The organism is Kitasatospora sp. NPDC127111, from assembly GCF_042677465.1.
Taxonomy (GTDB): Bacteria; Actinomycetota; Actinomycetes; order Streptomycetales; family Streptomycetaceae; genus Kitasatospora.
Genome location: NZ_JBHXTG010000075.1, coordinates 1 through 46,507, shown reverse-complemented (window position 1 = coordinate 46,507; position 46,507 = coordinate 1). Strand labels below are relative to the sequence as shown.

Here is a 46,507-nt window from a genome sequence, read left to right as displayed (position 1 = left end):
CACCGTGTCGCTGGCGCTGATGACGGTGGGCGGGCTGGGGGTGGCGATCTGGCTGCTGGCCCGGCCGCCGGTCTCCGCGATCGCCGCCGCCGACCTGCTCGCGGCCGGGCTGGCGATCGCGTTCATGCTGGCGCCGGCCGGGCGGTTCGGGTACCTGGCGCTGCCGGTGGTGCTGGTGATATGGCCCCGGCTGGCGGCCCGGCGGTGGAGCGCCAAGCCGCCCGTCCCGGCGAACTGCCTGCTGGTCCGGCCGGAGCCGGTCCTGCCCCGGGGCTGACGGGGCGGGACCGGGGGGCGCGGGTCAGCGGTTGCCGGCCGCCCTGATCAGGGCGGCGACGGCCGGGCCGGCCGCGTCGGCACCGTGACCGCCGCCCTGGACCTCGGCGGCGATGGCGAGGTTGCCCCGGTAGGCGGTGAACCAGCTGTTGGTGGTGTCGATGCCGGTGGCCTCGGCCGAGCCGGTCTTGGCGCCCGCGTTGTCCGAGATGCCGTTCATGACGGCCTTGGCGGTGCCGTCCTTGGCGGTGGCCGCCATCATCGCCTTCAGCTTGCCGACGACGTCGGGGGAGAGGTTGCGGGCGGCCTTCTGCTGCGGCAGGTCGGCGACCAGGATCGGCTGCTTGAACTCGCCGCTCTGCACGGTGGCGGTGATCGAGGCGATGGCCAGCGGGTTCATCTGGATCTTGCCCTGGCCGATGGACTGCATGGCCTGCTCGTCCTTGTTGCTGCCCGGGTCCGGCACCCGGCCGTCGGTGTTCGGCAGGCCGGTCTTCCACTCCAGGCCGATGCCGAAGACGTCCTTGGCGGTGGAGGTCAGCGTGCCCGGCTTGAGGCTGGCCAGGCCCTGGTCGATGAAGGCCGTGTTGCAGGAGATCATGAAGTCCTGCTGGAGCGTGTTGTTCGGGTAGGCGTCCGGGAACGAGTTCGGGATCGCCTTCGGGTTGCTGCTCTTCACCGGGCAGGGGACCACGGTGTCCGGGTTGACGCCGGCCTCCAGCAGGGCCGCCGAGGTGACGATCTTCATCGTGGAGCCGGGGGCCAGCAGGCCGAGGAAGGCCCGGTTCTGGCCGTTGGCCGGCGCGTTGGCGAAGGCCAGCACCTGGCCGGTGCTCGGCTCGATGGCGACGATCGAGCCGGACTTCCCGCCGAGGTCGGTCATCGCCTTCTCGGCGGCGGCCTGCAGCGTGTTGTCGATGGTCACCTTGAACGGCTTGGCGGGCTTCGGCTCGACGATCGTGAACAGCTTGTCGGTCGCGCCCTTGCCGTCCGCGGAACTGATCACGACGCCGCTGCCGGCGTCGCTCTGGTCCTGGGCCGGCTGGAGCTTGCGGGCGTTGTCCTGCAGCGTGGCGAGCAGCGTCGGGGTGAGCGAGGCGCCCTGCAGCGCCTTGCCGTTGCGGTCGACCACGTTGCCCGGCGGGGCGAAGACCGGCTGGGTGGCGATCACCTCGCCCGGGCCCAGGTGCGGGTGGATCACCGTCGGCGCCCAGTGCACGGCCGGCGTGTTGTCGCTCATCTTCACGACGCTGAGGAAGCCGTTGTAGTCCCAGACCCGGTTGGTGCCCTCGAACTCGGCCCGGGCCTTGAAGCCCATCAGCACGCCGGCCGGGGCCGCCGGGGCGGTGGCCGAGGGGGAGTCGCCGGCCGGCGCGGACGGGGTCGCCGAAGCCGCGGCCGAGCCGGTGGGCTTGGCGCTCGGCGAGGGGGTGCCGGTCGCCGAGGCGAAGGCCGCGGGGGTGGCCGGGCCGGCCGGCGTCAGCGTCAGGCCGCTCGGCTTCACCTGGTCCTTGAAGGCGTTCAGCGCGGTGGTGGCGGCCGCCGGGTCGTCGGTCAGCCCGGCCGCCTTGGCGACGTCGCCGGCCGCCCAGGCCGCCAGGAAGTCCTTGGCACCGGCCGCCGCCTGCTCGGCGCTCGGAGGCTCGGCGACCACCGTCCGGGCCTTCTTGGCCTCGGGAGCGTCCGAGTCCGAGCCGCCGACGAGGCTGTACGCGCCGTAGCCGCCGCCCGCGAGCACGGCCAGGGACACGCCGGTGATGATGCCGATCTTCGCGCCTTTGCGCATGGTGCTGCTCCCCCAAGGGTCTGGCGGCCGGCCGCAGCCGGAGGTGGCCGGATGCGCGTTAGGTGCTCAGCCTAGGCAGGCGAGCGCCGCGCGCCGACGAAACGCCCGGGTCTTGTGACGGATCTGGTACGTGTCGCGCACCACGTCCGCACGGGTCCCGCGCTCACGTTCAGCAGCTCCGGTCCGTCAGATCCAGCTGTTGAACCACATCCGCCTGCGCCAGTCGTCCATCGGAATCGTCTCGCCCGTATACAGGGGGTGGAAGAAGAGGAAGTTCCACACGATCAGCAGGACGAGCAGGCCGGCCGCCGTCGAGCCGATGATCCGGCGGTCCCGGGACGCCCCGGCCGGGCCGATCAGGGCGCCGACCAGCATGGTGACCGCGAGCACGATGAACGGCACGAACGCCACCGCGTAGAACAGGAAGATGGTCCGCTCCTGGTAGGCGAACCAGGGCAGGTAGCCGGCGGCCAGGCCGCAGAGCACCGCGCCGGCCCGCCAGTCGCGCCGGGCGGCCCAGCGCCAGAGGCAGTACGCCAGCGCCACCACGCCGGCCCACCAGAGCAGCGGAGTGCCGATGCCCAGCACCTCGCGGGCGCACTCGCTCGCCGTGCAGCCGGCCTGGCCCTGCTTGGGGGACTCGTAGAAGAAGGAGACCGGGCGGCCCAGCACCAGCCAGCTCCACGGGTTGGACTGGTAGGTGTGCGGGTCGTGCAGGTGGGTGTGGAAGTCGTAGACCGTCGAGTGGTAGTGCCACAGGGCCCGCAGGCCCTCGGGTATCCACGGGTAGTCGGTGGAGCGGCCGACCGCCCAGTCGCGGCCGTAGCCGCCCCGGCCGGGCACGGTGCTGCTGGCGAACCAGCCCCACCAGGAGGTCACGTAGACCACCACGGAGACCACGACGACCGAGACGAAGGCCGGGACGACGTCGCGCACCAGCGTCCACAGGTACGGGCGGCCGGCGCCGGCCAGGCGGCGCGAGCCGGCGTCCCAGAGCACCGTCAGCACGCCGAAGGCGGCCGCCACGTAGAGGCCGCTCCACTTGGTCGCGCAGGTCAGGCCGACGCAGACGCCGGCCGCGATCCGGTACGGGCGCCAGCCCAGGTTCAGCCGCCGGGCCGCCGCCGCGTCCGCGACGCCGCCGAGCCGCGCCGCGATCCGGGCCCGGGTGCGGTCGCGGTCCAGCAGCAGGAAGCCGAACGCCGCGAGGATCCAGAACATCACCACCAGGTCCAGCAGCGCCGACCGGCTGAGCACGAAGTGCAGGCCGTCCACGGCGAGCAGCAGGCCCGCCACGCAGCCCAGCAGGGTCGAGCGGAACAGCCGGCGGGCGATCCGGGCCACCATCAGGACGGAGAGCGTGCCGAGCAGCGCCACCGCGAACCGCCAGCCGAACGGGTTCATCCCGAACAGGACCTCGCCCGCGCCGATGATCCACTTGCCGACCGGCGGATGGACCACGTAGCTCGGATCCGGCCGGTAGGGCACCGGGTCGCCCGCGATGATCTTCTCGTTGGCGCCGTCCGGCCAGTTGATCTCGTAGCCACCGTGCCAGAGCGCGTAGGCGTCCTTGGCGTAGTAGGTCTCGTCGAAGATGATCGCGTGCGGCTCGCCCAGGTTGCCGAACCGGAGCACCCCGGCGAACAGCGCCACCGCGAGCGGGCCCAGCCAGCCCGCCCAGCGGCAGAGCCAGGACCAGAGCGGCGCCGGCAGCGCGATGCCGAGCCGCAGCAGCAGCGGCGAGGGCGCGACCCGGTGCGGCGTCACCCCGGGGCCGTCCGGCATCGGCGGCACCAGCCGCTCGGCGAGCGGGGGCTGCGGCGGCGGGGTGTAGCCGAACCGGGCCAGCGAGCGCAGCCAGTCCGGCCGGGGCCGCGGCTCCCCGGGCCCGGGCGCGCGGGGGCCCGGGACGGCGGGGGACGGCTGGTCCGTCAGGACCGGCACGCCGACGCCACCCTGCGCGGTGTGGTCTGTACCAGTTGGCGTCTGTGCCGCCGTGTCGCCGTTCATCCGCCACATCGTAGGGGCGCGTTCCACCGCGGGAACGGCTCCCTCCGAAGCTGCCCGAATCGTCACCAAAAGCACCGGCGGCGCCGTTGCTGGAAGGATGGGGCCCGTGACAGGAGTACTCGTTCTCGCAGGCACCCCCATCGGCGACGTCTCGGACGCCCCGCCCCGGCTGCTCACCGAGCTGGCCACCGCGGACGTGATCGCGGCCGAGGACACCCGGCGGCTGCGCCGGCTCACCCAGGCGCTCGGGGTGACCCCGGCCGGGCGGGTCGTCTCCTACTTCGAGGGCAACGAGGTCGGCCGCACTCCCGAACTGGTCGAGGCGCTGCTCGGCGGAGCCCGGGTGCTGCTGGTGACCGACGCCGGGATGCCGTCCGTCTCCGACCCCGGCTACCGGCTGGTGGCCGCCGCCGTCGCCGCCGACGTCAAGGTCACCGCGGTGCCCGGGCCGTCCGCCGTCCTGACCGCGCTCGCGCTGTCCGGCCTGCCGGTGGACCGCTTCACCTTCGAGGGCTTCCTGCCGCGCAAGACCGGGGACCGGGCCCGCCAGCTCGCCTCGATCGCCGCCGAGCCGCGCACCATGGTCTTCTTCGAGGCCCCGCACCGGATCGCCGAGGCGCTGGCCGCGATGGCCGAGGCGTTCGGCGCGGAGCGGCCCGCCGCCGTCTGCCGCGAGCTGACCAAGACCTACGAGGAGGTCAAGCGCGGCCCGATCGGCGAGCTGGCGGAGTGGGCGGCCGGGGGCGTCAAGGGCGAGATCACCGTGGTGGTCGCCGGCGCCCCGCCGGCCGCCCCGCAGGAGCTGACCCCGGCGGAGCTGGCCCGCCTGGTGGCCGTCCGGGAGGAGGCGGGCGAGCGGCGGAAGGAGGCCATCGCGGCCGTCGCGGCGGAGCTCGCGCTGCCCAAGCGGGAGGTGTTCGACGCGGTGGTCGCGGCCAAGAACGCGGCGGCCGGGAAGGGCTGAGCAGGGCGGCCCGGACGGCCGGGCGCGGTGGCCCGGAAGGTCCGGGAGCAGTGGCCGGGAAGGCCGGGGAGCGGTGGCCCGGAAGGCCCGGCGGCCGGGGGTGCCGGGGCCGGTGAGGGCGCGTACCTTGGAGAGAAGGCCCCGGGTAAACACCCGTTGAGCTGAAGCTTTGGACGAGTTTTCCGGACCGGACCCACCCTTGCGTATAGGGATTCCCAACCGGCGTCCAAGACTTCCCAAGACGGGCATCGGCCGGGGCGTTCCGGGCATTTCCTGGGTTGGAAAGACCCAGCCGGGCGAGCGTCCGGCGGGCGCTGGGAGACGGCTATGAGCGAGATGATCGGTAGCTCCCGCGGTGGCAACGCGCTGAGCGATCCCGGCCTGACCGGTCGGTCGCACACTCCGGTGGAGACCGTCCGGGAGGCCTACTCCTTCGCGTGCCTGAGCTGCGGGTACGGCTGGGAGCAGGCGTACGACATCGAGCACCACGTGGCCCGGGACGGGCACGTCGTGATCGAGTACCACGCCAACGGTGTCCGGGTGCCGTCCCCGCTGCTCAAGCCGACCTGCCCGGGGTGCGGCGGCCACACCGTCCGGATCATGCGCGAGGGCCGGGTGAACGTCGCGGACCAGCCCTGGCAGCACGCCCCCGGCTACTCGGCGCACGCCGAGCCGGCCGACGCCCAGGCGGCGGCCGAGCCGGTCCGGCCGCGCGGGCGGCTGGCCCGCTTCTGGGCGCGGCTCACGGGCTGACCGCCCCGGCGGCCCCGACGGCCGCCGACGCCCGGGCCGCCCGCCGGGAAAACCCGGTCGAGGGCGGCCCGCGCACGCGATTAAGCTTTCCGACCATGGCGGCCACTGCAGAACACAGCACCACCGGGAGCACCACCCCGGCGTACTACGTCTCCACCCCGATCTACTACGTGAACGATCGCCCGCACCTGGGCCACGCCTACACCACCGTGGCGGGCGACGTGCTGACCCGCTGGCACCGCCAGCGCGGCGAGAAGGTCTGGTACCTGACCGGCACCGACGAGCACGGCCAGAAGATCCTGCGGACCGCCGAAGCCAACGGGGTCAGCCCCCAGGAGTGGTGCGACAAGCTGGTCGAGGAGGCGTGGAAGCCGCTCTGGCGGCACCTCGACATCGCCAACGACGACTTCATCCGCACCACCCAGCCGCGGCACACCGCCCGGGTGCAGGAGTTCGTCCAGGACCTGTACGACAAGGGCGAGATCTACAAGGGCGGCTACTCCGGCCCGTACTGCGTCGGCTGCGAGGAGTACAAGCTCCCCGGCGACCTGCTCGACGGCGCCACCGAGAGCGAGAAGCTCTGCGCGGTGCACAAGCGGCCGGTCGAGTGGCTGGAGGAGGAGAACTACTTCTTCCGCCTCTCCGCGTACGGCCCGAAGCTGCTGGAGTTCTACGCCGCCAACCCGGACTTCATCCAGCCCGCCTCCGCCCGCAACGAGGTGCTGCGCTTCGTCGAGCAGGACCTGAAGGACCTCTCGATCTCCCGCTCCACCTTCGACTGGGGCGTGCCGCTGCCCTGGGACGACAAGCACGTCCTGTACGTGTGGGTGGACGCGCTGCAGAACTACATCACCGCGGCCGGCTACGGCAGCGACCCGGAGCGCTTCGCCGAGCTGTGGCCGGCCTCCGTGCACCTGGTGGGCAAGGACATCCTGCGGTTCCACGCGGTGATCTGGCCGGCCATGCTGATGGCCGCGGGCCTGCCGCTGCCCAAGCGGGTCGTCGCCAACGGCTGGCTGATGGTCGGCGGCGAGAAGATGTCCAAGTCCAACCTGACCGGCATCTCCCCGACCGACCTCACCTCGCACTTCGGCGTGGACGCGTACCGCTACTACTTCCTGCGGGCGATCCCGTTCGGCACCGACGGCTCGTTCTCCTGGGAGGACTTCACCGCCCGGTACACCTCCGAGCTGGCCAACGACTTCGGCAACCTGGCCTCCCGGGTGGCGGCCATGGTCGGCAAGTACTTCGACGGGGCGCTGCCGGCCCCGGCCGCGCACGGCGACGCCGAGCAGGCGGTGGCCGACGGGCTGGTGAAGGCCGTCGAGGCGGCCGACCGGAAGATCGGCGAGGAGCTGGACTTCGCCGGCGGCATCGCGGCGGTCTTCGAGTTCGTCAAGCAGGTCAACGGCTACCTCACCGAGCAGGAGCCCTGGAAGGTCGCCAAGGACGACTCGGAGGAGGGCCGCGCCCGCCTCGCGACCATCCTCTACACCGCCGCCGAGGCGCTGCGGGCCACCGCCGTCCTGCTCAACCCGGTGATGCCGGCCACCGCCGAGAAGCTCTGGGCCTCGCTGGGCGCCGCCGCCGGTCTCGGCGAGCTGTCCGCGCAGACCATCGCCACCGCGGCGGACTGGGGCCGGCTGCCCGCCGGTGCCACCGTCACCAAGGGCGAGATCCTGTTCCCGCGCCTCGAAGAGAAGCCCGCCGCCTGATGGCCAAGACGGACGACCGGTCGACGCCGCCGCCGCTGCCCGCCCCGCTGGCGGTGGCGGTGGCCGACTCGCACACCCACCTCGACATGCAGTCCGGCACCCCCGCCGACGGCCTGGCCCGGGCGGCGTCGGTCGGCGTGACCACCGTCGTCCAGGTGGGCTGCGACGTGCCCGGCTCGCGCTGGGCCGCCGAACTGGCGGCCCAGTTCGAGCAGGTGCACGCGGCCGTCGCCCTGCACCCCAACGAGGCGCCGCGGATCTACCTCGGCGACCCGGACGGCTGGTCCGGGCAGCAGCGCGCGGCCGGCGGTCAGGCCGCGCTGGACGCCGCCCTGGCCGAGATCGACGCGCTCGCGGCGCTGCCGCAGGTCGTCGCCGTCGGCGAGACCGGCCTCGACTACTTCCGCACCGGCCCCGAGGGCGTCGAGATCCAGAAGGAGTCGTTCCGCCGGCACATCGAGATGGCCAAGCGGCACGGCAAGGCCCTGGTGATCCACGACCGGGACGCCCACGAGGACGTCATCGCCGTCCTGCTGGCCGAGGGCGCCCCCGAGCGGACCGTCTTCCACTGCTACTCCGGCGACGCCGAGATGGCCAAGGTCTGCGCCGAGCACGGCTGGTACCTCTCCTTCGCCGGTCCGGTCACGTTCAAGGCCAACCAGCCGCTGCGGGACGCGCTCGCCGTCACCCCGCTCGACCGCGTCCTGGTCGAGACCGACGCGCCCTTCCTCACCCCGCACCCCTACCGGGGCCGGCCCAACGCGCCGTACCTGATCCCGGTCACCGTCCGCTCGATGGCGGACACGCTGGGGCTACACGAGGACGAGCTCGCCACCGCGATCGCGGCGAACACGGCCCGGGCGTTCGGGTACTGAGCGACCCGAAGGAACGTCCGAATCGAGGAAACGATTCGGCACTCTCGCCGGACCGCGATGCTGGCTGGCATGAGTGCGGTGAGGGAGGTGGCGATGACCGCCGAGCCGATCGACTGGATGCATCCGCCGTCCCAGGGCTGGACGTACGAGCAGGTCAAGGACCTCGACCTGCCGTTCGAATGGGACCTGGTGGACGGGGTCATCGTGGTCCGGGGGCAGACGAGCTTCTGGCACGACCAGGTGCGCACCGGCCTGGACCGCGCGCTCTTCGCGGCACGGTGGCACCGTACGCCGTCATCACCGAGCGCTGCGTCCTCGTCGACGAGTACAACCCGGTCGAGCCGGACGTCGCGGTCTTCGACAAGACCGGGCTCGACGTCTTCGAGCTGGAGTGTCTGCCGATCGAGTCCGTGGCCCTGGCCGTCGAGGTCGTCTCGCACGGCTCCAGGAGCGATGACCGCTTCCGCAAGCCCGGCCAGTACGCCGAGAAGGGGATCCCGTACCACTGGCGCGTCGAGCGCGGCCTGGACAACCTCCCCGTGGTCCACGAATTCCACCGGGACCAGGAGAAGGGCGTCCACCTGCCCGTCGCCCAGCACGAGGGCGTGTTGCGGACCACTGTGCCGTACCCGGTGGAGATCGACCTCGCGGCGGTCGTCGAACCCTGAGGGCCCGCCGCGCCCGTATCCTTGGCGCGTGAGCACCACCGACCCCACCCCTGACAGCCACCTGCTGGGCGCCGCCGACATCCGTGAGCTGGCGGCCGCGTTCGGTGTGAAGCCGACCAAGCAGCGCGGGCAGAACTTCGTCATCGACGGCAACACCGTGCGGCGGATCGTCCGGGCCGGCGGGGTGACGGCCGAGGACTCCGTGGTGGAGGTCGGACCCGGGCTCGGGTCGCTCACCCTGGCGCTGCTGGAGGTCGCCGAGCACGTCACCGCGGTCGAGATCGACCCGGTGCTGGCGCAGCACCTCCCCGACACCGTCGCCGCGCGGATGCCCGGCAAGGCGGACGCCTTCGACCTGGTGTTCAGCGACGCCATGGAGGTCACCGAGCTGCCCGGGCCGGCGCCGACCGCGCTGGTCGCCAACCTCCCCTACAACGTGGCCGTGCCGGTGCTGCTGCACATGCTGGCCACCTTCCCGAGCATCGAGCGCACCCTGGTGATGGTGCAGAGCGAGGTCGCCGACCGCCTCGCCGCCAAGCCCGGCAACAAGGTGTACGGCGTCCCGTCGGTCAAGGCCAACTGGTACGCGGACGTGAAGCGGGCCGGCGCCATCGGACGCAACGTGTTCTGGCCCGCGCCGAACGTCGACTCCGGACTGGTCTCGCTGATCCGCCGCGAGCCGCCGAAGACCAGCGCCAGCCGCGAGGAGGTGTTCGCGGTGGTCGACGCCGCGTTCGCCCAGCGCCGCAAGACCCTGCGGGCCGCCCTGGCCGGCTGGGCCGGCTCCCCGGCCGGGGCCGAGCAGGCGCTCGCCGCCGCCGGGATCGACCACAAGCTGCGCGGCGAGATGCTGACGGTGGAGCAGTTCGCCGCGATCGCCGAGCACAAGCCCGCGATCGAGCACAAGCCCGCGACCGCCGAGCACGAGCACAAGCACGAGCACGCGACCGCCGAGCACGAGCACAAGCACGAGCACGCGACCGCCGAGCACGAGCCCGCGAAGGACTCCGAGTGAGCGTCACCGTCCGCGTTCCCGCCAAGGTCAACGTCCAGCTGGGGGTCGGCGGCCTGCGCGCCGACGGCTTCCACGACCTGGCCAACGTCTTCTTCGCGGTCGCCCTCGGCGACGAGGTCACCGCGACGGCCGGCACCCCCGGCACGGGCGTCACGCTCGGCTGCTCCGGGCCGGACGCCGCCGCCGTCCCGCTCGACGACACCAACCTGGCCGCCCGCGCCGCCCGGCTGCTCGCCGCCCACCACGGCCTCGCCGCCCCCGACGTCCACCTGCACATCGCCAAGGCCATCCCGGTCGCCGGCGGCATGGCCGGCGGCAGCGCCGACGGCGCGGCGGCACTGGTCGCCTGCGACGCGCTGTGGGGGCTGGACACGCCGCTGCCCGTCCTGCTGGAACTGGCCGCCGAACTCGGGTCCGACGTGCCGTTCGCCCTGGTCGGCGGCGTCGCCCTGGGCCGGGGCCGCGGTGAGCTGCTCGACCCGCTGCCGGTCACCGGCACCTTCCACTGGGTGTTCGCCGTCGCCGACGGCGGGCTCTCCACCCCGGCCGTCTTCCGCGAGTGCGACCGCCTCCGCGAGGCGGCCGGCACCGGCTCCAGCGACACCGACGTGCCCACCCCGGACGCCGACCCGGCGCTGCTCGCCGCCCTCGCCGAAGGCGACGCCGTCGCGCTGGCCGGCGCGCTCGCCAACGACCTCCAGCCGGCCGCCCTCTCGCTGCGGCCGTCGCTCGCCGCCACCCTGCGGGCCGGCACCGAGACCGGCGCGCTCGGCGCCCTGGTCTCCGGCTCCGGGCCGACCTGCGCCTTCCTCGCCAAGGACGCCGACGCGGCGGCCGCGGTCGCCGAGGCGCTGCGGGCGTCCGGCACCTGCCGCACCGCGCACGCGACGCACGGGCCGGTGCCGGGGGCGTCGGTGCTCGGGGGCTGAGGGCGGGGCCGGGCGTCGGTGCTCGGGGGCTCAGGGCGGGGCCGGGCGTCGGGGCGCTGGTGCTCGCGGGGCTGAGCGGGGGACCGGGCTACTAGGCTGGGGAGGATCGGGGCTCCGCCTGAGCCCCGGGACCGTCGAACCCAGGAGCGCAGCACACGTGGCCGTCAACCTCGCCACCATCGAGTCCGTCACGAAGGTCTACGGCACCCGGGCCCTTCTGGACGGGGTCAGCCTCGGCGTCAGTGAGGGGGACCGGATCGGCGTCGTCGGACGCAACGGCGACGGCAAGACCACCCTGATCCGGATGCTCGCCAAGCTGGAAGAGCCGGACGGCGGTCGGATCACCCACTCCGGCGGCCTGCAGCTGGCCGTCCTCACCCAGCACGACTCGCTCGACCCGAAGGCCACCATCCGGCACGAGGTGATCGCCGACCGGGCCGACCACGAGTGGCTCGGCGACGCCCGCATCCGCGACATCATCGAGGGCCTCTTCGGCGGCCTCGACCTGCCCGGCTTCGCCGACGGCCTGGACACCGTGATCGGCCCGCTCTCCGGCGGTGAGCGCCGCCGGATCGCCCTCGCCAAGCTGCTGCTCGGCTCGCCCGACCTGATCGTCCTCGACGAGCCCACCAACCACCTCGACGTCGAGGGCATCAACTGGCTCGCCCAGCACCTGCAGAAGCGCCGCTCCGCCCTCGTCTGCGTCACCCACGACCGCTGGTTCCTCGACCAGGTCTGCACCCGGATGTGGGACGTCCAGCACGGCACCGTCCACGAGTACGAGGGCGGCTACTCCGACTACGTCTTCGCCCGCGCCGAGCGCTCCCGGATCGAGGCCGTCGAGGAGCAGAAGCGCCAGAACCTCGCCCGCAAGGAGCTCGCCTGGCTGCGCCGCGGCGCCCCCGCCCGCACCTCCAAGCCGCGCTACCGGATCGAGGCCGCCAACGCCCTGATCGCCGACGTGCCGGAGCCGCGGGACAAGAGCGAGCTGATGAAGTTCGCCAACGCCCGGCTCGGGAGGACCGTCTTCGACCTGGAGAACGTCACCGTCAAGGCCGGCCCCAAGCTGCTGCTGGAGAACCTCACCTGGCAGCTCGGCCCCGGCGACCGGATCGGCCTGCTCGGCGTCAACGGCGCCGGCAAGACCTCGCTGCTGCGCGCCCTGCGCGACGCGTACGCCTCGGAGGGCGACGTCCAGCCCGCGTCGGGCCTCATCAAGGTCGGCAAGACGGTGCGGCTGGCCTACCTCTCCCAGGAGGTCGCCGAGCTGGACCCGGCCACCCGGGTGCTGCAGGCCGTCGAGCAGGTGCGCTCGCGGGTCGACCTCGGCAAGGGCCGGGAGATGAGCGCCGGTCAGCTCTGCGAGCAGTTCGGCTTCGGCAAGGACAAGCAGTGGACCCCCGTCGGCGACCTGTCGGGTGGTGAGCGGCGCCGGCTGCAGCTGCTCCGGCTGCTGATGGACGAGCCCAACGTGCTCTTCCTCGACGAGCCGACCAACGACCTCGACATCGAGACGCTCAACCAGCTGGAGGACCTGCTCGACGGCTGGCCCGGCTCGATGATCGTGATCAGCCACGACCGCTTCTTCATCGAGCGGACCACGGACGTCGTGCACGCCCTGCTCGGCGACCGGAAGATGCGGATGCTGCCCAACGGCGTGGACGAGTACCTGGAGCGGCGCGCCCGGATGGCCGCGGCTGCCGCCGCCGCCGCTGCCGCGTCCTCCGCCGCCACGTCGGAGACCCCGGCCGCCGATGCGCCGGCCCTGTCCGGCGGCGACCTGCGGGCGGCGAAGAAGGAGATGCAGAAGCTGGAGCGGCAGATCGCCAAGCTGGACGAGAAGGAGTCCAAGCTGCACACCCAACTCGCCGAGCACGCCGCCGACTTCTCCAAGGTCGCGGAGCTGGACGCGCAGCTGCGCGCCGTCCGGGAGGAGAAGGAGGAGCTGGAGATGAGCTGGCTGGAGCTGGCCGAGCAGGTCTGAGGGTCGTTGTCCGTGCGGCCCGGCAGGGGGAGTGCCGGGCCGCACGGGCGGCCGCGCGGGGCCTGCACGTGTCAAGTTCGTACCGATCGCGCTCAGTCGTGCCATGGCCCCTGCCGGTCCGACGGTGGCGGTGGCTACGATGACTGAGGCGACTGCCGTCCCGCAGTGCGGACGGCGGACGCCGGGTACGACTGTACGACTGAGAAGTTGACGGTGTGTTGCGGTGCGGCGGTCCACGGACCGCCCCGCGCACGGGGGAGAGGTGGATTGCGGTGGCAGACGCGCCTGCAGGCGACGGTGCGGGGACGGCCAACGGCACGGCGGGCACGCCCAAGCTCGACGACAAGCCGTTCACACTCGGGACCGACCACAGCAGCGGCTGGTTCGGCTTCGGCGCCGTGTTCGGCGCGGCCGAAACCGTCGTGCGTGCTGTCGAGACGAACTACAGCGCCTCGGCGCTGGTCTCCGCGTTCGGAAGTAAGAACGTCCAGGTCGAGCTGGACACCCTGACGGCGTTCACGAAGAAGATCGAGGCGCTGCTCCAGACCATGGAGGGCTCGGCCGCGGGGCCGGCCAAGCTCCAGGAGCAGCGTCTCCAGGGCGACAACTTCGGCAAGAACTTCTCGCAGTCGACCGACCTGACGACTGCGTACCAGCGGGCGCACAACGAGCTCGTGAACATGCACAAGGTCTTCGTCAAGCAGCTCGAGGAAATGCAGAAGGCGGTCACGAAGGCCGCGGCCAACTACGCGGGCAACGAGGACCACACGGTCGCCGCCCAGCAGGCCGTGGCGAAGGCCGCGGGCATCGCGACGCCGGCGGCCGGGCCGGACGGGCCGGGCCCGAAGGTGAGCTTCTGATGGTGGTCCAGGGTGGGACGTTCGGTATGACGGGGAGCAAGTGATGGCAGGCGGAACGAACTTCGAGGGTGTTGACCACGCGGGGCTCAGGGGCATGGTGGAAAGCAGTGACCCCGGGAAGGTCGTGAGCCGGGGGACCCAGCTGAAGTCTGCCGGCGAAGTCCTGAAGGACCTCAGCGCGGCGCTCAAGTCGCACGTCGACCAGATCAACTGGGAAGGCCCGGCGGCCGAGGGCTTCAAGCAGTGGGCCGGCAACTTCCACCGGACGGCGGCGCTGCTCGGTGACTACTCCAGCAACGTCGGCAAGGCCATCAATGTCGCGGGCGATGCGCTCAGCACCGCCAAGGCCGCCATGCCCAAGCTGCCGCAGGACGAGATCGACAAGGTCAAGCAGCACAAGGACCAGAAGATCCCGTACATCCCCTCCGACTTCGAGACCCGGTACGGCGTCGGCGCCACCGTCGATTCCGTCATGAAGCAGGCCAACCCCAACTGGGTGACCGCGGCCGAGGCGCAGGCGGCGCAGAAGAAGGTCGAGCAGGAGCACCAGGAAGCCGTCAACCAGATGGTGAAGCTGGCGCAGGCCTACGACGCGGTGACCACGACGCTGAACGGGCTGGAGACGCCGCCGGAGCTGAAGCCGCCGGGTGAGGGCGGTCGTGATCGGGGCGATTCCTCGGATTTCGGCGGCGGCGGTAGCGGCACCGGCTCCGGTGGCGGTTACCACCGCCCCAGTGGGGGCGGTGGCGGCGGTGGTGGCAGCTACAGCCCGCCCGGTAGCGGTGGTGGCGGCGGTTCGGTGACTCCCCGTCCGCCCGCCACGATCCCGCACAGCCCGAGCGACCCGGGCGGCGTCGTGCCCCCGTCGCACGGTGGCCAGGTGCCGATTCCGCGCGATCCCGGATCTCCCACGCCGGCCCCGATGCCGACGTTCCCGGGCGACCGTCCGGGCACGGACCTCAACAGCCTGCCGCCGGCCCCGACGCTGCCCAACCAGACCGGTCCGTACACGCCGGGTGGGGGTGGCCAGCTGCCCCCGAACGTGCCCGGTGGCCAGCCCGGCTACCCGAGTGGCCCGAACGCGAACAGCAACTTCCCGGGGACCGGGCCCTTCACGATCGGTGGCGGTGGCTCCGTGCCGCCGAAGTCGACCACGAGCAACACGTTCGGCGGGGGCAAGCTGCCTGCCAAGAACACCACTCAGGGCATCCCCGGTAGCGGCCCGGTCTTCGGTCGCGAGGCTCAGGCAGGCCGGTCCGGTGGGGGCGGCGCCAGCAACGGCATGGGTGGCCCGGGTGGCGGTATGCACCCGGGGATGGGCGGTCACGGCGGTGGCTCGGGCGGCAGCGCCCGCGGCCGCGGGCTGACCTCGACCGGCGGCGGGACGGTGGGCGGTCGCAAGGGCCCGACTGCCGGCGGCGAGTTCACGCCGGGGGGTACGGGCCTGCGCCGGGCCGGCGCCGCCGGTGCCGAAGGCGGGTCGCGTTCGGGTCAGAACGGCATGATGGGCGGCCCCATGACGGGCGGAGGCACGGGCAAGAGCGAGCGCGAGCGCCGCAACCGGGCCGACTACCTCCACGAGGACGAGGAGACCTGGACCAGCGGTACGCCGCAGAGCAACCCGAACGTGATTGAGTAGGACTGGAACGACTGCCCGGCCACTGGGTGCACCCCGGTGGCCGGGCAGACCTGTCCGGGGCGCTGTCCTCGGCAACGGGGAGACTGACGAGGAGCTGTGGTGCAGCGAGCTGACATGTGGACGCGTGGTCGGGGGTTCGCTGCGGCGCTCTTGGCCGCTGGCGTGGTTGTGGGGCCGGCCGTGGTGCCCGCGGCAGCGGAGTCGATCCGCGGTAGCCAGTGGCACCTGGACGCCATGCACGCACCGGAGATGTGGAAGACGACCAAGGGCCAGGGCGTTACGGTCGCGGTCATCGACGGCGGCTTCAAGCTCGATCACCCGGATCTGGTAGGGCAGTTGCTGCCAGGAAAGGATTTCAGCGGCCTCCCAGGCGGGGTGGGATCCTTCCCCAACGGGCACGGCACGGAGATGGCCAGCCTCATCGCAGGGTCCGGTAAGGGCAAGGGGGGTGATGGTGCATATGGTTTGGCTCCTGACGCCAAGATCCTCCCGTTGAAGATCAAGAACGGTGCCAACGGGGATCGGGTCAGTTCGTCCGAGTTCTTGGGCCAGGTCAGCCAGGCCATCACATACGCTGCTGATCAGGGCGCCAAGGTCATCAGTATTTCGCAAGGCACGGATGCGGCCTACGTCTCCTCTGACGATGCCGCCAAGATCAACAGTGCAATTGCGCAGGCGCGAGCCAAGGGCTCGTTGGTGGTCGCCAGTGTCGGGAACTCCGGGCAGGGCGACAACCATGTGGAATACCCAGGGGCGCTTCCCTACGTCGTCGGGGTTGGCGCGGTCGACCAGAACGGCGCGGTCACGGCCGAATCGGAGCGGGGACCGCAGGTCGATCTCGCGGCGCCCGGGGTCGACATTGTTGATGCTTGTACCGGCGAGACGGGCTACTGCAAGGGTCATGGAACGTCGGATGCGACTGCCATCGCCTCGGCGTCGGCTGCCCTGGTGTGGTCCGTGCACCCTGACTGGACCGCGAACCAGGTCCTGCGGGTGCTCATCAACACGGCTGGGAAGCCGAGCGACGGGTCTGTTCGAGCCGACAACGTCGGTTACGGTGCGGTTCGTCCCCGGATCGCACTGACGACGCCGGGAGACCCCGGCCCGGCCGATGCCTACCCGATTCCGGAGAAGCCGACTGAGACCCCGGCCGCTTCGCCGTCTGCGTCCGCGTCCGCCCCGGCGAGCGCCTCGGCGCCCGCCGCTCCGAGCTCGGCTCCGAGCGCGGACAGCACGCCGGTTGGCGCGCCGTCGGCGCAGCCGGCGGCCAAGGGTGAGGATTCCGGCAGCGCGGTGCCGATCGTGGCGGCGGTGGTCGGCGGGTTGGTGCTGGTGGCGGCGATCGTGTTCTTCGTGATGCGGAAGCGTTCCGCGAGGGCGGACGCTGCCGCCCCGCCGATGCCGGTGGGGGCTCCGCCGATGCCGCAGCAGAGTGGGCCGGGGGTGCCGCCTCCGCCGGCGTACGGCCCGCCGGCGCCGCCGAACGACAATCCGTACGCGCGGTAGTCACGACGACTGTCCGGCCCGGCCGCAGGGTGAACCTGCGGCCGGGCCGCGTTTTTGTTGGGAGAGCAAAGGGGGAGGCCCTGATGGGCGCGGCCGGCAGGGGCTGTGGCTGTGACCGGGCTCGTGGCAGCTGGTACGGGCGCCGGGCCGGCGACCGCACCTGACGGAGATGTGGCAGAGCGCCACGGTCGCGGTCATTGACGGCGCAGCGGGGCGCTGGCGCACCGACGGTGCCGCAGCAGGTGGGGCCGGGGGTGCCGCCTTCGCCGGCGTACGGGCCCTGGCGTCGCCGAGCGACAACCCGTACACGAGATGGTCGGCGGTCGGTGTGGCTGACCGGCCGTTGGCGTGAGCCCGCCTGGGGGTCAGGAGCTCTGCGGCGCGGTGGCGGTCGGCGGTAGGCCGTAGGGGTGGCGGGGCGGTGTGGGGCCGGCGTGCGGGTGGGGGGTGTGCGCCGGGGTCACTCGGGTGGGTGCTGTCGGGGGCGGGTGGGGGGTCGTCAGGGTGGCGGTATGGATACGCGGGACGCCCGGCGGGCGGCGCAGGTGCGGAGGGCCGCCGCGGCGGCGCTGATCGGTACGGCGATCGAGTTCTACGACTTCTTTCTGTACGGGACGGCGGCGGCCCTCGTGTTCGGGCCGGTGTTCTTTCCCGGGCTGGGCGTGGTGGGGGCGTTGCTGGCGGCGTTCTCGGTGTACGCGGTGGCGTTCCTGGCGCGGCCGTTGGGGGCGGTGGTGTTCGGGCACTTCGGGGACCGGCTGGGGCGGAGGGCGACGTTGGTGGTGTCGCTGCTGCTGATGGGGTTGTCGACGGCGGCGGTGGGGGTGCTGCCGGGGTACGGGGCGTGGGGGTGGTGGGCACCGGTGGCGCTGGTGGTGCTGCGGGTGTGCCAGGGCGTGGGGCTGGGCGGGGAGTGGGGCGGCGCGGCGCTGTTGATCGCGGAGAACGCGCCGGCCGGGCGGCGCGGGCGGTACGGGGCGTTCCTGCAGCTCGGGCCGACGATCGGGTTCGTGCTGGCGAACGGGGTGTTCCTGGGGCTGCAACTGGTCCTGGACGAGCGGGCGTTCCACGGGTGGGGCTGGCGGGTGCCGTTCCTGGCGTCGCTGGGGATGGTGGCGGTGGGGCTGTTCGTCCGGCTGCGGATCGAGGAGACGCCGCTGTTCGCGGCGGAGGCCGGGCGGGTGCGGGAGCGGCCGCCGCTGGTGGAGGTGGTGCGCGGGCACTGGCGGACGGTGCTGGTCGGCTGCGGGATGATCACCGTGGGGTACGCGATGTTCTACCTGACCACCACCTACGCGCTGGCGTACGCGACGACCGGGCTGGGGGTGCCGAGCACGCTGGTGCTGTCGATGCTGCTGGCGGGCGGGGTGGCGATGGGCGGGACGGTGTGGGTGAGCGCGTGGCGCAGCGACGGGTGGGGGCGGCGGCGGACGCTGCGGGTGGCGACGGGGCTCGCGGTGCTCTGGGCGCCGGTGTTGTTCCCGCTGCTGGAGACGGTGCGGCGGCCGTTGATGTTCCTGGCCCTGGCGGGGTCGATGGTGGTGCTGGGGTGCCTGTTCGGGCCGGTGGCGGCGTACCTGCCGGAGCTGTTCCCGACCCGGGTGCGGTACACGGGGGCGGCGCTGACGTACAACCTGGGCGGGGTGGTGGGTGGGGCGACGACGCCGTTGATCGCGACCCGGCTGACCGCGGCGTACGGCACGGCGGAGCCGGTCGGCTGGTACCTGGTGGCGTTGGGGGCGGTGGCGCTGGTGTGCCTGGGGCTGCTGCCGGAGACCAGCGGCACGGACCTCGCGGTGGCCGGGGCGGACGCCGGACGCCGCCGGGCGCCCGTGCTGGGGGCGGATCCGGCGGCGTGAGGGCGTAGCGGCGCAGGCTGCGGCGCTGGGGCTGGTGCGCTGAGGCGGGGCGTGGAGCCTGGGGGCGTGGGCGCGGGCGCAGGGGCCCGGGAGGGGTCAGGCGGCCTGGGCGGCCCGGCCGGCCAGCAGGGTCGCGGTGTGCTTGGCGACCCGCTCGCCGAGGTGCTCGGCGGTGGCGATGTCGGCCTTGTGCACGGTGTCGGGGCCGCCGTCGGCGGGGGTGGAGGCGGCGGCGCCGGCGAAGAAGCCGAGGCGGTTGAGGTCGTCCTCGGTGCCGGCGGAGGAGTTCCAGCCGGGCTTGAGGCCCAGGTTGACCCAGTTCATGCCGTGCTGGGCGGCGAGGGTCTGGAAGAAGCCGAGGGTGCCGGCCTTGTCCCCGCTCTTGGAGGCGGAGTTGGTGAAGCCGGCGGCGACCTTGTCCAGCCAGGCGTCGCCGAACCAGCGCTTGCTGCTGGCCTCGGCGAAGGTGTGGAAGGCGCCGGAGGCGGTGCCCATGTAGGTGGGTGAGCCGAAGATGATCGCGTCCGCGGCGTCCAGCCGGTCCCACTGCTCGTCGGTGATGGTGTCGACGGCGATGGAGACGACCTCGGCTCCGGTGGCGGCGGCGCCGCGGGCGACGGCCTCGGCGATGACGGCGGTGTGGCCGTAGCCGGAGTGGTAGGCGATGGCGACGGTCGGGCGGATCGCGGTCATGGCGGGGTGCTCCTCGGTGAAGGCGCCGGTGAAGGCAGGGGGCGGGCCGTGGGACGGCCCGGTGCAGGGGAAACCGGAGGCGGCAGCCCCGGTCGGCGGTCTCCAATATAGACCAGGTCTCCATTCGTTACCAAGGGTGGATTGGAGACCTCCGGTTACCCTGGAGGAATGACGACGCAGGAGCAGGACCACGCCGGGGCCGGGGCCGCGCAGGCCCAGGAGCTTGATGTCTTCGCCCAGCTCTGTCCGAGCCGGGCCGTGTTCGCCGAGCTGGCGGACAAGTGGTCGATGCTGATCCTGATGGGGCTCGACGAGTTCGGGCCGCAGCGGTTCTCCGAGCTGCAGCGCGGGGTGGACGGGGTCAGCCGGAAGATGCTCACCCAGTCGCTGCGCTCCCTGGAGCGGAACGGGCTGGTGCGGCGGACCGTGTACCCGGAGACGCCGCCGCGGGTGGTCTACGACCTGCTGCCGCTCGGCCGGGAGCTGGCCGCGCTGGTCTCGCCGGTCGGGCGCTGGACGGAGGAGCGCACCGGGCAGATGCTGGCGGCGCGCGAGGAGTTCGACCGGGCGCACGCCGACGGCTGACCGGCGCGGGTCGCTCGCGGGGAGGGGTGGGGGCCGATTTCACTTTCCGGTCCCCGGCCGTGTAATGTCTTCCTTGTTCGAGCGAGCGAGTGAAGCAGGAAAGCGAGCGAGCGAAGCGAGAACAGCAGGGAACAGGCCCCTATAGCTCAGTCGGTAGAGCGTCTCCATGGTAAGGAGAAGGTCTGCGGTTCGATTCCGCATGGGGGCTCAGCTGAAGGACTCCCGCCCAGTGGGCGGGAGTCCTTTTTCGTGTGCCCGGGCCCGGGCCGGAGGAGGCGGCCTAGCGGGTCGGGTACGGAATGCGCTGTGATGGTGCGTCATCGGCCGTCCGCCCCACCGGGTGCGGGCGCGGGCCGGACCCCGACCGGGAGGGCGTCATGGGCGTTCGACTCGTGGTCGTCGACGACCACCGGCTGCTGGCCGAGGCGCTGGCCACCGCGCTCCAACTGCGTGGCCACCGGGTGCTCGCGGTCGGCTCGCCGGCGAGTTCCGCCGCCGACCTCGTGGCCGGGCGCCGGCCGGAGGTCTGCCTGCTCGGGGTGGCCGGGCCGGGCGAGGCGGGGGCGTTCGACGGGCTGCGCCGGATCCGCCGGGAGCGGCCCGAGGTGGCCGTCATCGTGCTCGGACCGGTGGGCGAACTGCGGGGCGTGGCGGGCGCGTTCGCGGCCGGGGCGGCGGGGTACGTGCCCAGCGACGAGCGGATAGAGGTGGTCGAACGGGCCATCGCGCGGGCCCGGGCGGGGGAGGCCGCGGTCGCGGTGGACGTCCTGCGCGGCGCCTTCGACCAACTGCTGCGCCCGGCGCCCGAGTCGGACGACGAGGCGGTCCGGCTGCTGCGGCTGCTGACCCGCCGTGAGGTCCAGGTGCTGGCCCGGATCGCGGACGGCGAGGACACGGCGGCGATCGCGGCCGGGATGCGGATCGCGGCCAGTACGGCCCGGACGCACGTCCAGCGGGTGCTGATGAAGCTCGGCGCGCGCACCCGGCTGGAGGCGGCGGCGGTGGCGGCCCGGACCGGGCTGCTCGACCGGGTGGGCCGCGACTGAGGCCCGGGCTGCTCGACCGGGTGGCCCGCGACTGAGGCCCGGGCCGTTGCGCCCGCCCACGCGCCTCCGAGCGCACCCCACGCGCCTCCGAGCGCATCCCCGCGGGCGGCCGGTGCGCGTCGGGTGGGCGACCGGTGGGCGACCGGAGGGCGGCCGGAGGGCGACGGCGGGGAGAACGCGGCGGACCGCCGGGCCCGGCCGGGAGCGACGGTCCGGAGCACCCCCGGCGGCCAGGGAGAATGGGCGCCAGTCCTACGTACATCCGTACAACACCGATGGACCGCCGGCACGGCGGGCCATCGTCCGCTGGAGGTCGCATCATGAGTAAGTACCTGGTCACGGGTGGTGCCGGCTATGTCGGCAGTGTGGTCGCCGCCCACCTGCTGGAGGCGGGACACCAGGTGACCGTCCTGGACGACCTCTCCACCGGCTTCCGCGAGGGCGTGCCGGCGGGCGCCGAGTTCGTGGAGGGACGGATCCAGGAGGCCGGCAAGGTCCTGGACGACTCCTTCGACGGCGTGCTGCACTTCGCCGCCTCCTCGCAGGTCGGCGAGTCGGTCGCGGACCCGGAGAAGTACTGGCGCAACAACGTGGCCGGTTCGCTGGAGCTGATCAGCGCGATGCGCGCCGCGGGCGTGCGCAAGCTGGTCTTCTCCTCCACCGCCGCCACCTACGGCGAGCCGGAGGTCGTGCCGATCGCCGAGACCGCCCGCACCGCGCCGACCAACACCTACGGCGCCACCAAGCTGGCCGTCGACCACCTGATCACCAGCGAGGCCGTCGCCCACGGCCTGGCCGCGGTCTCGCTGCGCTACTTCAACGTGGCCGGTGCCTACGGCGCCTACGGCGAGCGACACGACCCCGAGTCGCACCTGATCCCGCTGGTCTTCCAGGCGGCCCTCGGGCAGCGCCCGCACATCGCGGTGTACGGCGACGACTACCCCACGCCGGACGGCACCTGCATCCGCGACTACATCCACGTGGCGGACCTGGCCGACGCGCACCTGCTGGCCCTGGACGCGGCCAAGCCGGGCGAGCACCTGATCTGCAACCTGGGCAACGGCAGCGGCTTCTCGGTGCGCGAGGTCATCGAGTCGGTGAAGCGCGTCACCGGCCGGGAGATCCCGGTGCGGACCGAGGGCCGCCGTGCGGGCGACCCGGCCGTGCTGGTGGCCTCCGCCGAGCGTGCCCACCAGGCGCTGGGCTGGACGCCGCGCCGTCCGAACCTGGACGACATCGTGGCCGACGCCTGGAAGTTCACCCTGGAGAAGAACGGCCTGTAGGACCGGACGTCCCATGCGGCGCCGCCCCCGCCCGGCAGGGCCGGGGCGGCGCCGCGCGTTCGGCGTCGCGCGCGACAGCGCGACGTCACCGGCCCGGTGCGGCGTAGGCGCGCAGGAAGGCCCGGACGCCGGCGACGACGATCTCCTCGGTCTCGTCCGCGTCGAGCGGGTACGCGCCCCAGTACGAACGCTGGGTGACCTCCGTCGCGGTCAGCAGCACGAAGTGCGCGGCCGCCCGCCCCGGGTCGGGCGTCTCCAGCCACCCCTGCTCGGACAGCTCGCCGAACCGCCGCCCGAGCGCGGCGAGCACCCGGCGGGGCCCGGCCTCCTGCCACGCGTCCAGGGTGGCCTTGGGCAGGTGCCGGGCCTCGGCGTTGATCTGGCGGACCAGCCCGAAGTGGTCCGCGAACTCGGCCAGTGGCGTCACCCAGGCGTGCGCGAACGCCGTGAGGTCCTCCTCCAGGTCGGTGACCTTCCCGAGCCGGCGCTCGATGATGTCCAGCTGGGCGTCGCCGACCTGGGCCGCGCTCTCCTGGAGAACGGTCCGGAAGAGCAGTTCCTTGCCCGCGAAGTGGTTGTAGATGGTGCGGGTGGACACCCCGGCCTCCGCCGCGATGGCGTCGATGCTGGCGCGGGTGTAGCCGTCCCGGCCGAAGACCGTGCGGGCGGCCCGGGTGATGGCCTGGCGCTTCTCGGCCAGACCCCGACGGGGTCGGTCCGGTGTTTCCTGCCGGCTGGTCATCGAGACTCCCTCCAAAAGTTGCAGTGACCGTTGTACTGACTGCCATACACGTTGTACTTTACCTGACGTGCCGTCCGAACGGGCGGTGACCCGCAGCAGCGCATCCCCGGAGACAGCCATGTCCGAGACCCCGTTCCGCCTCGCCGTCATCATCGCCAGCACCCGGCAGGGCCGCTTCGCGCCCACCGTCGCCGACTGGTTCGTCCGCACCGCCGGGCAGCGCGCGGACCTCGACCTCGACGTCATCGACCTCGCCGAGCACCCGCTGGCCCACATCGGCGAGGAGCCCACGGCCGAGCAGGCCGAGCGGCACGCCGCGCTCTCGCCCCGGCTGGCCGCCGCCGACGCCTTCGTGGTGATCACCCCGGAGTACAACCACAGCTTCCCGGCCGCCCTGAAGAACGCCATCGACCTGCACGGCCCCGAGTGGCGGGCCAAGCCGGTCGGCTTCGTCTCGTACGGCGGCCTGGGCGGCGGGCTGCGCGCGGTCGAGCAGCTGCGGCTGGTCTTCGCCGAGCTGCACGCCGTCACCGTCCGGGACTCCGTCAGCTTCCACAGCGCCTGGGCGGCGTTCGACGGCGACGGCGAGCCGCTCGACCCGACCGTCCCGAACGGTGCGGCCAAGGGCATGCTCGACCAGCTCACCTGGTGGGCGCACGCGCTCCGGGACGCCCGCACCGCCCGCCCGTACGGCGTCTGAACCGCGGACGGGGGGAACGACGATGAGCACCACCACCGGGCCGGCCGGGGCCCTGAAGCCGGCCACCGCCCGGGCCACCGACAGCGCCCCGACCGCCCGGGCCGCCGACAGCGCTCCGACCGCCCCGGCCGCTGACAGCACCCCGACCGCCGACAGCGCTCCGACCGCCGCGGCCGGCCCGCGCACCGCCGCGGTGGCCGCCGTCGTGGTCCTCGGCTCGCTGATGACCGTGCTCGACACCACGATCGTCAACGTCGCCCTCAACCGCCTCGCCGGGGACTTCGCCGCCCCGCTGGCCACCATCCAGTGGGTCACCACCGGCTACACCCTCGCGCTCGCCACCGTCACGCCGGTCACCGCGTGGGCGATCGGACGGTTCGGCACCCGCCGGCTCTACCTGACCGCGCTCGCCCTGTTCGTGCTCGGCTCGGCCCTGGCCGGCGTCGCCTGGGACGCCCCGTCGCTGATCGCCTTCCGGGTCCTGCAGGGCCTGGGCGGCGGCATGGTGATGCCGGTCGGGATGACCGTGCTGGTCCGCGCCTCCGACCCGGCCCGCACCGGCCGCACCATGAGCGTGCTCGGCATCCCCGTCCTGATCGGCCCGCTGGCCGGGCCGGTGCTCGGCGGCTGGCTGGTGGACGAGGTCTCCTGGCGCTGGGTCTTCCTGGTCAACCTGCCGATCGGCCTGGTCGCGCTCGCCCTCGCCGCCCGGCTGCTGCCCCGCGACGGCGGTGGCGCCGCCCGGCGCCGGCTGGACCTGCCGGGCCTGCTGATGCTCTCCCCGGGCCTGGCCGCGCTGATCTACGGGCTGGGCGCCGAGCGCGGGGACCCGGGCGCCGCCGGCAGCCTGCTGCCGACCCTGGGCGGCGCGGCCCTGGTCGCCGGGTTCGCCGTCCGGGCGCTGACCGCCGCCGAACCGCTGCTCGACCTGCGACTGCTCGGCCGCCGCGCCTTCGCCGGCCCCGCCGCCACGATCGCCCTGTTCGGCTGCGGCTACTTCGGCTCGATGCTGCTGCTCCCGCTCTACTACCAGCTGGTGCGCGGCCAGAGCGCCACCGACGTCGGCCTGCTCGGCATCCCGCAGGCCCTCGCGACCGGCCTCACCATGCAGTTCGCCGGGCGGCTGGCCGACCGCTTCGCCCCCGGCCGGATCGTGCTGACCGGCGTCGCGGTGGCGACCACCGGCTTCCTGGGCTTCACCGTCCAGGTCGCGGCCGACACCCCGTACTGGCACCTGATCGCCGCCCTGGTGGTGATGGGGACGGGCGTCGGCATGACGCTGATGCCGGCCATGGCGGCCGCCACCCGGAGCGTCGCCCCCGCCGAGGTCCCGGCCGCGACCACCCTGGTCACGATCGTCCAGCAGGTCGCCGGTTCGGTCGGCACCGCCCTGATGTCGGTCCTGCTCGCCGGGGCGATGACCGACCGGCTGCCCGCCGCGGGTGACGGCGCGGCGGCCGGCGGCGGCCTGGCCGCCGTGCACGCCCTGGACGGCGGAGCCCGGACCGCGCTCGCCCCGGCGCTGGCGGAGGCCTTCCGGGACACCTACGGCTGGGCCGTCGCCCTGCTTGCCCTCGCCCTGCTGCCCGCGCTGCTGCTGTCCCGCCGGGCCGCGGGCCGCGGGACCGCCGGGAGCGTGAAGTCGCGCGGAGTTCGCATCCCCTGACGAAACTTCACCAAACCCCCACCGGGCCGCCCCCCACCCCGTACGCTGAATCCGGTACCGGTGGGGGTCGGCGCCTTCGGGTCTCCCGGGAGCCGGGGGGTGGGTGGCGGAGAAGTGCCCGGGTCACGGCGGTGGAACGGGGTCGTCGCCCCGCGCACCGGCCGGTCTGGGCAGGGGGGAGTGACGATGGGGCGGATCCGCGTCCTGGTGGTCGACGACCACCGGATCTTCGCCGAGGCGCTGGCCGCGGCGCTCGCCGCCGAGCCCGACGTGGAGGTCGGTGCGGCCGGCAGTGCCGCCGCCGCCGAGCGGGCGCTGGAGCGCGCCGCCCTGGAGGGACGGGCCTTCGACGTGGTCCTGATCGACGCCGACCTCGGCGCCGATCCCGGCGCCACCGCGACCCGCCAGCCGGGTCCGCCGGGCCAGCCGAGTCCGCCGGGGCATCCGAGTCCGCCGGGGCACCCGGGCCAGCCGAGCCGGCCGGGCGTCGATCCGCCGGACGCCGTCCGGCGCCGCCCGCCGGCCACCGTGCCCGCACCCCGCCGGCCCGCCGTCGCCGCCGGCACCGCACCGCAGCCCGCCGCACCGCAGTCCGCCGGCCGGCCGCACCACCCGGCCGCGCCGCATCCCGGCGCCGCCCCGGTCCCCGACGGCATCACCCTGCTCGCCCGGGCCCGCCGCAACCACCCAGCGCTGCGCGCGATCGTCCTGGCCACCGCCGACGACCCGCACCGCGCCGCCCGCGCCCTGCACGCCGGTGCAACCGGCTGGGTGGCCAAGGAGAGTTCACTGTCCCGCCTGCTGGCGGTGATCCGCGGCGTGCTGCGCGACGAGACGCACCTGCCGCCCGCCCTGCTCACCGGCGTCATCCGGGAGCTCACCACCGCCCGCCGGGACCGCACCGAGAGCGAGCGGCTGGTCGACACGCTCACCCCCCGGGAGAAGCAGATCCTGCGCTGCATGGTCGCCGGTCTCGGCCGGCAGGCGGTCGCCGAGCGGCTCTACCTCTCCCCGCACACCGTGCGCACGCACATGCAGAACGTCCTCGGCAAGCTCGGGGTGCACTCCACCCTGGCCGCCGTCGCGGTCGCGCGCCGGGCCGGGATCAGCCCGTCCGAGCCGCCCGCGCCCGCGATCCCGCCGGCCGCCGCCGCGACCACCGCTCCCGGCGCCGGCTGACCCGCCCGGCTCGCCCGGGTACCGGCTCAGGTCCGTCGGGTCAGGGAACTCCGGAGGACAGCTGTCGCCGCACAGGACGTCCGCACGCCCGCACCCGGCCCGCAACGGCCCGGGACCGGACCGTTGCGCACCGCCGACGGGCCTGCGCACGCTGGTGGTCGGGGCCGGCGCGGCCGGTACCGCGCTGGTCCGGGACTTGGGCCGGGCACCGGAGTTCGGCCTGACCCCGATCGGCCTGCTGGACGACGACCCGGCCGAGGCGGCCGGTCCGTGGACGCCGTCCCCGTCGTCGGCGCCCTCGCCCGGAGGTCCGCTACACCGGCCTGCGGGCGGGCGAGAAGTTGAACGAGGCGCTGTTCTCCGAGGGTTTCTCCGAGGGTGAGGAACGGCTGCCCCCGGCGCACGCGCGGATCCACGCCACGGTGGCCGAGCCCGCCTCCGGCCCGGAGGGCCCGGCGGGCGGGCTGACCAGGCTGACCGGGCTGACCGGGCTGACCGGGCTGACCGGCTGTACGAGGCGGCGGCGGGCCACTGCGACGAGGAGGTGCGCCGCCGGCTGGCGGCGCTGCTGCCCGGCTACCGGACCGCGCTGCCCGAGCCGGCGCCGGTGCCCGCGCTCAGTGCTCCGTACCCGGACGGGTTCTGACGCCTGCTCGCCGCCGCGCCCGGCGAACAGCGGGTTCGGCCCCTGCCCGGGGCGGCGGGCCGGGGTTCGCCCGGAGGGTGGCGGGTGTCAGTCCGGGGTGTTGTCGAAGGGGGCGACCAGCTGCCGCAGCAGCCCGGCGAGCTCGCCCTGCTGGGCGGAGGTGAGCTGGGCGAGCAGTTCGCGCTCGTGCGCGAGCAGTCCGGCGAGCGCCTGGTCGGCGCGGTCGCGGCCGTCGTCGGTGAGCCGGACCAGCACGCCGCGCCGGTCGTCCGGATCGGGCAGGCGCTTGACCAGGCCCTTGCCGGTGAGGCGGTCGATCCGGTTGGTCATGGTGCCGGAGGTGACCAGGGTCTGGGTGAGCAGCTGGCCGGGGGAGAGCTGGTACGGGGAGCCGGCCCGCCGCAGCGCGGTCAGCACGTCGAACTCCCAGGGCTCCAGCCCGTGCTCGGCGAACGCCGTCCGGCGGGCGCGGTCGAGGTGCCGCGCGAGCCGGCTGACCCGGCTGAGCACCTCAAGTGGTTCCACGTCGAGGTCGGGGCGCTCTCGGCGCCATGCTGCGACCAGGCGGTCGACCTCGTCCTCCATGGCGATCAGTGTATCGGGGGATGTGTCGATGTGAAGTCTCTTGACGTCGAGAAATGTAACGTGGAAGCTGCGTATAGATATCTTGATGTCGAGATACTCGCGAGGTTGCCATGACCGCCCCCCACTGGGACCCGGAACAGTACCTGCGCTTCGCCGACGAACGGACCCGCCCGCTGCGCGACCTGCTCGCCCGCGTCCCCGCCATCCCGAACGAACCCGCCGCCACCGTGCTCGACATCGGTTGCGGCCCCGGCAACTCCACCGCCGTCCTGCGGGAACGCTGGCCGGCGGCCCGGATCACCGGCATCGACAACTCCGCCGCGATGCTCGCCACCGCCCGCGGCACCGGCGAGCCCACCGCCGACTACCTGCTCGCCGACGCGCGCGACTACGACCCGGCCCCGGCCCGGCCCGACCTGATCGTCTCGAACGCGGCCCTGCAGTGGATCGGCTCCGGGGCGAGCAGCCGTCCGCGCCGCGGACCCTCCTCGCCGACGGCACGCGCGGAGGGACGGGCCGACGGACATCTCGGGCTGCTCGCGCGATGGGCCGACGCCCTGCCGCCGGGCGGAGTGATCGCCTTCCAGGTCCCGGGGAACTTCGGCTCCCCCAGCCACACCCTGCTCGCCGGGCTCCGCCGCAGCCCCCGCTGGCGCGCGGCCCTCGGCGACGACGCCACCCGGGCCGGAGTCCACGAACCCGGCGAGTACCTCCGGGCCCTCGCCGACGCCGGCTGCGCCCCCGACGTCTGGGAGACCACCTACAGCACCCTGCTCACCGGCCCCGACCCGGTGCTGGAATGGGTCAAGGGCACCGCCCTGCGGCCCGTCCTCACCCGGCTCGCCGACCCCGCCGAGCGGGACGCCTTCCTCGCCGAGTACGGCGCGCTGCTCCGCGAGGCCTACCCGGCCGGACCGCACGGCACCGTCTTCCCGTTCCGGCGGATCTTCGCCGTCGCGGTGAAGAGGTGAGCGGGCGGAGAGCCGAGGAGGCGAAGGCCGAAGAGGGAGGAGACGGAGAGCTGGAGAGGTGAGAGCGCGGCCGGGCCTCCTCCTCGTCCTCGGGTCCTCGTCCTCGGGTCCTCGTCCTCGGGGAGCGAGGAGCTACGCCTTCCGCTCGCCGACCAGCTTCGGGTGCCGCTCCATCCCCTCCAGGCCGTGCCAGGCCAGGTTGACCAGATGGGCGGCCACCTCGGCCTTCTGCGGCTTGCGCACCTCCAGCCACCACTGGCCGGTCAGCGCGACCATCCCCACCAGCATCTGGGAGTACATCGGGGCCAGCCGCGCGTCGAAGCCGCGCGCCTTGAACTCCAGGCCCAGGATGTCCTCCACCTGCGTCGCGATGTCACTGATCAGCGAGGCGAAGGTGCCGGTCGACTGGGCCACCGGCGAATCCCGGACCAGGATCTTGAAACCGTCCGTCGAGGTGTCGATGTAGTCCATCAACGCGAACGCCGCCTGCTCCAGCAGCTCCCGCGAGTGCCCGCCGGTCAGCGCCCCCGTCACCATGTCCAGCAGCAGCTGCATCTCGCGGTCCACCACCACCGCGTACAGCCCCTCCTTGCCGCCGAAGTGCTCGTACACCACCGGCTTGGACACCCCGGCCCGCTCGGCGATCTCCTCCACCGACGTGCCGTCGTAGCCGCGCTCCGCGAACACCGCCCGGCCGATCTCCAGCAACTGCTCGCGCCGCTGCTTCCCGGTCATCCGCACCCGGCCGCCCCGGCGGCGGCCGGCCGGCGCAGCGGCACCCGCCGTCGCGGCGGCACGCGGACCGGCGTGCGCCGCATCGGGCGCGGCGCCCGTCCGCGTGCTCTCGTGGCGGCCTGTGCTGTCTGCGCTGCTCCCGTTCACCCCTACATCATGCTGCAGGCGAGGCCTCATGCGGCGCGGCGGGCGGCGATCCGCTGCGCGTCCGGCCAGCGCACGTCCCGGGCCCAGCCGGCCAGCTCGAACCAGCGGATCAGCCGGGCCGAGGAATCGAGCTGCCCGCGCAGCACGCCGTGCCGCGCCGAGGTCGGGTCGGCGTGGTGCAGGTTGTGCCAGGACTCGCCGCAGGAGAGCACCGCCAGCCACCAGACGTTCCCGGAACGGTCCCGGGAGCGGAACGGACGCGTGCCCACCGCGTGGCAGATCGAGTTGATCGACCAGGTGACGTGGTGCAGCAGCGCCACCCGGACCAGCGAGCCCCAGAAGAAGGCGGAGAGCGCGCCCTGCCAGGAGAGCGTCACCAGCCCGCCGACCAGCGGCGGCAGCAGCATCGAGAGCGCCGTCCAGAGCCAGAACAGCCGGGAGACCGCCCTTATGGCCGGGTCGCGCACGAGGTCCGGCGCGTACTTCAGCTGCGGGGTCTGCTCCTCGTCGAACAGCCAGCCCATGTGCGCCCACCACAGGCCCTTGAGCAGCGCCGGGACGGTCTCGCCGTAGCGCCACGGCGAGTGCGGGTCGCCGTCCTTGTCGCTGAACCGGTGGTGCTTGCGGTGGTCGGCCACCCAGCGCACCAGCGGCCCCTCGATCGCCAGGCTGCCCGCGATCGCCAGCGCCACCCGCAGGGCCCGGTTGGCCTTGAAGGCGCCGTGGGTGAAGTAGCGGTGGTAGCCGATCGTGATGCCGTGGCAGGTGAGGAAGTACATGACGGTGGCGATCGCGAGGTCCGTCCAGCCCAGCCCCCAGCCCCAGGCCACCGGTACGGCGGCCACCAGGGCGGCGAAGGGCACGGCGATGAACAGCGCGAGCGCGATCCGCTCGGCGAGCCCCTGCCGCTCCCCGCCGCGGGTGGCGGAGAGCAGTGTCGGGGCGGGATCGATGGAGTGCGCGGTGTCGGCGCGCGCCTCGCCGGCCTGGATGGTCATGGGCGTCCCTAGAGAGCATGGGGGCGGAGGCTACGTTGGCGTAACCTACGGCATCGTAGGTTCTGCCCGGCAGCGAGGGGAATACGCAGCCGGGAGCGCTTTAGTGAATTCACTCGACTGGATGGATGAACCTCGGAGCCGCCCCGCGATGGGACCTATCGCACAAAGAATCACCGCGTGCGAGCCGAGACCGAGCAGCGCGAAGCCGCCCGCCGCCTCCGGGCCGCCGGGCGGACGTACGACGAGATCCAGGCCGAGCTGGGGGTGTCGAAGCGCTCGATGTCCCTGTGGGTGAGGGACCTCCCGGCGCCGGCGCCGAGCCGGGAGCGGATGAGGAAGGCGGCCGGGACGCGCTGGGCTGCTCGGTCGTGACTGTGCCGGGGAGCGCCGACCTCCACCGCCGCATCGAAGGCTGGTGGATGGGCAGAGCTGATACACAGCGCGGGGCGGACTCGGGTAGGGTCTGACCAACTATCCGCCGTGGGGTAATTGGCAGCCCGCAGGCCTTTGGAGCCTTGCAGTGATGGTTCGAGTCCATCCGGCGGAGCATCGTGCGTGGCCAGGGCCTGCTGATTCGGGCCGAACTGCCCGTTTTCCCGCCCCGGCTATCCTCTAGGCGCCAGGGCGTAGACGTGCGGATCCGCTCTCTGGCCGTACTGCCCTCCCTGTGAACCGACTGAGGAGCCTCCACCCGTGAGCGCCATTTCTCCTGCCGCCGTTGTCGTGCTCGCCGCCGGTGGCGGGACCAGGATGAAGTCGAACAGCCTGCCCAAGGTGCTGCACGAGGTGTGCGGGCGGTCGCTGGTCGGTCACGCGGTGGCGGCGGCGGAGGAGCTGACGCCGCAGCAGCTGGTCGTGGTGATCGGACACCTGCGGGAGAAGGTGCAGGAGCACCTGGCGGCGCACCACCCGGCGGCGCGCGCCGTGGTGCAGGAGGAGCAGAAGGGCACCGGTCACGCGGTGCGGACGGCGCTGGAGGCGCTGGCCGCGGACGGCGTGGAGCTGGACGGCACGGTGATCGTCACCACCGGGGACGCGCCGCTGCTGACCGGCGAGACGCTGGGTTCGCTCGCCGCCGCGCACACCGAGCAGGGCAACGGCGTCACCGTGCTGACCGCCGTGGTGCCGGACCCGTTCGGCTACGGGCGGATCCTGCGGGACGAGGCGGACGGCGCGGTGGCGGCGATCGTCGAGGAGAAGGACGCCTCGGACGCCCAGCGGACGATCGCCGAGATCAACTCCGGCGTCTTCGCCTTCGACGCCAAGCTGCTGGCCGAGGCGCTCTCCCGGGTCACCACCGACAACGTGCAGGGCGAGGAGTACCTCACCGACACCCTGGAGATCCTGCGGACCGCCGGCCACCGGGTCGGCGCCGTGGTGGCCGCGGACTACCGGGACATCCTCGGCATCAACGACCGGGTGCAGCTGGCGCAGGCCCGTCGGCTGCTGAACGACCGCCTGCTGGAGCGGGCGATGCGCGCGGGCGTCACCGTGGTGGACCCGGCGACCACCTGGATCGACGTCCAGGTCACCTTCGAGCCGGACGCGGTGGTGCTGCCGGGCACCCAGCTGCAGGGCCGCACCCACCTGGGCGAGGGCTGCGAGGTGGGCCCGAACTCGACGCTCAAGGACACCCGGATCGGCGCGGGCGCCCGTGTGAGCAACACCACGGCGGACTCCGCCGAGGTGGGCGACTTCGCCAGCGCCGGCCCGTACGCGTACCTGCGGCCGGGGGCCAGGCTGGCCCGCAAGGCGAAGGTCGGCACCTACGTCGAGGTGAAGAACTCGGAGCTGGGCGAGGGCGCCAAGGTGCCGCACCTCTCCTACATCGGGGACGCGACGATCGGTGAGGGCAGCAACATCGGCGCGGCCTCGGTCACGGTGAACTACGACGGCGTGCACAAGCACCGCACGGTGATCGGGGCCCACTGCCGCACCGGATCCGACAACATGTTCATCGCCCCGGTGACCGTCGGCGACGGCGCCTACACCGCGGCCGGCTCGGTGATCGCCGTCGACGTTCCGCCGGGCGCGCTGGGCGTGGCCCGGGCGCAGCAGCGCAACATCCCGGGCTGGGTGGAGCGCAAGCGCCCGGGCACCGCGTCGGCCGCCGCGGCCGCGGCGGCGACGGAGGAGGCCGCGGAGGCCTGAGGGGCGGGCGGGAGTCCGAAGGGCGGTCCCGGGGCGGACGGTTTCTGCGCGGGCGCGTAACCTTGGGGACATACGTGCGCCATGGGGCTCAGGCCCGTGTCCAGGCGTACCGACAATCCCCCGACCCCTATCGCCAGCGGGCTCGCGCCTGTCTGCGGTGCGGCGGGTTCAGCGTCAGCAACGCGAGGAGACGGTGCAGTGAGCGGGATCACGACGTCGGGTGAGAAGAAGCTGAAGCTCTTCTCCGGCCGTGCCCACCCGGAGCTGGCGAAGGAGGTGGCCGCGGCGCTGGAGACGGACCTGGTTCCGACCAAGGCCCTCGACTTCGCCAACGGTGAGATCTACGTCCGCTTCCTGGAGTCGGCGCGCGGGGCGGACTGCTTCGTGATGCAGAGCCACACGGCTCCCATCAACCAGTGGATCATGGAGCAGTTGATCATGATCGATGCTCTGAAGCGGGCCTCCGCCCGGAGCATCACCGCGATCCTGCCGTTCTACGGCTACGCCCGCCAGGACAAGAAGCACCTGGGCCGGGAGCCGATCTCGGCCCGCCTGATCGCGGACCTGCTCCGCCAGGCGGGTGCCGACCGGCTGATGGCGGTGGACCTGCACACCGCGCAGATCCAGGGCTTCTTCGACGGCCCGGTCGACCACCTGTTCGCGCTGCCGCTGCTGGCCGACTACGTCGGCGAGAAGGTGGACCGCTCGAAGCTGACCATCGTCTCGCCGGACGCCGGCCGGGTGAAGGTCGCGGACCAGTGGTGCGACCGCCTGGACGCGCCGCTGGCGATCATCCACAAGCGCCGTGACATGACGCAGGCGAACACGATCCTGTCCGCCGAGGTGGTCGGTGACGTCAAGGGCCGGGTCTGCGTCCTGGTCGACGACATGATCGACACCGCCGGCACGATCTGCGCCGCGGCGGACGCGCTGTTCGAGAACGGCGCCGCGGACGTGCTGGTGGCGGCCACCCACGGGGTGCTCTCCGGCCCGGCGGCCGACCGCCTGAAGAACTCCCGGGTCAGCGAGTTCGTGTTCACCAACACCCTGCCGACCCCGGCGGAGCTGCAGATGGACAAGATCACCACGCTGTCCATCGCCCCGTCGATCGCGGCCGCGATCCGCGAGGTCTTCGAGGAGGGCTCGGTGACGAGCCTGTTCGAGGGCGTGCACTGATCGGGTGCGTGCGCTGATCGCGGGCGTGCACTGACGAAGCCCCGCGCAGGCGGCCCCGGTCCTCCCAGGACCGGGGCCGCCGCCGATTTCGCGAGAGCGCGCCGGTGCGGTTAGACTCGTGAAACTGCTCGGCGAGGGATGCCGTGTGCCTGCACGACGGGTGCCCGCTCCGTGATCGACGCGCTGCCGGTGCCGGACCTCCGACCACCGGCAGAGGTCGTGCCGCCGAGTGACCCCCGAACGTACTGAGGGTGTGGTCCCGGCGGTTTTTCGCGTTGCCTGCACCCCCGCGCCAGTTTCCACGAGGAGTGCAGTCGTGTCCGAGATCCGCCTTGCCGCTGAGACCCGTACCGAGTTCGGCAAGGGTGCCGCCCGTCGCGCCCGTCGCGCCGGCTTCGTCCCCGGTGTCGTCTACGGCCACGGCCACGCCCCGGTTCACCTGAACCTGCCCGGCCACGACCTGATGATGGCCCTGAAGACCCCGAACGCCCTGCTGGTCGTGCCGATCGACGGCAAGGACGAGTACGTGCTGCCGAAGGCCGTCCAGCGCGAGGCCATCAAGCGCAACATCGAGCACGTCGACCTGCTGCTCGTGAAGCGCGGCGAGAAGGTCACCGTCGAGGTTCCGGTCCACACCGAGGGCGAGCTGGCCCCGGGCGGCAACCTGCTGGAGCACGTCCTGCAGGCCCTGCCGATCGAGGCCGAGGCCACCCACCTGCCCGAGGCCGTCACCGTTTCGGTCGAGGGCCTGGAGGCCGGTGCCTCGATCCACGCCAAGGACATCACCCTGCCGGCCGGCGTCACCCTGGCCGTCGAGGCCGACGCCGTCGTGCTGCAGGTCATCGCCGCCCAGGCCGCCCCGGTCGAGGAGGAGGCCGCGGAGGCCGAGGCCGGCGCCGAGGCCTGAGCCCTTCGCACAGCCTGACCGCTGCCCCGGTCGCTCCCGTGCTGGAGCGGCCGGGGCAGCGGCATGTCCGGGAAGATGACGTTGAGCGCGAACACGAGGAGCGAGGGTATGGCCGCAGAGGACGCGTACGAGGGCCCGTGGCTGGTGGTGGGGCTGGGCAACCCGGGCGAGCAGTACGCCCGGAACCGGCACAACATCGGGTTCATGGTGGTGGACCTGCTGGCGCAGCGGATGGGCGCGAAGTTCAAGGCGCACAAGAGCCGGGCCCAGGTCGCCGAGGGGCGGCTGGCGGGCAGGCGGGTGGTGCTGGCCAAGCCGATGTCGTTCATGAACCTCTCCGGCGGTCCGGTGACGGCGCTGCGGGACTTCTACAAGGTGCCGGCCTCGGCGGTGGTCGCGGTCCACGACGAGCTGGACATCGACTACGCGACGCTGCGGCTGAAGCTGGGCGGCGGGGACAACGGCCACAACGGGCTGAAGTCGATCACCAAGTCGCTCGGGCCGGACTACCACCGGGTGCGCTGCGGGATCGGCCGCCCGCCGGGCCGGATGGAGGTCGCGGACTTTGTCCTGAAGGACTTCTCCGGCACCGAGCGCAAGGAGCTGGACTGGTTCGTGGACCGGTCGGCGGACGCGGTGGAGGCGCTGCTGTCGGAGGGCCTGGAGCGGGCGCAGGGGACGTACAACTCCTGAGCCGGTGACCGTGCGTCAGCTCCCCGGCCGGGGTACGCAACAGTCGTACAACGCTTGGCCGTCCAAACCTGATCGGGCGTGAGAATCGTGTGCGGGATCCGATAGCGTCGAGCCCAGTACGCCAACGGGTCCTTGGGGAGTTCTCGATGCGGAGTTTTCGTCCGGTCCGGCGCCTTCGTCGGGTCCGGGTGGTCCGGCTGAGGCAGCTCGGCCGGCGGGTCGGCACGGCCGGTGCGCTGGGGGCGGCCGGGGTGCTGCTCTCCGGCGGCGGGGTGGCGCACGCCGAGTCGGTCGCGGAGCCCGATCCGGGTGTGGTGTCCTCGGATCCCGCCGCGGCGCAGGTGCTCGGCGGCCCGGTCGGCGGTGACGCGGGCCTGCTGGCCGTCGGCGGCGGCCTGGTCGTGGTGGCGGGCGGTGCGGCCCTGTGGCTGAAGCGCCGCCGCGCGGGCGATCTGGGGGAGTGACGAGGTCCGGAGGGGCCGGGTCCGGGGTTCCGGGCACCGGCCCCTCCGGCATTTCCGGCTCCGTGTCATCCGTTTCCGGCGGCCGGTGCGTCCTGGGGGCATGAAGCGCGAATCGATGTGGTCGACGAGCGCCGGGGGTGATCCGTTCGACGAGTTCGTCTCGGCGCGGTACCAGTCCCTGCTGCGCTGGGGCTACCTGATCACGGGGGACGTCCACGACGCCCGGGACCTGCTGCACGACGCCCTGACCCGGGTGTACGGGCGGCGTGCGGCGATCCGGGAGCCGGGGGCGGCCGAGGCCTACGTCCGGAAGGCGATGGTCCGCACCCACGTGTCGCGGTGGCGGCGCACCCGGCGGGAGGTCCTGACCCCGCAGCTGCCGGACACCCCGGCGGCGGCGGTGGACCTGCGGGACGAACGGCTGGAGGCGGCGCTGCGGGGGCTGCCGCCGCGCCAGCGGGCCGCGGTGGTGCTCCGCTACTACGCGGACCTGCCGGTGGCGCAGGTCGCCGAGGAGCTCGGCTGCTCGGTGGCGACGGCGAAGACGCATCTGGCGCGTGCGATGAGGACGCTCCGGCAGGAGCTGGCACCGGTGAGGGAGATGGTGGGTCATGGCGGCTGAGGACCGGTACGCGAACGCGGACGGGGCCGGGGACCGGTTCGAGGAGGACCTGGTCGTCCGGCTCGGGGAGCGGGCCCGGGAGGTGTCCGGCGCCCCGCCGCTGGCCGAGCTGCGGCGGGCCGGAAAGCGCCGGGCGAAGCGGCGGGTGGCGCTCCAGCTGACGGCGGGGGCGGCGGTGCTGGCGCTGGGGCTCGGCGGGCTGACCCAGCTGGGCGCGGGAGGCGACGGGGGTGCCTCCGGCAGGCCGCTCCTGGCGGCCGGCGGGGGTTCGCCGTCACCGGGCGCGGGATCGTCGCTCCCGTTCCCGGCGCAGCAGGACACCGGGCAGCCGATCTCCTGCGCGGGGCCGACCTCGCTGCGGACACCGGGCTGGACGGGGCCGCCGGCCTCGTCCTCGTCGGCGTCGTCGTCGGTGTCGTCGTCGGCGACGTCGTCCGCGTCGTCCTCGGCCTCGTCGTCGGCGGTGTCGTCGGCTTCGGGCGGGCCGTCGGGACCGCCGCAGGGCTCGGCGTCGGGTTCGCCGTCGGGCCCGGCGTCGAGTTCGGCGTCCGGTCCGGCCTCGGGCGGGCCGTCGACGGGCTCCGGCTCGCCCTCGGGGAGGCCGGCCACCGGAGCGCCGTCCCTGCCGTCCGGCACCGGGACCCCGGGGGCCGGCCCGGACGCCTCGCCGGGGTGGACGCCGCCGGTGGCGTTCTCCGAGAGCCCCGCGGGCCGCGCGGCGACCGCGGTGTGGGAGGCCGGCCAGCGTTACCCCGACCACTACTTCGGCGTCTGCGCGAACGCGGCCGAGAACAAGGTCTACGCGATGCGGGTGCCGGGCAGCGACTTCGACCAGGTCGTGCTGGCCGGCATCCACAACGCCCTGGTGAAGGTCGAGTTCGTCGACGCGGTCGGCTCGCGCCGGCAGGTGCGGGAGCTGGCGGACCGGATCGGCCAGGACCAGGCGGACTGGAAGCAGCGCGGCGTGACGATCTCCTTCGTGTCGGTCGCCACGGACGGTGCCGGGGTGATCGTCTGGAGCCCGCAGGCGGACACCGCCCGGGCGGACATCATGGCCCGCTACGGCCGGCAGGTCGCCGAGGTCCGGCAGCGCTGACCGGCGTGGGACACCGTTCGGCGGAGGACACCGTTCGGTGCGTGACGACCGTCCGGCGCAGGACGGGAAGGGCCCCGCGGCACACGGCCGCGGGGCCCTTCCGGTGTCCGTGCGAGCGGCGTCAGCCGGTGTTGCGCAGGCCGGCGGCGATGCCGTTGACGGTCAGCAGCAGCGCCCGGGCGCGCAGCGGGTCCTCGTGCCGGCCGGCCGCGACCTCCTCGCGCTGGCGGCGCAGCAGCGCCACCTGGAGGTAGGAGATCGGGTCGAGGTAGGCGTCGCGGACGGTGAAGGTCTGCTTGAGCACCGGGTTGTGCTCCAGCAGCTCGCTCTCGCCGGTGAGCCGGAGCACCTCGCGCAGGGTGCGGTCGTGCTCGGCGGTGATCTGGTCGAAGATGTGGTGCAGTTCGGCGGGCACCAGCTGCTCGACGTAGTGGCGGGCGATCCGCAGGTCGGTCTTGGCCAGCGTCATGGCGACGTTGGACAGGAAGTTGCGGAAGAAGTGCCACTGCCCGTACATCTCGTCCAGCACGTCGCCGAGGCCGGCCTCGCGGGCGGCGGCGAGGCCGGAGCCGACGCCGTACCAGCCGGGGACGATCTGGCGGGACTGGGTCCAGCCGAACACCCACGGGATGGCCCGCAGGCCGTCCAGGCCGGCGCCGGAGTCGGGGCGGCGGGACGGGCGGGAGCCCAGGTGCAGCGAGGCGAGCTGGTCGACCGGGGTGGCGGCGAAGAAGTACTTCGGCAGGTCCTCCTGCTCGACCAGGGCGCGGTAGGCGGTGTGGGCGGCCTCGGAGACCCGGTCCATCGCCGCGTCCCAGCGGGCCAGCTCCTCGGGGGCCTGGCGCGGCGCGGTGTGCAGTGCGGAGGCCGAGAGGGTGGCCGAGATGGTGAGTTCGAGGTTCTCCCGGGCCAGCGAGGGCAGCAGGTACTTGTCGGAGATGACCTCACCCTGCTCGGTGACCTTGATCTCGCCCTCCAGGGTGCCCCAGGGCTGGGCCAGGATGGCCTCGTGCGAGGGGCCGCCGCCGCGGCCGACGGTGCCGCCGCGGCCGTGGAACAGCCGCAGCCGGATGCCGTAGCGGTGGGCGACGTCGCGCAGCCGGCGCTGGGCGCGGTGGATCTCCCACTGGGAGGTGGTGATGCCGCCGAACTTGGAGGAGTCGGAGTAGCCGAGCATGACCTCCTGGACGTCGCCGCGGAGCGAGACGAGCAGGCGGTAGGACGGGTCCGAGAGCATCTCGTCCAGGATGCGGTCGGCCTCCTGGAGCTCGTCGGTGGTCTCCAGCAGCGGCACGATGCCGATCTTGGCGATGCCGGCGTGCAGGTCGATCAGGCCGGCCTCGCGGGCCAGCACGGTGGCGGCGAAGACGTCGTCGGCGCCCTGGCACATCGAGATGATGTAGCTCTCGATGATCTCGTCGCCGAACCGCTCGAAGCCCTCGCGGATGGTGTTGAAGACGCCGAGGGTCTTGGTGCCGGCGGCGTCCAGCGGGGCCGGGGTCGGGGCGAGCGGGCGGCGCGAGCGGAGCTCCTTGGCGAGCAGCTTCTGGCGGTACTCGCGGGGCATGTCGGCGTAGCGCCAGGCCTCCTCGCCGAGCCGGTCGAAGAGCTGGCCGAGGGCGTGGTGGTGGGCCTCGGCGTGCTCGCGGACGTCCATGGTGGCCAGCTGGAGGCCGAACGCCTCGATGGTGCGGATGGCGCGGGCGAGCCGGCCGTCGGCGATCAGCTCGCCGCGGTGGGCGCGCAGCGAGTCCTGGATCAGGCGGAGGTCGGCGATCAGCTCGCGGGTGCCGAGGTAGTCGCGGCCCTCGACGTGCGGGGTGCCGTGGGCGAGCCGTTCGCGGGTGTTCTCCAGCTTGAGCCGGACGCAGGTGGCCTTGAGGCGGTAGGGCTCCTCGGCGTTCATCCGCTTGTAGCGCGGGCTGAGCTCGGGGAGCAGGTGCAGGTCGTTGTTGAGCGAGGCGAGCAGCTCGACCGAGGCGCCGGCCAGCCGCTCGGAGGTGGAGAGGGAGCCCCGGAGGTCGTCGATGGCGGCGAGGGCGTCCTTGATGCCGTACTCGTGCTGCAGGTTGAGGACGTCCCAGGTGACCTGCGGGGTGACGTTGGGGTTGCCGTCCCGGTCGCCGCCGATCCAGGTGCCGAAGGTGAGCGGGCGGACGCCGTCGGGCAGGGTGAGGCCGACCCGGGCGAGTTCCTCGTGCAGCTCCTCCAGGACCTCGGGGACGGCCTCGCGGTAGAGCTCGTCCAGGTAGTAGACGGCGTTGCGGGCCTCGTCGGTGGGCTCCGGGCGGGCGATCCGCAGCTCGTCGGTCTGCCAGAGCAGGTCGATGACCTCGGCGAGCCGGCGGTCGGCCTGCCGCTGGAGGGAGGTGCGCCGCGCGGCGGCTCGTTCGGGGGTGGCGGCCGGGTTGCGGGTGGGAGTGCGGGACGGGTCCGCCTCGGCGAGGCCCGAGGCGAGCTGCTCGCGGTGGATCCGGTCGAGGAGCTCGCCGATCCGGCGGAGCTTGTTGAGGACGCTGCGGCGGGCGGCCTCGGTGGGGTGCGCGGTGAAGACCGGGCGGACGGCCAGGTGGGCCAGGGTGTCGGCGAGGTGCTTGGGGTCGGCCTCGGCGAGCTGGTCGGCGGTCTGGGCGAGCAGCGAGCCCTCGCGGGCGCGGCGGGTGGCGAACTCGCGGCCGCGGTGCACCTGCTCGGTGACGTTGGCGAGGTGGAAGTAGGTGGAGAAGGCGCGGACCAGCTTGGCGGCGGTTTCCAGGTCGATGTCGGAGAGCAGCTCGGCGGTGGCCTCGCCGTCGGTGCGGCTGAGCAGCCGGACCTGTTCGACCAGGCCCAGCAGCTGGGGGCCCTCCTGACGGACCAGCGTCTCGCCGAGCAGGTCGCCGAGGCGGCGGATGTCCGCGCGCAGGGCTGCGTTGTCGGCGTCGACGGGGTTGTCCGCCGGGGTGGGGACCGGAGCGGTCACGGCTGGCTCCCTGTGGTGGTGGGGTTCGGCAACGGCTCTCGCCACAGTTCCGCGCGCGTGTGGCGCGTGTGACGCGTGCGGACCGCGCTGTCCGACGCGACCAGCATAGGTGTCGGGAGGGTCGGTGTCCGCGAGGTGGCCGGATGGCGGACAAGATCACGTTCGCGACCCCATGGTCTAAACCATTTGAGGGTCCCGGCGGGCTCCGGGGCGGAACCGGGTGGGGCTGGATCGGGGTTCGCAATTAGGCTGTGGGGCTATGAGCAAGTCGCCTGGGGAGCGCGCGCGGGACCGGTCGTTCTGGTGGTGGGAGCGCCGGCGGAGCGCTCTCCTGGACATCGGGCTGGCCGCGCTGGCTGCTCTGGAGTGCGCGGCCAGTGCGGTCGCCTTCCTCGCGCCCCGGGTCCACCTGGGGCCGTTCTCGATCGTGGGGGTCGCGCTGTTCGGCGCCGCGGCGGGCGCGAGCCTGGTGGTGCGGCGGCGCTGGCCCGCGGTGCCGGTGCTGGTGGCCCTGGTGGCGATGCCCGGGATGCTCGGCGTGGTGCTGCTGGTGGTGTCGCTGTACACGCTGGCGGAGACCTGGGAGTGGCCGTCCCGGCGCCGGCGGGTGGTGGCGCTGTCGGCGCTGGCCCTCGCCGAGGCGGTGGGCGTGATGCTGGTCGAGATGCTGACGCCCGCCGACGCGTCGGCCGAGCAGCCGCCGCTCTGGGGCCAGGTGCTGATCGCGGTGCTGGTGGCCGTCGGCCTGACCGTCCCGCCGGTGGTGACCGGCCTCTACGTGGGGGCGCGGCGGCGGCTGATCGAGTCGCTCAAGGACCGCGCGCACGGCCTGGAGACCGAGCTGGACCTGCTGGCCGAGCAGGCCCGCGAGCGCGCCCGCCGGGCCCGGCTGGAGGAACGGACCCGGATCGCCCGGGAGATGCACGACGTGGTGGCGCACCGGGTGTCGCTGATGGTGGTGCACGCCGGGGCGCTGGAGCGGATCGCGGCCAAGGACCCGGTGAAGGCGGCTCAGAGCGCCAAGCTGATGGGCGAGGTCGGCCGGCAGGCGCTGAACGAGCTGCGCGAGATCCTCGGCGTGCTGCGGATGTCGGACGAGGCCGCGCCGGAGCCGGACTCGCTGGCCGGGCTGCCCCGGCTGGTCGACCAGTCCCGGGCGGCCGGGATGGCCGTCACCCTGACCGTCAGCGGCAGCCGGCAGGAGTTCACCGCCGAGGCCGAGCAGACCGCGTACCGGCTGGTGCAGGAGGGGCTGACCAACGCGCACAAGCACGCCGACGGCGCGGAGGTCTCGGTGCTGCTCGCGTACGCGCCCAACGGCGTCCGGGTGAGCGTGGTGAACGCCTGCCCGGGCGGTGAGCGGGGTGCGGCGGCGCTGCCCAGCGGGGGCAACGGGCTGGTCGGGATGCGCGAGCGGGTGGTCGCGCTGGGCGGCACCTTCTCGGCCGGGCCGGAACGGGACGGCGGCTTCCGGGTGGAGGCGGTCCTGCCGTCCCGGCTGGCGGTCCGGGCCGACCGGCTGGTCTGAGCCGCGCTCAGGCCCCGTCGGCGGTGGGCTCCGGACTTCGGCGGTGTGCCCGGCCGCTCGGGGGCGGCGGGCTCTCGTGGTGTGCCCGGCCGCTCGGGGGCGGCGGGCTCAGGCCTCGTCGGCGGTGCGCAGCCGCTCGGGGGCGGAGCCGAGCACGAGGGCGGTGATCGCCTGGTCGATGTCGTGCCCGAGGAACCACTCGCCGGTGTGGTCCAGGCTGTAGACCCGGCCCTCCTCGTCGATCGCGAGCAGCGCCTGCCCGTACGCCTCCTCGCCCAGCGGGGCGAGCCGGGTGTCCAGGGCGCGGCCGAGGTCGGCCAGGGTGCGCGGCTGGTGCAGCCCGCAGAGCGGGTCGACCAGGAACGGGGTGCGGGCCAGCTGACGGCCGGGGCCGGAGAGGTCGAAGGCGAGGCCGCCGAACTCGGCCCAGGCCTCCAGCGCGGCCGGGAACACCGTGTGCTGCGCACCGGCGGGGCCGCCGTGCCCGACCAGGGTGTCGGCCCACTCCTCGGCCTGTCCGATCTGCCAGCGGCCGGGGTGCCAGCCGGCCGCCTTGAGCTCGGCGGCGACGTCGGCCGGGAACCGCGGGCGGGTCCGGAGGGCCGGCTCGCCGAGCGTGGTCGGAGGGGGCTGGGGCGGGCCGGGCGGATTCAGGACGGGCTCCGGGGGTTCGGGGACGGGGGGCGTACGGCAGGGAACGTACGACGGGGGACGTGCCGGGGGCGCGCGGTGGCGCGGGACGGCGTGCGGTCAGCGGCCGGGCGGGCCGACGGCGACGCTCTGCACGGTGAAGTGCTCCAGCATCGGCACGCAGGACCGGCAGGGCGGGGCGTGGGTGCCGTGCGCCGGGTCGTGCTCCTCGCGGATCCGGACGGTGGTCAGCCGGGCGCCCTTGAGCGCCTTGCGGGCCTCCTGCACGCTCATCGGCTTCCGGGCGGCGCGCTTGGAGCGCTTCGCGTCCACGGTGGCCAGGTACTGGGAGAGCAGGACGGCCTCCGGGCAGCGCCCGGTGAACCGCTCGCGGTGCTCCAGCGGCAGCGCGTCCAGGAATCCGCCGACCAGCGGGTGCAGCGCCGGCCGCCGGGCGGGCTTGTCGCCCGCCAGGGTGTGCACCTCGCCGCCCTTCAGCGACAGGGCGGCGGCGACGGCGGGCAGCAGGCTGTCGCGGTGATGGCGCAGCAGCGGCGGGCCGGCCGGTTCCCCGGTGGTCATGCCTCGTCCTCCTCCTCTTCCCGCTGACGGTCCGGCTGACGGGGGTCAGCCCGGGGCAAGCCTGTCAAATGTCACCGACATCCGCACAACCGGGGTGCGACGGCGGCCGATCGGCTACCGTGTCCGGCCGCGCGGGACGCCGTGCTCGCCGCGCTGCGGGAGACGGCGTCGGCGCGGGCGTCCGCGAGCCGGTGCCGGTCCACCCGCAGCCCGCGTTCCGTCACCTCGGCCACGGCGAGGGCGCGTTCCCGGTCGCCGAGCGGGCCGCCCGGGAACTGCTCACCGTGCCGCTCTCCCCGCAGATCACCGAGGGCCGGCAGGAGCGCGTCGCCGAGGCCCTGGCCAAGGCGCTCGCGGACTGACCGCCGGTCCGTCCCGGCCGCCCGGAGGGAGAGCCCCCGGGCGGGGGTCCGGGGCCGGGGCCGACCCCCTACGCTGGTAGCAAGCAAGCGCACCGAAGTATTTGCAGCAGCCAGTGGGGGCTCCCAGATGACGACAGGTCGGCCCGGCGTCTCCGCCGCACCGAACGCGGCGTACGCAGGTCAGGTGGTGCAGTTCCCGGATCCGGTCCGCGCGGAGCGGCACCCCGCCGGGGTCCGGGTGGACGAGTACGGCTTCCCGGACTTCGGCCCCTACGCGGCCGCCGCGGCCGAGGTCGCCGACCCGCCGGAGGGCTTCGGCGTCGACGAGCTGCGGCTGACCGACTACGTCTCGGCCAACGCCGCGCAGTTCACCCAGGGCCACCCGCTCTGGGCGGACCTGGAGACCGCCGTCGCCACCCCGCCCGGCTGGACCTGGCACCACGCGGTCGGCAAGGCCGCGCCCGGCTGGCGCCGGATGGAGCTGGTGCCGGTCGAGGTCAAGGCGCTGCTGCGGCACCACGGCGGCCTGGCCACCTCCGCCGCCGACCACTCCCGGCGCGGCACCCGGCCGCTCCAGGAGAAGCGGCCGGTGCACTTCTCGCTCGCCAAGGACGGCGGCGACCCGATCGGCGTCCCCGAGGACCTGGTGCAGCGGGCCGAGGAACGCCTCGGCTACCGGCTGCCCAGCGCCTACCGGACCTTCCTCAAGCTCGGCGGCGGCCGCGCCCCGGTCGGCGTGGCGCTCGACCCGGAGCTCGGGCTCCTGCTCGACCAGCCGTTCCTGACGCTCAGCGAGGAGTACGGCACCGAGGACGTCGTCTACGCCAACAAGTGCCTGCGCGACCACCTCACCAAGGACTACCTGGGCATCGCCTACGCCCAGGGCGGCATCGTCGCGCTCAAGGTGCGCGGCGACCGGATCGGCTCGGTCTGGTTCTGCCTCTACGACGACGCCCGCGACAACGGCGCGCCCGAGGCGCCCGAGGACCGCGTCGCCCGGCTGCTGCTGCCCTGCGGCGCGGACTTCGACGAGTTCCTGCTCCGGCTGGCCGGCAGTCCGCCGGAGCTGGAGACGGTGGCGGAACTGATGGTGGACGGCGGGTTCGCCCGCGCCGTGCCGGTGGGCTGACGTGGCCCCGGTGGTGATGGTCGACGGTGCCCAGCGGGCTGGGACGAAGCAGCGAGCGGGGATGAAGGGGACAGGGGTGAACCGGGCGTGGTGACGTACGCGCAGGCGCAGGAGCTCGCCGACGAGTGGATCAACGGCGGGGTACCGCGTTCGCAACAGCGCGAGGTACGGGTCCGGGAGTTCGACCTGGGCTTCGTCTGCTGGGCGGTCCAGCCGGCCGACGGCGCCCCGGACGGGGCGGCCGGTGACGGTGCTCCGGGCGGTTCGGCCGGTGAGGCGCGGCTGGTGATCGCCCGGGACACCGGCGCGAGCACGCTCTGGCCCGCGCTGCCGGTCAACGAGGTGGTCCGGCAGTACGAGGAGGTCTACGGGCGGCCGGTCGCGGCCAACCCGGCCGGGGCGGCGAAGCCCGCGCCCGGACCGGTCGAGGCGACGTCCTTCCTGCTCAGCCCGCCGCAGTGGCTCCAGGAGGCGGGCGCCGCGGCCATCGCGGCCGAGGCCGAGCGGCTGGGGACGCCGGCCGTTCCCGCGCCGGCGGCCCCCGCCGACCACGCGCCCGCCGCCCAGGCTCCGCTGGCCGCGGCTGCTCCGGCGGCCCCGGCGGCCCCGGCGGCCGCTCCGGTGGCGCCCGAGCCGGTGCCGGCGCCCGCCGTGCTGACCACGCCGCCGGTGTCCGAGCGCCCGGCCGGGGACGCGCCGACCATGCTCGCGCCGCCGCCCGGCCACGACGAGCCGGCGTTCGCCCCGGTCCCCGCCCCGGCCGCTCCGCCCGTCGCGCCGCCCGCGTCGTCGGCCGGCCCCGGCGGGGCCGAGGCGGCGACCGTGCTGCTGCCCGACGGGCTGCGGACCAACGGCGCCGGCCTGCCCGGCGAGCCCCGGCCCGGCGCCGAGGCGCCCACCGAACTGCTGCCCGCGGGCGGCTTCGGCATGCCCCCGGTCCCGCCGGCCGGCCCGGCGGTCGAACCCGCACCGACCCTGCTCGCTCCGCCGGACGGTCTGCCGGGGCTGGACGGCCTGCCCGGTGCGCCCGGTCCGGGGGCGCCGGTGCCCGGGCCGGGTGCGCCCGTGCCCCCGCCGCCCGGCGGGCCCGCGGTCGAGCACGCGCCGACCATGCTGGCGCCGCCGGACGGTCTGCCGGGGCTGGACGGCCTGCCCGGTGCGCCCGGGCCGGGTGCGCCCGTGCCCCCGCCGCCCGGCGGGCCCGCGGTCGAGCACGCGCCGACCATGCTGGCCTCGCCCGACGCGCTGCCCGGCCTGATGGGCCTGCCCGGAGCACCGGGTGCGGCCGGTCCGGGTGCCCCGGCGACCCCGCCGCCCGGCGCCGAGGCGCCGCAGGGCGCGCTCGGCCGCAGCCCGGGCTCGGCCCCGCCGCCGCCCCCGCCCGCCGCCC

Annotated in this window: 40 protein-coding genes, 2 tRNA genes and 2 pseudogenes; 34 read left to right on the top strand and 10 right to left on the bottom strand. The window is 73.9% G+C overall.

Going from position 1 to position 46,507, the window contains the following annotated elements; all coding sequences use genetic code 11:
• A pseudogene (locus tag ACFVHB_RS32895) lies at positions 1-277 on the top strand (hypothetical protein); the annotation flags it as partial.
• A gap of 24 nt (positions 278-301) precedes the next feature.
• Here ACFVHB_RS32895 and ACFVHB_RS32890 read toward each other — a convergent pair.
• Both ACFVHB_RS32890 and ACFVHB_RS32885 read right to left on the bottom strand, forming a co-directional pair.
• A complete protein-coding gene (locus ACFVHB_RS32890; RefSeq protein ID WP_380329515.1) occupies positions 302-2,062 on the bottom strand; it encodes a penicillin-binding transpeptidase domain-containing protein in 1,761 nt (586 codons plus the stop codon).
• A gap of 186 nt (positions 2,063-2,248) precedes the next feature.
• Positions 2,249-4,072, bottom strand: coding sequence for a dolichyl-phosphate-mannose--protein mannosyltransferase (locus ACFVHB_RS32885; protein ID WP_380329513.1), 1,824 nt, complete (start codon positions 4,070-4,072; stop codon positions 2,249-2,251).
• Between the two features lie 106 nt (positions 4,073-4,178).
• Here ACFVHB_RS32885 and rsmI point away from each other — a divergent pair, with 106 nt between their 5' ends.
• The 12 genes from rsmI (at position 4,179) to ACFVHB_RS32825 (ending at position 18,839) form a co-directional block, all read left to right on the top strand.
• Complete coding sequence (rsmI, locus tag ACFVHB_RS32880; protein WP_380329511.1) at positions 4,179-5,036, top strand: 16S rRNA (cytidine(1402)-2'-O)-methyltransferase; 858 nt, start codon at positions 4,179-4,181, stop codon at positions 5,034-5,036.
• A gap of 327 nt (positions 5,037-5,363) precedes the next feature.
• Positions 5,364-5,789: a hypothetical protein gene (locus tag ACFVHB_RS32875; protein ID WP_380329509.1), complete on the top strand. Its 426-nt coding sequence runs from the start codon at positions 5,364-5,366 to the stop codon at positions 5,787-5,789.
• A 95-nt stretch (positions 5,790-5,884) separates the two neighbouring features.
• Positions 5,885-7,504, top strand: coding sequence for a methionine--tRNA ligase (metG, locus tag ACFVHB_RS32870; protein ID WP_380329507.1), 1,620 nt, complete (start codon positions 5,885-5,887; stop codon positions 7,502-7,504).
• Positions 7,504-8,379, top strand: coding sequence for a TatD family hydrolase (locus ACFVHB_RS32865; RefSeq protein WP_380329505.1), 876 nt, complete (start codon positions 7,504-7,506; stop codon positions 8,377-8,379). Before metG ends, ACFVHB_RS32865 begins: the two co-directional genes overlap by 1 nt.
• A gap of 278 nt (positions 8,380-8,657) precedes the next feature.
• Positions 8,658-9,047 carry a Uma2 family endonuclease gene (locus tag ACFVHB_RS32860; RefSeq protein WP_380329504.1) on the top strand — a complete coding sequence of 130 codons (390 nt, stop codon included), beginning with the start codon at positions 8,658-8,660 and terminating at the stop codon, positions 9,045-9,047.
• A gap of 28 nt (positions 9,048-9,075) precedes the next feature.
• Positions 9,076-10,062, top strand: a complete 987-nt coding sequence (rsmA, locus tag ACFVHB_RS32855; protein WP_380329502.1) for a 16S rRNA (adenine(1518)-N(6)/adenine(1519)-N(6))-dimethyltransferase RsmA — start codon at positions 9,076-9,078, stop codon at positions 10,060-10,062.
• On the top strand, positions 10,059-10,991 hold the full coding sequence (locus tag ACFVHB_RS32850; protein WP_380329500.1) for a 4-(cytidine 5'-diphospho)-2-C-methyl-D-erythritol kinase: 933 nt from the start codon (positions 10,059-10,061) through the stop codon (positions 10,989-10,991). The genes rsmA and ACFVHB_RS32850 overlap by 4 nt, the downstream gene beginning before the upstream one ends.
• Before the next feature lie 157 nt (positions 10,992-11,148).
• On the top strand, positions 11,149-12,975 hold the full coding sequence (locus ACFVHB_RS32845; protein ID WP_380329498.1) for an ABC-F family ATP-binding cassette domain-containing protein: 1,827 nt from the start codon (positions 11,149-11,151) through the stop codon (positions 12,973-12,975).
• Between the two features lie 272 nt (positions 12,976-13,247).
• Positions 13,248-13,835: a hypothetical protein gene (locus ACFVHB_RS32840; protein WP_380329496.1), complete on the top strand. Its 588-nt coding sequence runs from the start codon at positions 13,248-13,250 to the stop codon at positions 13,833-13,835.
• A 43-nt stretch (positions 13,836-13,878) separates the two neighbouring features.
• The gene (locus ACFVHB_RS32835) at positions 13,879-15,474 is read left to right on the top strand and encodes a hypothetical protein (protein ID WP_380329494.1); all 1,596 of its coding nucleotides are present in this window, start codon (positions 13,879-13,881) and stop codon (positions 15,472-15,474) included.
• A 114-nt stretch (positions 15,475-15,588) separates the two neighbouring features.
• Entirely contained in the window at positions 15,589-16,980 is a 1,392-nt protein-coding gene (gene mycP, locus ACFVHB_RS32830; RefSeq protein WP_380329519.1) for a type VII secretion-associated serine protease mycosin, read from the top strand.
• A 512-nt stretch (positions 16,981-17,492) separates the two neighbouring features.
• Entirely contained in the window at positions 17,493-18,839 is a 1,347-nt protein-coding gene (locus ACFVHB_RS32825) for an MFS transporter (protein WP_380329492.1), read from the top strand.
• Positions 18,840-18,935: 96 nt separating this feature from the next.
• Here ACFVHB_RS32825 and ACFVHB_RS32820 read toward each other — a convergent pair whose 3' ends face one another.
• Entirely contained in the window at positions 18,936-19,532 is a 597-nt protein-coding gene (locus ACFVHB_RS32820; protein ID WP_380329490.1) for a flavodoxin family protein, read from the bottom strand.
• Between the two features lie 168 nt (positions 19,533-19,700).
• Here ACFVHB_RS32820 and ACFVHB_RS32815 point away from each other — a divergent pair, with 168 nt between their 5' ends.
• From ACFVHB_RS32815 to galE, 4 genes are all read left to right on the top strand, one after another.
• The gene (locus tag ACFVHB_RS32815; protein WP_380329488.1) at positions 19,701-20,117 is read left to right on the top strand and encodes a winged helix-turn-helix transcriptional regulator; all 417 of its coding nucleotides are present in this window, start codon (positions 19,701-19,703) and stop codon (positions 20,115-20,117) included.
• 135 nt (positions 20,118-20,252) lie between these two features.
• Positions 20,253-20,325 (top strand) — tRNA-Thr (locus ACFVHB_RS32810).
• 169 nt (positions 20,326-20,494) lie between these two features.
• Positions 20,495-21,163 (top strand): LuxR C-terminal-related transcriptional regulator, encoded by a 669-nt coding sequence (locus tag ACFVHB_RS32805; RefSeq protein WP_380329486.1) that lies wholly within the window; start codon positions 20,495-20,497, stop codon positions 21,161-21,163.
• Between the two features lie 320 nt (positions 21,164-21,483).
• Positions 21,484-22,446, top strand: coding sequence for a UDP-glucose 4-epimerase GalE (gene galE, locus ACFVHB_RS32800; RefSeq protein WP_380329484.1), 963 nt, complete (start codon positions 21,484-21,486; stop codon positions 22,444-22,446).
• A gap of 85 nt (positions 22,447-22,531) precedes the next feature.
• Here the strand turns inward: galE and ACFVHB_RS32795 are convergent, their stop codons facing one another.
• On the bottom strand, positions 22,532-23,188 hold the full coding sequence (locus ACFVHB_RS32795; protein ID WP_380329482.1) for a TetR/AcrR family transcriptional regulator: 657 nt from the start codon (positions 23,186-23,188) through the stop codon (positions 22,532-22,534).
• 118 nt (positions 23,189-23,306) lie between these two features.
• Between ACFVHB_RS32795 and ACFVHB_RS32790 the strand changes: the two genes are divergently transcribed.
• From ACFVHB_RS32790 to ACFVHB_RS32780, 3 genes are all read left to right on the top strand, one after another.
• A complete protein-coding gene (locus ACFVHB_RS32790) occupies positions 23,307-23,888 on the top strand; it encodes an NADPH-dependent FMN reductase (protein WP_380329480.1) in 582 nt (193 codons plus the stop codon).
• 22 nt (positions 23,889-23,910) lie between these two features.
• The gene (locus ACFVHB_RS32785; protein WP_380329478.1) at positions 23,911-25,554 is read left to right on the top strand and encodes a DHA2 family efflux MFS transporter permease subunit; all 1,644 of its coding nucleotides are present in this window, start codon (positions 23,911-23,913) and stop codon (positions 25,552-25,554) included.
• A 186-nt stretch (positions 25,555-25,740) separates the two neighbouring features.
• Entirely contained in the window at positions 25,741-26,733 is a 993-nt protein-coding gene (locus tag ACFVHB_RS32780) for a LuxR C-terminal-related transcriptional regulator (protein WP_380329476.1), read from the top strand.
• Between the two features lie 733 nt (positions 26,734-27,466).
• Here the strand turns inward: ACFVHB_RS32780 and ACFVHB_RS32775 are convergent.
• Positions 27,467-27,964, bottom strand: a complete 498-nt coding sequence (locus ACFVHB_RS32775) for a MarR family winged helix-turn-helix transcriptional regulator (protein WP_380329474.1) — start codon at positions 27,962-27,964, stop codon at positions 27,467-27,469.
• Positions 27,965-28,074: 110 nt separating this feature from the next.
• Between ACFVHB_RS32775 and ACFVHB_RS32770 the strand changes: the two genes are divergently transcribed.
• Positions 28,075-28,935 carry a methyltransferase domain-containing protein gene (locus ACFVHB_RS32770; RefSeq protein WP_380329473.1) on the top strand — a complete coding sequence of 287 codons (861 nt, stop codon included), beginning with the start codon at positions 28,075-28,077 and terminating at the stop codon, positions 28,933-28,935.
• Positions 28,936-29,067: 132 nt separating this feature from the next.
• Here the strand turns inward: ACFVHB_RS32770 and ACFVHB_RS32765 are convergent, their stop codons facing one another.
• Positions 29,068-29,817 (bottom strand): TetR family transcriptional regulator, encoded by a 750-nt coding sequence (locus tag ACFVHB_RS32765; RefSeq protein WP_380329471.1) that lies wholly within the window; start codon positions 29,815-29,817, stop codon positions 29,068-29,070.
• Between the two features lie 26 nt (positions 29,818-29,843).
• Positions 29,844-30,815 (bottom strand): acyl-CoA desaturase, encoded by a 972-nt coding sequence (locus tag ACFVHB_RS32760; RefSeq protein ID WP_380329469.1) that lies wholly within the window; start codon positions 30,813-30,815, stop codon positions 29,844-29,846.
• 177 nt (positions 30,816-30,992) lie between these two features.
• Between ACFVHB_RS32760 and ACFVHB_RS32755 the strand changes: the two genes are divergently transcribed.
• The 9 genes from ACFVHB_RS32755 to ACFVHB_RS32715 all read left to right on the top strand — a co-directional run bounded on the left by ACFVHB_RS32755 (position 30,993) and on the right by ACFVHB_RS32715 (position 37,924).
• Positions 30,993-31,187, top strand: a complete 195-nt coding sequence (locus ACFVHB_RS32755) for a hypothetical protein (RefSeq protein ID WP_380329467.1) — start codon at positions 30,993-30,995, stop codon at positions 31,185-31,187.
• Between the two features lie 102 nt (positions 31,188-31,289).
• A tRNA-Gln gene (locus ACFVHB_RS32750) sits at positions 31,290-31,362 on the top strand.
• A 146-nt stretch (positions 31,363-31,508) separates the two neighbouring features.
• Positions 31,509-32,966 (top strand): bifunctional UDP-N-acetylglucosamine diphosphorylase/glucosamine-1-phosphate N-acetyltransferase GlmU, encoded by a 1,458-nt coding sequence (gene glmU / locus ACFVHB_RS32745; RefSeq protein ID WP_380329465.1) that lies wholly within the window; start codon positions 31,509-31,511, stop codon positions 32,964-32,966.
• A 198-nt stretch (positions 32,967-33,164) separates the two neighbouring features.
• Entirely contained in the window at positions 33,165-34,142 is a 978-nt protein-coding gene (locus tag ACFVHB_RS32740; protein WP_380329463.1) for a ribose-phosphate diphosphokinase, read from the top strand.
• A gap of 316 nt (positions 34,143-34,458) precedes the next feature.
• Entirely contained in the window at positions 34,459-35,049 is a 591-nt protein-coding gene (locus ACFVHB_RS32735; protein ID WP_380329462.1) for a 50S ribosomal protein L25/general stress protein Ctc, read from the top strand.
• Between the two features lie 108 nt (positions 35,050-35,157).
• Complete coding sequence (gene pth / locus ACFVHB_RS32730; protein ID WP_380329460.1) at positions 35,158-35,742, top strand: aminoacyl-tRNA hydrolase; 585 nt, start codon at positions 35,158-35,160, stop codon at positions 35,740-35,742.
• Positions 35,743-35,888: 146 nt separating this feature from the next.
• Positions 35,889-36,206: a hypothetical protein gene (locus tag ACFVHB_RS32725; protein ID WP_380329459.1), complete on the top strand. Its 318-nt coding sequence runs from the start codon at positions 35,889-35,891 to the stop codon at positions 36,204-36,206.
• Between the two features lie 100 nt (positions 36,207-36,306).
• Complete coding sequence (locus ACFVHB_RS32720; RefSeq protein WP_380329457.1) at positions 36,307-36,828, top strand: SigE family RNA polymerase sigma factor; 522 nt, start codon at positions 36,307-36,309, stop codon at positions 36,826-36,828.
• Complete coding sequence (locus ACFVHB_RS32715; protein WP_380329455.1) at positions 36,818-37,924, top strand: hypothetical protein; 1,107 nt, start codon at positions 36,818-36,820, stop codon at positions 37,922-37,924. The genes ACFVHB_RS32720 and ACFVHB_RS32715 overlap by 11 nt, the downstream gene beginning before the upstream one ends.
• A gap of 121 nt (positions 37,925-38,045) precedes the next feature.
• Here the strand turns inward: ACFVHB_RS32715 and ppc are convergent, their stop codons facing one another.
• Positions 38,046-40,886, bottom strand: coding sequence for a phosphoenolpyruvate carboxylase (ppc, locus tag ACFVHB_RS32710; RefSeq protein ID WP_380329453.1), 2,841 nt, complete (start codon positions 40,884-40,886; stop codon positions 38,046-38,048).
• A 259-nt stretch (positions 40,887-41,145) separates the two neighbouring features.
• On the opposite strand from ppc, the gene ACFVHB_RS32705 reads away from it, so the two are divergent.
• Positions 41,146-42,414, top strand: coding sequence for a sensor histidine kinase (locus ACFVHB_RS32705; RefSeq protein ID WP_380329451.1), 1,269 nt, complete (start codon positions 41,146-41,148; stop codon positions 42,412-42,414).
• Between the two features lie 108 nt (positions 42,415-42,522).
• On the opposite strand, the gene ACFVHB_RS32700 is transcribed toward ACFVHB_RS32705, so the two are convergent.
• Together ACFVHB_RS32700 and ACFVHB_RS32695 are read right to left on the bottom strand one after the other, a co-directional pair.
• Complete coding sequence (locus ACFVHB_RS32700; protein ID WP_380329517.1) at positions 42,523-43,068, bottom strand: SUKH-3 domain-containing protein; 546 nt, start codon at positions 43,066-43,068, stop codon at positions 42,523-42,525.
• A gap of 96 nt (positions 43,069-43,164) precedes the next feature.
• Positions 43,165-43,626, bottom strand: coding sequence for a YwqJ-related putative deaminase (locus tag ACFVHB_RS32695; RefSeq protein ID WP_380329449.1), 462 nt, complete (start codon positions 43,624-43,626; stop codon positions 43,165-43,167).
• A 119-nt stretch (positions 43,627-43,745) separates the two neighbouring features.
• On the opposite strand from ACFVHB_RS32695, the gene ACFVHB_RS32690 reads away from it, so the two are divergent.
• The 3 genes and pseudogenes from ACFVHB_RS32690 to ACFVHB_RS32680 all read left to right on the top strand — a co-directional run.
• Complete coding sequence (locus ACFVHB_RS32690) at positions 43,746-43,988, top strand: DegT/DnrJ/EryC1/StrS family aminotransferase (RefSeq protein ID WP_380329447.1); 243 nt, start codon at positions 43,746-43,748, stop codon at positions 43,986-43,988.
• A gap of 127 nt (positions 43,989-44,115) precedes the next feature.
• Positions 44,116-45,117 carry an SMI1/KNR4 family protein gene (locus ACFVHB_RS32685; RefSeq protein ID WP_380329445.1) on the top strand — a complete coding sequence of 334 codons (1,002 nt, stop codon included), beginning with the start codon at positions 44,116-44,118 and terminating at the stop codon, positions 45,115-45,117.
• An 87-nt stretch (positions 45,118-45,204) separates the two neighbouring features.
• Positions 45,205-46,507, top strand: a pseudogene (locus tag ACFVHB_RS32680) (hypothetical protein); the annotation flags it as partial.

Excerpts from the sequence above, each read along its gene's own strand:
- ACFVHB_RS32695 (WP_380329449.1), bottom strand. The coding sequence starts at position 43,626 with ATGACCACCGGGGAACCGGCCGGCCCGCCGCTGCTGCGCCATCACCGC.
- ACFVHB_RS32825 (WP_380329492.1), top strand. The coding sequence starts at position 17,493 with ATGGATACGCGGGACGCCCGGCGGGCGGCGCAGGTGCGGAGGGCCGCC.
- metG (WP_380329507.1), top strand. The coding sequence starts at position 5,885 with ATGGCGGCCACTGCAGAACACAGCACCACCGGGAGCACCACCCCGGCG.
- ACFVHB_RS32815 (WP_380329488.1), top strand. The coding sequence starts at position 19,701 with ATGACGACGCAGGAGCAGGACCACGCCGGGGCCGGGGCCGCGCAGGCC.
- mycP (WP_380329519.1), top strand. The coding sequence starts at position 15,589 with ATGTGGACGCGTGGTCGGGGGTTCGCTGCGGCGCTCTTGGCCGCTGGC.
- ACFVHB_RS32720 (WP_380329457.1), top strand. The coding sequence starts at position 36,307 with ATGAAGCGCGAATCGATGTGGTCGACGAGCGCCGGGGGTGATCCGTTC.
- ACFVHB_RS32795 (WP_380329482.1), bottom strand. The coding sequence starts at position 23,188 with ATGACCAGCCGGCAGGAAACACCGGACCGACCCCGTCGGGGTCTGGCC.
- ACFVHB_RS32715 (WP_380329455.1), top strand. The coding sequence starts at position 36,818 with ATGGCGGCTGAGGACCGGTACGCGAACGCGGACGGGGCCGGGGACCGG.
- ACFVHB_RS32820 (WP_380329490.1), bottom strand. The coding sequence starts at position 19,532 with ATGACCGCGATCCGCCCGACCGTCGCCATCGCCTACCACTCCGGCTAC.
- ACFVHB_RS32775 (WP_380329474.1), bottom strand. The coding sequence starts at position 27,964 with ATGGAGGACGAGGTCGACCGCCTGGTCGCAGCATGGCGCCGAGAGCGC.
- ACFVHB_RS32865 (WP_380329505.1), top strand. The coding sequence starts at position 7,504 with ATGGCCAAGACGGACGACCGGTCGACGCCGCCGCCGCTGCCCGCCCCG.
- ACFVHB_RS32705 (WP_380329451.1), top strand. The coding sequence starts at position 41,146 with ATGAGCAAGTCGCCTGGGGAGCGCGCGCGGGACCGGTCGTTCTGGTGG.
- ACFVHB_RS32780 (WP_380329476.1), top strand. The coding sequence starts at position 25,741 with ATGGGGCGGATCCGCGTCCTGGTGGTCGACGACCACCGGATCTTCGCC.
- ACFVHB_RS32685 (WP_380329445.1), top strand. The coding sequence starts at position 44,116 with ATGACGACAGGTCGGCCCGGCGTCTCCGCCGCACCGAACGCGGCGTAC.
- ACFVHB_RS32885 (WP_380329513.1), bottom strand. The coding sequence starts at position 4,072 with ATGAACGGCGACACGGCGGCACAGACGCCAACTGGTACAGACCACACC.
- ACFVHB_RS32805 (WP_380329486.1), top strand. The coding sequence starts at position 20,495 with ATGGGCGTTCGACTCGTGGTCGTCGACGACCACCGGCTGCTGGCCGAG.
- ACFVHB_RS32835 (WP_380329494.1), top strand. The coding sequence starts at position 13,879 with ATGGCAGGCGGAACGAACTTCGAGGGTGTTGACCACGCGGGGCTCAGG.
- galE (WP_380329484.1), top strand. The coding sequence starts at position 21,484 with ATGAGTAAGTACCTGGTCACGGGTGGTGCCGGCTATGTCGGCAGTGTG.
- ACFVHB_RS32890 (WP_380329515.1), bottom strand. The coding sequence starts at position 2,062 with ATGCGCAAAGGCGCGAAGATCGGCATCATCACCGGCGTGTCCCTGGCC.
- ACFVHB_RS32785 (WP_380329478.1), top strand. The coding sequence starts at position 23,911 with ATGAGCACCACCACCGGGCCGGCCGGGGCCCTGAAGCCGGCCACCGCC.
- ACFVHB_RS32790 (WP_380329480.1), top strand. The coding sequence starts at position 23,307 with ATGTCCGAGACCCCGTTCCGCCTCGCCGTCATCATCGCCAGCACCCGG.
- ACFVHB_RS32875 (WP_380329509.1), top strand. The coding sequence starts at position 5,364 with ATGAGCGAGATGATCGGTAGCTCCCGCGGTGGCAACGCGCTGAGCGAT.
- pth (WP_380329460.1), top strand. The coding sequence starts at position 35,158 with ATGGCCGCAGAGGACGCGTACGAGGGCCCGTGGCTGGTGGTGGGGCTG.
- ACFVHB_RS32760 (WP_380329469.1), bottom strand. The coding sequence starts at position 30,815 with ATGACCATCCAGGCCGGCGAGGCGCGCGCCGACACCGCGCACTCCATC.
- ACFVHB_RS32770 (WP_380329473.1), top strand. The coding sequence starts at position 28,075 with ATGACCGCCCCCCACTGGGACCCGGAACAGTACCTGCGCTTCGCCGAC.
- ACFVHB_RS32725 (WP_380329459.1), top strand. The coding sequence starts at position 35,889 with ATGCGGAGTTTTCGTCCGGTCCGGCGCCTTCGTCGGGTCCGGGTGGTC.